The organism is Xanthobacter oligotrophicus, from assembly GCF_008364685.1.
Lineage (GTDB): Bacteria > Pseudomonadota > Alphaproteobacteria > Rhizobiales > Xanthobacteraceae > Xanthobacter > Xanthobacter oligotrophicus.
The window spans coordinates 222,001-278,832 of record NZ_VTTL01000006.1 but is presented as its reverse complement, the minus strand read 5'-3'; the positions used below and the strand labels follow the sequence as shown (position 1 = coordinate 278,832).

Annotated in this window: 53 protein-coding genes, 1 tRNA gene and 3 pseudogenes (1 of these 57 only partly in view); 42 read left to right on the top strand and 15 right to left on the bottom strand. The window is 65.0% G+C overall.

Features of this window, described 5'->3' with window-relative positions; translation table 11 throughout:
* Positions 1-28 precede the first annotated feature (28 nt).
* Entirely contained in the window at positions 29-1,171 is a 1,143-nt protein-coding gene (locus tag FZ033_RS12220; RefSeq protein WP_149576400.1) for an alkene reductase, read from the top strand.
* Between the two features lie 332 nt (positions 1,172-1,503).
* Here the strand turns inward: FZ033_RS12220 and FZ033_RS12215 are convergent, their stop codons facing one another.
* Positions 1,504-2,259 carry a FadR/GntR family transcriptional regulator gene (locus FZ033_RS12215; protein ID WP_149576399.1) on the bottom strand — a complete coding sequence of 252 codons (756 nt, stop codon included), beginning with the start codon at positions 2,257-2,259 and terminating at the stop codon, positions 1,504-1,506.
* A gap of 379 nt (positions 2,260-2,638) precedes the next feature.
* Here FZ033_RS12215 and FZ033_RS12210 point away from each other — a divergent pair, with 379 nt between their 5' ends.
* The 4 genes from FZ033_RS12210 to FZ033_RS12195 all read left to right on the top strand — a co-directional run bounded on the left by FZ033_RS12210 (position 2,639) and on the right by FZ033_RS12195 (position 7,514).
* Positions 2,639-4,003, top strand: coding sequence for an MFS transporter (locus FZ033_RS12210; protein WP_232847459.1), 1,365 nt, complete (start codon positions 2,639-2,641; stop codon positions 4,001-4,003).
* Positions 4,004-4,113: 110 nt separating this feature from the next.
* Positions 4,114-5,667: a galactarate dehydratase gene (gene garD / locus FZ033_RS12205; RefSeq protein ID WP_149576398.1), complete on the top strand. Its 1,554-nt coding sequence runs from the start codon at positions 4,114-4,116 to the stop codon at positions 5,665-5,667.
* A 40-nt stretch (positions 5,668-5,707) separates the two neighbouring features.
* Positions 5,708-6,487, top strand: a complete 780-nt coding sequence (garL, locus tag FZ033_RS12200; protein ID WP_149576397.1) for a 2-dehydro-3-deoxyglucarate aldolase — start codon at positions 5,708-5,710, stop codon at positions 6,485-6,487.
* A gap of 136 nt (positions 6,488-6,623) precedes the next feature.
* On the top strand, positions 6,624-7,514 hold the full coding sequence (locus FZ033_RS12195) for a 2-hydroxy-3-oxopropionate reductase (protein ID WP_149576396.1): 891 nt from the start codon (positions 6,624-6,626) through the stop codon (positions 7,512-7,514).
* Between the two features lie 116 nt (positions 7,515-7,630).
* On the opposite strand, the pseudogene FZ033_RS24320 reads toward FZ033_RS12195, so the two are convergent.
* From FZ033_RS24320 to FZ033_RS12180, 3 genes and pseudogenes are all read right to left on the bottom strand, one after another.
* Positions 7,631-7,738: pseudogene (locus FZ033_RS24320) on the bottom strand (oxidoreductase); the annotation flags it as partial.
* 170 nt (positions 7,739-7,908) lie between these two features.
* Positions 7,909-8,103 carry a hypothetical protein gene (locus FZ033_RS12185; protein WP_232847452.1) on the bottom strand — a complete coding sequence of 65 codons (195 nt, stop codon included), beginning with the start codon at positions 8,101-8,103 and terminating at the stop codon, positions 7,909-7,911.
* Positions 8,104-8,138: 35 nt separating this feature from the next.
* Positions 8,139-8,719: pseudogene (locus FZ033_RS12180) on the bottom strand (tyrosine-type recombinase/integrase); the annotation flags it as partial.
* Positions 8,720-9,092: 373 nt separating this feature from the next.
* Here FZ033_RS12180 and FZ033_RS12175 point away from each other — a divergent pair.
* A complete protein-coding gene (locus tag FZ033_RS12175) occupies positions 9,093-10,307 on the top strand; it encodes a tyrosine-type recombinase/integrase (RefSeq protein ID WP_149576395.1) in 1,215 nt (404 codons plus the stop codon).
* Between the two features lie 120 nt (positions 10,308-10,427).
* Positions 10,428-11,189, top strand: coding sequence for a hypothetical protein (locus FZ033_RS12170; RefSeq protein WP_149576394.1), 762 nt, complete (start codon positions 10,428-10,430; stop codon positions 11,187-11,189).
* Positions 11,190-11,423: 234 nt separating this feature from the next.
* On the opposite strand, the gene FZ033_RS12165 is transcribed toward FZ033_RS12170, so the two are convergent.
* From FZ033_RS12165 to FZ033_RS12155, 3 genes and pseudogenes are all read right to left on the bottom strand, one after another.
* The gene (locus FZ033_RS12165; protein WP_188079449.1) at positions 11,424-12,635 is read right to left on the bottom strand and encodes a S1 family peptidase; all 1,212 of its coding nucleotides are present in this window, start codon (positions 12,633-12,635) and stop codon (positions 11,424-11,426) included.
* Positions 12,636-12,832: 197 nt separating this feature from the next.
* The gene (locus FZ033_RS12160) at positions 12,833-13,039 is read right to left on the bottom strand and encodes a hypothetical protein (protein WP_149576392.1); all 207 of its coding nucleotides are present in this window, start codon (positions 13,037-13,039) and stop codon (positions 12,833-12,835) included.
* A gap of 2 nt (positions 13,040-13,041) precedes the next feature.
* Positions 13,042-13,272: pseudogene (locus FZ033_RS12155) on the bottom strand (helix-turn-helix domain-containing protein); the annotation flags it as partial.
* Between FZ033_RS12155 and FZ033_RS12150 the strand changes: the two are divergent.
* The 17 genes from FZ033_RS12150 to FZ033_RS12070 all read left to right on the top strand — a co-directional run bounded on the left by FZ033_RS12150 (position 13,271) and on the right by FZ033_RS12070 (position 28,331).
* On the top strand, positions 13,271-13,702 hold the full coding sequence (locus tag FZ033_RS12150) for a hypothetical protein (protein WP_149576390.1): 432 nt from the start codon (positions 13,271-13,273) through the stop codon (positions 13,700-13,702). The pseudogene FZ033_RS12155 and the gene FZ033_RS12150 overlap by 2 nt on opposite strands.
* Before the next feature lie 62 nt (positions 13,703-13,764).
* The gene (locus FZ033_RS12145; RefSeq protein ID WP_149576389.1) at positions 13,765-14,154 is read left to right on the top strand and encodes a hypothetical protein; all 390 of its coding nucleotides are present in this window, start codon (positions 13,765-13,767) and stop codon (positions 14,152-14,154) included.
* Positions 14,147-14,815 (top strand): hypothetical protein, encoded by a 669-nt coding sequence (locus FZ033_RS12140; protein WP_149576388.1) that lies wholly within the window; start codon positions 14,147-14,149, stop codon positions 14,813-14,815. Before FZ033_RS12145 ends, FZ033_RS12140 begins: the two co-directional genes overlap by 8 nt.
* Entirely contained in the window at positions 14,812-15,396 is a 585-nt protein-coding gene (locus FZ033_RS12135; protein ID WP_188079448.1) for a hypothetical protein, read from the top strand. The genes FZ033_RS12140 and FZ033_RS12135 overlap by 4 nt, the downstream gene beginning before the upstream one ends.
* Positions 15,397-15,507: 111 nt before the next feature.
* Positions 15,508-15,759, top strand: coding sequence for a helix-turn-helix domain-containing protein (locus FZ033_RS12130; RefSeq protein WP_232847451.1), 252 nt, complete (start codon positions 15,508-15,510; stop codon positions 15,757-15,759).
* A gap of 273 nt (positions 15,760-16,032) precedes the next feature.
* Positions 16,033-16,335: a hypothetical protein gene (locus FZ033_RS12125; protein WP_149576387.1), complete on the top strand. Its 303-nt coding sequence runs from the start codon at positions 16,033-16,035 to the stop codon at positions 16,333-16,335.
* A complete protein-coding gene (locus FZ033_RS12120; RefSeq protein ID WP_149576386.1) occupies positions 16,332-16,607 on the top strand; it encodes a hypothetical protein in 276 nt (91 codons plus the stop codon). The genes FZ033_RS12125 and FZ033_RS12120 overlap by 4 nt, the downstream gene beginning before the upstream one ends.
* Positions 16,608-16,609: 2 nt before the next feature.
* Positions 16,610-18,985: a DUF3987 domain-containing protein gene (locus tag FZ033_RS12115; RefSeq protein WP_149576385.1), complete on the top strand. Its 2,376-nt coding sequence runs from the start codon at positions 16,610-16,612 to the stop codon at positions 18,983-18,985.
* Positions 18,986-19,135: 150 nt separating this feature from the next.
* Entirely contained in the window at positions 19,136-19,489 is a 354-nt protein-coding gene (locus FZ033_RS12110; RefSeq protein ID WP_149576384.1) for a hypothetical protein, read from the top strand.
* Positions 19,489-19,779: a hypothetical protein gene (locus FZ033_RS24315; RefSeq protein ID WP_232847450.1), complete on the top strand. Its 291-nt coding sequence runs from the start codon at positions 19,489-19,491 to the stop codon at positions 19,777-19,779. Before FZ033_RS12110 ends, FZ033_RS24315 begins: the two co-directional genes overlap by 1 nt.
* Entirely contained in the window at positions 19,737-20,069 is a 333-nt protein-coding gene (locus FZ033_RS12100) for a winged helix-turn-helix domain-containing protein (protein WP_149576383.1), read from the top strand. The genes FZ033_RS24315 and FZ033_RS12100 overlap by 43 nt, the downstream gene beginning before the upstream one ends.
* Before the next feature lie 81 nt (positions 20,070-20,150).
* Entirely contained in the window at positions 20,151-20,600 is a 450-nt protein-coding gene (locus FZ033_RS12095; RefSeq protein WP_149576382.1) for a hypothetical protein, read from the top strand.
* 93 nt (positions 20,601-20,693) lie between these two features.
* Positions 20,694-20,885, top strand: coding sequence for a hypothetical protein (locus tag FZ033_RS12090; RefSeq protein WP_149576381.1), 192 nt, complete (start codon positions 20,694-20,696; stop codon positions 20,883-20,885).
* A gap of 3 nt (positions 20,886-20,888) precedes the next feature.
* On the top strand, positions 20,889-23,069 hold the full coding sequence (locus FZ033_RS12085) for a hypothetical protein (protein ID WP_149576380.1): 2,181 nt from the start codon (positions 20,889-20,891) through the stop codon (positions 23,067-23,069).
* An 8-nt stretch (positions 23,070-23,077) separates the two neighbouring features.
* Complete coding sequence (locus tag FZ033_RS12080; protein ID WP_149576379.1) at positions 23,078-26,308, top strand: hypothetical protein; 3,231 nt, start codon at positions 23,078-23,080, stop codon at positions 26,306-26,308.
* Between the two features lie 120 nt (positions 26,309-26,428).
* Positions 26,429-26,620: a terminase small subunit gene (locus FZ033_RS12075; protein ID WP_188079447.1), complete on the top strand. Its 192-nt coding sequence runs from the start codon at positions 26,429-26,431 to the stop codon at positions 26,618-26,620.
* 502 nt (positions 26,621-27,122) lie between these two features.
* Complete coding sequence (locus tag FZ033_RS12070) at positions 27,123-28,331, top strand: tyrosine-type recombinase/integrase (RefSeq protein ID WP_149576377.1); 1,209 nt, start codon at positions 27,123-27,125, stop codon at positions 28,329-28,331.
* A gap of 221 nt (positions 28,332-28,552) precedes the next feature.
* On the opposite strand, the gene FZ033_RS12065 is transcribed toward FZ033_RS12070, so the two are convergent.
* From FZ033_RS12065 to FZ033_RS24040, 4 genes are all read right to left on the bottom strand, one after another.
* Complete coding sequence (locus tag FZ033_RS12065) at positions 28,553-28,732, bottom strand: SANT/Myb-like DNA-binding domain-containing protein (RefSeq protein ID WP_149576376.1); 180 nt, start codon at positions 28,730-28,732, stop codon at positions 28,553-28,555.
* Positions 28,733-28,842: 110 nt separating this feature from the next.
* Positions 28,843-29,574 (bottom strand): hypothetical protein, encoded by a 732-nt coding sequence (locus FZ033_RS12060; protein WP_149576375.1) that lies wholly within the window; start codon positions 29,572-29,574, stop codon positions 28,843-28,845.
* Positions 29,575-29,636: 62 nt separating this feature from the next.
* The gene (locus FZ033_RS12055; RefSeq protein WP_188079446.1) at positions 29,637-32,696 is read right to left on the bottom strand and encodes an HsdM family class I SAM-dependent methyltransferase; all 3,060 of its coding nucleotides are present in this window, start codon (positions 32,694-32,696) and stop codon (positions 29,637-29,639) included.
* A complete protein-coding gene (locus FZ033_RS24040; protein WP_188079445.1) occupies positions 32,696-33,154 on the bottom strand; it encodes a hypothetical protein in 459 nt (152 codons plus the stop codon). Before FZ033_RS24040 ends, FZ033_RS12055 begins: the two co-directional genes overlap by 1 nt.
* A gap of 233 nt (positions 33,155-33,387) precedes the next feature.
* On the opposite strand from FZ033_RS24040, the gene FZ033_RS12050 reads away from it, so the two are divergent.
* From FZ033_RS12050 to FZ033_RS12025, 6 genes are all read left to right on the top strand, one after another.
* A complete protein-coding gene (locus tag FZ033_RS12050; RefSeq protein ID WP_149576373.1) occupies positions 33,388-33,999 on the top strand; it encodes a recombinase family protein in 612 nt (203 codons plus the stop codon).
* 166 nt (positions 34,000-34,165) lie between these two features.
* On the top strand, positions 34,166-34,390 hold the full coding sequence (locus tag FZ033_RS12045) for an SOS response-associated peptidase family protein (RefSeq protein WP_188079444.1): 225 nt from the start codon (positions 34,166-34,168) through the stop codon (positions 34,388-34,390).
* A 105-nt stretch (positions 34,391-34,495) separates the two neighbouring features.
* Positions 34,496-35,524, top strand: coding sequence for an SIR2 family protein (locus FZ033_RS12040; protein WP_149576372.1), 1,029 nt, complete (start codon positions 34,496-34,498; stop codon positions 35,522-35,524).
* 7 nt (positions 35,525-35,531) lie between these two features.
* The gene (locus FZ033_RS12035; protein WP_149576371.1) at positions 35,532-36,254 is read left to right on the top strand and encodes a hypothetical protein; all 723 of its coding nucleotides are present in this window, start codon (positions 35,532-35,534) and stop codon (positions 36,252-36,254) included.
* Positions 36,251-36,877, top strand: coding sequence for a hypothetical protein (locus FZ033_RS12030; RefSeq protein WP_149576370.1), 627 nt, complete (start codon positions 36,251-36,253; stop codon positions 36,875-36,877). The genes FZ033_RS12035 and FZ033_RS12030 overlap by 4 nt, the downstream gene beginning before the upstream one ends.
* Positions 36,874-39,300: an AAA family ATPase gene (locus tag FZ033_RS12025; protein WP_149576369.1), complete on the top strand. Its 2,427-nt coding sequence runs from the start codon at positions 36,874-36,876 to the stop codon at positions 39,298-39,300. The genes FZ033_RS12030 and FZ033_RS12025 overlap by 4 nt, the downstream gene beginning before the upstream one ends.
* A gap of 155 nt (positions 39,301-39,455) precedes the next feature.
* Here FZ033_RS12025 and FZ033_RS12020 read toward each other — a convergent pair whose 3' ends face one another.
* Complete coding sequence (locus FZ033_RS12020) at positions 39,456-39,749, bottom strand: addiction module antidote protein (protein WP_149576368.1); 294 nt, start codon at positions 39,747-39,749, stop codon at positions 39,456-39,458.
* 1 nt (position 39,750) lies between these two features.
* Positions 39,751-40,047, bottom strand: a complete 297-nt coding sequence (locus tag FZ033_RS12015) for a type II toxin-antitoxin system RelE/ParE family toxin (RefSeq protein WP_149576367.1) — start codon at positions 40,045-40,047, stop codon at positions 39,751-39,753.
* Positions 40,048-40,200: 153 nt separating this feature from the next.
* Here FZ033_RS12015 and FZ033_RS24035 point away from each other — a divergent pair, with 153 nt between their 5' ends.
* The 10 genes from FZ033_RS24035 to FZ033_RS11970 all read left to right on the top strand — a co-directional run bounded on the left by FZ033_RS24035 (position 40,201) and on the right by FZ033_RS11970 (position 52,732).
* Positions 40,201-40,410 (top strand): hypothetical protein, encoded by a 210-nt coding sequence (locus tag FZ033_RS24035; RefSeq protein ID WP_188079443.1) that lies wholly within the window; start codon positions 40,201-40,203, stop codon positions 40,408-40,410.
* On the top strand, positions 40,379-40,840 hold the full coding sequence (locus FZ033_RS12005; protein ID WP_149576365.1) for a hypothetical protein: 462 nt from the start codon (positions 40,379-40,381) through the stop codon (positions 40,838-40,840). Before FZ033_RS24035 ends, FZ033_RS12005 begins: the two co-directional genes overlap by 32 nt.
* Positions 40,841-40,872: 32 nt before the next feature.
* Positions 40,873-42,414: a hypothetical protein gene (locus FZ033_RS12000; protein WP_149576364.1), complete on the top strand. Its 1,542-nt coding sequence runs from the start codon at positions 40,873-40,875 to the stop codon at positions 42,412-42,414.
* A 2-nt stretch (positions 42,415-42,416) separates the two neighbouring features.
* Positions 42,417-46,406, top strand: a complete 3,990-nt coding sequence (locus tag FZ033_RS11995) for a hypothetical protein (RefSeq protein ID WP_149576363.1) — start codon at positions 42,417-42,419, stop codon at positions 46,404-46,406.
* A gap of 692 nt (positions 46,407-47,098) precedes the next feature.
* Positions 47,099-47,683 carry a hypothetical protein gene (locus tag FZ033_RS11990; RefSeq protein WP_149576362.1) on the top strand — a complete coding sequence of 195 codons (585 nt, stop codon included), beginning with the start codon at positions 47,099-47,101 and terminating at the stop codon, positions 47,681-47,683.
* 13 nt (positions 47,684-47,696) lie between these two features.
* Complete coding sequence (locus FZ033_RS11985; RefSeq protein ID WP_210247883.1) at positions 47,697-48,131, top strand: hypothetical protein; 435 nt, start codon at positions 47,697-47,699, stop codon at positions 48,129-48,131.
* Between the two features lie 11 nt (positions 48,132-48,142).
* Positions 48,143-48,343 (top strand): hypothetical protein, encoded by a 201-nt coding sequence (locus FZ033_RS11980; protein ID WP_149576361.1) that lies wholly within the window; start codon positions 48,143-48,145, stop codon positions 48,341-48,343.
* A 407-nt stretch (positions 48,344-48,750) separates the two neighbouring features.
* The gene (locus FZ033_RS24665) at positions 48,751-48,993 is read left to right on the top strand and encodes a helix-turn-helix domain-containing protein (protein ID WP_408068481.1); all 243 of its coding nucleotides are present in this window, start codon (positions 48,751-48,753) and stop codon (positions 48,991-48,993) included.
* Between the two features lie 465 nt (positions 48,994-49,458).
* On the top strand, positions 49,459-52,086 hold the full coding sequence (locus FZ033_RS11975; RefSeq protein WP_149576360.1) for a DUF3987 domain-containing protein: 2,628 nt from the start codon (positions 49,459-49,461) through the stop codon (positions 52,084-52,086).
* An 85-nt stretch (positions 52,087-52,171) separates the two neighbouring features.
* Positions 52,172-52,732, top strand: coding sequence for a terminase small subunit (locus tag FZ033_RS11970; protein WP_149576359.1), 561 nt, complete (start codon positions 52,172-52,174; stop codon positions 52,730-52,732).
* 199 nt (positions 52,733-52,931) lie between these two features.
* Here the strand turns inward: FZ033_RS11970 and FZ033_RS11965 are convergent.
* Positions 52,932-53,021, bottom strand: a tRNA-Ser gene (locus tag FZ033_RS11965).
* 322 nt (positions 53,022-53,343) lie between these two features.
* Positions 53,344-55,803 carry a transketolase gene (locus FZ033_RS11960; protein ID WP_232847449.1) on the bottom strand — a complete coding sequence of 820 codons (2,460 nt, stop codon included), beginning with the start codon at positions 55,801-55,803 and terminating at the stop codon, positions 53,344-53,346.
* Between the two features lie 175 nt (positions 55,804-55,978).
* On the opposite strand from FZ033_RS11960, the gene FZ033_RS11955 reads away from it, so the two are divergent.
* Positions 55,979-56,440 carry an Lrp/AsnC family transcriptional regulator gene (locus tag FZ033_RS11955; RefSeq protein WP_149576358.1) on the top strand — a complete coding sequence of 154 codons (462 nt, stop codon included), beginning with the start codon at positions 55,979-55,981 and terminating at the stop codon, positions 56,438-56,440.
* A gap of 52 nt (positions 56,441-56,492) precedes the next feature.
* Positions 56,493-56,832: the 5' portion of a DUF72 domain-containing protein gene (locus tag FZ033_RS11950; RefSeq protein WP_149576357.1), read on the top strand. Its footprint extends 458 nt past the window's final position; the window shows 340 of its 798 coding nt (coding positions 1-340); it begins with the start codon at positions 56,493-56,495; its stop codon lies beyond the right edge, outside the window.

The window sequence follows — 56,832 nt, the reverse complement described above, 5'->3', positions numbered from 1 at the left end:
CTCGCCCCGTTGTCCGGAGTTGCCCACCATGACCGCCACCCTGTTCCGGCCCCTGCGTGTGGGCGCCCTCGACCTTCAGCATCGCATCGTGATGGCGCCATTGACCCGCTCGCGGGCGACGCAGCCCGGCAACGTGCCGGGACCGCTCGCGGTCACCTACTATGCCCAGCGTGCGACACCCGGCGGGCTCATCATCGCGGAGGCATCGCCCATCTCTCCGTCCGGCCACGGCTTTCCCACCACGCCGGGAATCTACACGCCCGAGCAGATCGCCGGCTGGCGCGCCGTCGTCGACGCGGTGCATGGGAAGGGCGGCAAGATCGTGCTCCAGCTCTGGCACGTGGGCCGGGTTTCGCACAGCTCGCTTCAGCCGGAGGGCCGCCTACCCGTGGCACCGTCGGCCATCCGGATCGAGGGCCTCACCGCTTTCCGGAACGACTTCTCGACCGCCGACTACGAAACGCCGCACGCTCTCACGGAACAGGAAATCGAGGGGGTCATCGCCGATTATGCCCAGGCGACCCGCAACGCGCGGGCGGCGGGGTTCGACGGCGTGGAGATCCACGCCGCGAACGGCTACCTGCTGGAGCAGTTCCTGCAGAGCCGCACCAACCACCGCACCGACGCCTATGGCGGCTCGATCGAGAATCGCGCACGCCTGCTGCTGGCGGTGGCGCAAGCGGTGACGGGCGCGTGGAGCGCCGACCGCGTCGGCATCCGGCTCTCCCCGTTCGGCATCGCCAATGACAGCGGCGAGGCCGAGCCGCTCCCGCTCTATACCCATGTGGTGGAGCGGCTGGCGCGCGTGAACCTCGCCTATCTCCACCTCATCGAGCCCCGCGCTAGCGGGGCCGGCCGGGCCGACGTGGACCACAAGGATGTTCCGGCCGCGGCCGAGCTGTTCCGCCCGCTCTGGCCGGGAGTGCTGATCACCGCCGGCAATTTCCGACCGGACACCGCCGAGGCGTGCGTGGCCGCCGGCCATGCCGACGCCATCGCCTTCGGCCGCTTCTTCATCTCTAATCCCGACCTGGTGGAGCGTATCCGTCGCGGGGCGCCCCTCACCCCCTATGATCGCTCGACCTTCTACCGCGGCGGCGCCACAGGCTACACCGACTATCCGACACTCGCTCAGGCACCCCAGCGGGCCGGCGCGTTCTCTTTGCTTTAGTTCAGGGGCGATTCATCCGCTAGAGCAATTCCAGCAAAAGTGCGAAGCGGTTCTGCGTCCGGAATTGCGATGAAACAAAGCTTTAGAGCATGTTCGACGAACCGGTGTTTGTCGAACATGCTTTTGTCACTGACATCAAGGCAGGTGTTATGCCGCGACCTCGATGGCGGCGCACGACATATGGGGAAAGTCGCGGCAACAGTCGCACCTTTATCGCGCCTGGGTTGGGGGGCGGGAAGCCGGGATCGTGGAGAGGGTCGTGCGAAAGCGAAGCCGCATGGGCCGCGCCGCGCACCGTCTCCCGGCGTTCCTCGGGACATGCCGGACTCCGGTCATCCTCCGAGGAAAACCCGGTCTCTCGTATTGGTCAGGTGCGCGATCATGGCAGCGCGGGCGCCATCCTCGTCTGCGGCCTCGATCGCTTCCAGAATCAATCGATGCTCCACCTCGAGCCTCTGGCCGATCTTTTCATTCGGCTTGGTCGATAGCGCGCGGGCAAACTGGATGCATTGCACAAAATTGTCGCGCGCAGAGAGAAGCGGAGAAGATAGAAACTTATTATGCGCAGCATCCGCTATGGCGAAATGGAACGCTAAATCCTCCTCGATTCCAGGCTCATTCTGGGACAAGGCACGGGAAACAGCATCAAAAGCTGCACGAATGCGCACCAGTTCCTCATGCGTGCGGCGGGAGGCGGCAAGTGCCGCGACCTCACCTTCAATGAGCTGACGGAACTCGAAGAAGCGCTGCATGTCGGCGATGCTGCTGACAAAGGGAAAGGCGAAGACGCCTGCGTTGGGGCGCCTCAGGACAACGCTGCCCTGGCCCTGTCGCGAGGCAACGATGCCGTCGATCTTCAGCCGGGACAGAGCCTCACGCACGACGGTGCGAGAGACGGAGTAGAGCTTGCACAATTGGGCCTCGGTCGGCAGACGGCCGCCCTCAGGAATCTGCAAGTTGATGATGAGGTGAAGGATCTCATCATAGATCCGGTCCCCGAGCGTCAGCCGGACGGCCGTTCGCGCAGCGGGCGCCGTCTCCGCCATGACTGTTACCGTTTCATCGGATCGCTTGGTCTTCACCGCCATTCCGTCTCGCTTTGAACCGGCGCCGGGCTCCTTGGCCAGGCGGCGCGCACCGGCAATCTATACCAGCCCCGCCGATTTGTTGAGGTGGCTCCGCGCCCCTCCCGGCCGAAACGCCCTCTGCGACCCGACAAAAAAACTTGTCTGATTTGTATTTAAAATTCGTGGACACGTCCATAATTTGTCATTTATAGATACAAATATGGCCGATGGCTAAGAGGGGTCGCCTGAACGACCCCCGAGAAGGCCGATGCCTCCGTGAGAGGGCATGGCGACGTCGGTCCGGAGTGCGGCCCCACAGCCTGTTCTGCGGGCCGCCGCGCCCAAACTGTCAGCGGTCGCGTGGACTGCAAGCGGTCTCTTGGAAGGAAACGCCATGGATATGAAAGTACCCGCCGCGGCGCCGCCGCGGACGGAGACGCGCACGCGCGTCCGCTGGGGCATTCTCGCGATGCTCTTCGTCGTGACGACCATCAATTTCGCCGATCGCGCCACCATCTCCATCGCTGGACCGGACCTGCGCGCGGCGCTTGGCCTGTCCCCGGTGCAGATGGGCTACATCTTTTCCGCATTCGCGTGGTCGTATGTCCTTGCCCAGATTCCCGGCGGCTGGCTGCTCGATCGCTTCGGCTCGAAGACCACCTACTTCGTCAGCCTGACCCTGTGGTCGCTGCTGACCATGTTCCAGGGCGCAGTGGGCTTCCTCACCGGAGCCGCAGCAGTGGCTCTGCTGTTCGCCCTGCGCTTCCTTGTCGGCGCGGCGGAAGCGCCGTCCTTCCCCGGCAATGGACGCATCACCTCCGCCTGGTTCCCCACCAACGAGCGCGGCTTTGCTTCCGCCATCTTCAATTCCGCGCAGTATTTCGCCACCGCCTTCTTTGCGCCGATCATGGGCTGGATCGTCCACAGCTTCGGCTGGCAGGCGGTGTTCTACTTCATGGGCGGCCTCGGCCTGGTGTTGGCCTTGTTCTGGAACCGGGTGATCTACGGCCCCCTGGCGCATCCGGGCGTCAACGACGCCGAGCTCGAATACATCAAGGCCGGCGGCGGGCTCGTCGAGCTCGACAGCAAAGCTGCAACCGCCAAGCCGAAGGAGGTCGATACACTGAAGTGCATCGGGGAGCTTCTGCGCAACCGCATGCTGCTTGGCCTCTACATTTTCCAGTTCTGCATCAATGTGCTGACATACTTCTTCCTGACCTGGTTTCCGGTCTACCTCGTCACCGAGCGGCACATGACCATCCTGAAGGCAGGGTTCGTGGCCTCCCTGCCGGCCATCTGCGGCTTCCTCGGGGGCGTCCTCGGTGGCTGGATCTCGGACCGCCTGATCAAGGCCGGCTGGTCGCTGACCGCGGCACGCAAGACACCGATCGTACTGGGCATGCTCATGGCCATGTCGATGATCGCCTGCAACTACGTCGAATCGGACATGCTGGTCGTCTTCTTCATGTCGCTGGCTTTCTTCGGAAAGGGCATCGGCGCCCTCGGCTGGGCTGTGGTCTCGGATACCTCGCCCAGGCAGGCGGGTGGCTTGTCCGGCGGCCTGTTCAACACCTTCGGCAACACCGCCGGCATCGTGACACCCATCGTGATCGGCTACATCCTCCAGACAACGGGCTCGTTCGCCTCGGCGCTCACCTTCGTCGGCCTCAGCGCGGCCGTGGCTCTGCTTGCCATGCTGTTCATGGTCGGAACCATCCGGCGCGTGGAGCTGAAGGATTCGCTCCTTGCAACGCAGACACCCTGACTAGGCGCAGGCCCCTCGGAGCAGGACCGGGCATCGCCAATGCCCGGTCTTCCAACCCCAATCCCGACCGCGGCGCTCTCCGGTCGCCCTCTTTCAGGAAAAGCTGAGCCATGAATGCCCCCATCGCGACGACGGCCAAGCCGCTGTCCATCAAGCTCCATCCGCACGACAACGTCGCGATCGTGGTCAATTCCGGCGGCCTGCGGGCGGGCGCCCGCTTCGACGATGGCCTCGTGCTCGTCGATGCCGTGCCCCAGGGCCACAAGGTGGCGCTCGCCGATATCCCGCAGGGCGGCGCGGTGGTGCGCTATGGCGAGATCATCGGCTATGCGGTCAAGGCCCTCGGCAAGGGCGCCTGGGTCAATGAGTTCCTGGTCGAACTACCCGAGCCACCCGCTCTGGAAAGCCTGCCGCTGGCCGATAACGTGCCACCGATCCAGCCGCCGCTGGAGGGCTACACCTTCGAAGGCTACCGCAACCCGGACGGGTCTGTGGGCACGCGCAACATCCTCGGCATTTCAACCAGCGTTCATTGCGTTGCCGGCGTGGTCGACCATGTGGTCGGGCTGATCCGGCAGCGGCTCCTGCCGAACTACCCCAATGTGGACGACGTGGTCGGACTGAACCATCTGTACGGCTGCGGCGTCGCCATCAACGCTCCCGCCGCGGTGGTGCCGATCCGAACCGTGCAGAACCTGGCCCTCAACCCGAATTTCGGCGGCGAGATCCTGGTCATCGGCCTCGGCTGCGAGAAGCTTCAGCCCGAGCGGCTGATGCCGGACCTCGCGCCGGAGGCGGCGCGGGCCAACATCCTGAGCCTGCAGGATGAACGCTTCACCGGCTTTCAGGCCATGGTGGACGGCATACTGGACATGGCGCAGGCACGGCTGGAGGTGCTGAACCGGCGCCGACGCGAGACTTGCCCGGCGTCGGATCTGGTGGTCGGCGTGCAGTGCGGCGGATCGGATGCGTTCTCCGGCGTCACGGCCAATCCGGCGGTCGGCTTTGCAGCCGATCTCATCGTGCGCGCCGGCGGCACGGTGATGTTCTCCGAAGTCACGGAGGTGCGCGACGCGGTGCATCTGCTCACCCCCCGCGTGGTCGACGCGACCGTCGGCAAGGCTTTGATCCGCGAAATGGCGTGGTACGACGCCTACCTCGCCGCCGGCGCCACTGATCGCAGCGCGAACCCCTCGCCCGGCAACAAGAAGGGCGGCCTGTCCAACGTGGTGGAGAAGGCGCTCGGCTCGATCGTGAAGTCCGGCACGAGCCCGATCACGGCGGTGCTGGCTCCGGGCGAGCGGGCGACCACCAAGGGCCTGATCTTCGCCGCCACCCCGGCGTCGGACTTCATCTGCGGCACGCAGCAGCTCGCTTCGGGCATGACGCTGCAGGTATTCACCACCGGCCGCGGCACGCCCTATGGCCTGGCAGCGGCCCCCGTGATCAAGGTCGCGACGCGAAGCGACCTCGCGGCCCGCTGGCACGACCTCATGGACCTCGACGCCGGTCGCATCGCCACTGGCGAAGCCTCAGTGGAAGAGATCGGCTGGGAGTTGTTCCGCCTCATCCTCGATGTGGCGAGCGGCCACAAGCGGCCCTGGTCCGACGTCTGGGGCCTGCACAATGCCCTCGCCGTCTTCAATCCGGCACCGGTCACCTGACCGGGCCCAATCCCAACAAAAACCGGAGGAGACGATCGCCATGTCCGAAGGACTCGCCTACACCCCCTTTCCCAACACGCTTCGGCGCGACGTGTTGGCGCGCAAGCGCCTGATCGGCTGCTGGTCGGCGCTCGGGTCTCACATCACCACCGAAGTCCTGGGCCTCGCCGGTTTCGACTGGCTTCTGCTGGATTCCGAGCACGCCCCCAACGACGTGCTCTCGCTGATCCCGCAATTGATGGCGCTGAAGGACAGCCGCTCCGCGCCGGTGGTACGGGTCGCCTGGAACGACCCGGTGCTGCTGAAGCGGCTGCTCGACGCCGGCTTCTACAACTTCCTCATCCCCTTCGTGCAGTCTGCCGAGGAGGCGCGGGCTGCGGTCGCCGCCACGCGCTATCCGCCGGCCGGCGTGCGCGGCATTTCGGTGGCGCAGCGCTCCAACCGCTATGGCACCGTCAAGGACTACCTGGCCAAGATCAACGAGAACATCACGGTTGTTGCCCAGATCGAGAACGCGGCCGGTGTGGCGGCGGCGGCCGAGATCGCCGCAGTGGACGGCGTGGACTGCCTGTTCGTCGGCCCATCCGATCTTGCCGCCGCGCTCGGCCATCTCGGCGATCCCGGCCATCCCGACGTGCAGGCGGCCATAGCGGCGGTGTTCGCGGTCGCCGGGACGGCCGGCAAGGCCTCGGGCATCCTAGCTCCTGTCGAGGCGGACGCGCGGCGCTATCTGGAACTGGGCGCCACCTTCGTGGCCGTGGGTTCCGACCTCGGCGTCTTCCGCGCCGCCACCCAGAAGCTGCGCGATACGTATCTGTGACCCTGGCGCATTTTCAGGCGAAGTGAAAGCGCTCAGCCTGACGAAACGGCGCCAACACGATAATGTTGAGCAAGTTCCGTGAGCCAATCCGAACGGAATTCGCTTTGGTAGTCCTGCGATCATCGAGGATACATCTATGAGCACTCTGGGTTTCGTCGGTCTCGGAATCATGGGTACGCCCATGGCGGGCCATCTTTTGGCGGCCGGCCACACCGTCTATGCCTATGCCCGCAAGCCGCTTCCGGCCGAACTCGCCGCCAAGGGGCTGGTGGCTTGCGAGAACAGCAAGGCGGTGGCGGAAAAGGCGGACATCTTCTTCATCATGGTGCCGGACACGCCCCATGTCGGGGACGTGCTGTTCGGCGCGAACGGCGCTGCCGAGGGCCTGCGGCCTGGTTCCGTCGTCGTCGACATGTCGTCGATCTCGCCCATCGAGACCAAGGACTATGCCAGGAAGATCGAGGCGCTGGGCAGCGACTATCTCGACGCGCCCGTGTCGGGCGGCGAGGTCGGCGCCAAGGCGGGAACCTTGTCGATCATGGTCGGCGGCAAGGACGAGATCTTTGCCAGAGTGAAGCCGTTGTTCGAGCTGATGGGCAAGAACATCAACCTCGTCGGGAGCGTCGGGGCAGGCCAGACGGCGAAGGTGGCCAACCAGATGATCGTTGCCATGACCATCCAGGCCGTCGGCGAGGCGCTGCTGTTCGCCGCCAAGGCTGGCGCCGATCCGGCGCGGGTCCGCCAGGCGCTGATGGGCGGTTTCGCCTCCTCCAAGATCCTCGAGGTACACGGCGAGCGGATGGTGAAGCGCACCTTCGACCCGGGCTTCCGGATCGCGCTGCACCAGAAGGACCTGAACCTCGCCCTGACCGCCGCCCGCCAGATGGGCATCTCGCTGCCGAATACCGCGACGGCCCAGGAGATGTTCAATGCCTGCGCGGCCCATGGCGGCGCGGGCTGGGATCACTCGGCGCTGGTGCGCGCGCTGGAGTTCCTGGCCAACTTCGAGATTGGCCAGGAGGTCTGATCCGCTCGCTCCGGGCCAGGATCTGACCCATGGACCGGCGAAGCGCCGGATGTCGGCGGGGACAGGACGAGGATGCGGCGGCAGACGGCGCCCTGCGCCGTCCTTTCCTGCCCCCGTCAAACGGGAAGACCGCTCTGCTTCCTCAGGCTCTTGTCGAATGCTGATTCAGGTACAAAACGGCACAGGAAGCTGACCTGCCGCGCCATCTTCCCGGCCGGGTAGCGCAAGACACTTCTGACCCTGAGCTGAAGTCAGACGGTCCGCTTTCCGGCGAGCTGGTTGCCGTGTTTGTTCGTCCTTGCTCGGCCGAGTGCCTTACAGCCCCGCTCGACTCCACTGGAGCCGCCCCCAAGCGGGGCGCGCTATGGGTTACGCGCCCCATTCCCGCTGTTGTTTAGTAGACCTTGGAGATATCCGTCCCCCTGGTCTCCCTGGCGAACAAGAGGCTGAGCACGAAGCAGGCCGCGGAGATCGCAACCGGGTAATAGAGGCCGGAGTAAATATTGCCGGTCGCAGCCACGATGGCGAAGGCGGTGGCGGCCAGGAAGCCGCCAAACCAGGCGGCGCTGAGGTGGTAGGGGAACGACATTGCCGTGTAGCGGATACGCGAGGCGCGACGCTCGGGAGCGCGTCCGAGCGCCGGTAAGCCGCCTCGGTGGCATCGCCCACGGCATGGGCAAGCGCGGCCTCGGCGACTTCGCGGGGGAAGGCGGTGGCGTCGCCCGCCCAATCACGGAAGGAACTACGGAATCTGTGAACGGTCACCGGCACCTCAAGGCGCCGCAGCAAAGCTGTTAGGCTCATATCGCTCAAGGGCGAACCCCGACGCTGGCCGGGAAAGACAATGTCCGCCGGCCCGCGATCGAGCTGCGCCAGCGTCTCCAGAATCTCCACCGCGCGAGCGCAGAGCGGCACGCGGTGTTCACGGCGGGCTTTCATGCGGGCCGCCGGCACGGTCCACACCTTGGGCCCCAGGTCCATCTCACCCCACGCGCGCCCCTCACTTCGCCGGACCGGGCCGCCGTCAGGATAGCGAACTCCAGCGCAAAAGCTGACATGCCCCGGACGAACCGCAGGCGCTTCACGAAGGCCGGCATCTCCGAATAGGGCATCGCCTCATGGTGGCCGCGCTGGAGTTTCTGGCGCTTCGGCAGCGTGAGGGCGAGGTGGCCTTTCCAGCGGGCCGGGTTCTCGCCGGTGCGCAGATGCTGGCGACCGTGCGCGCGATCAGGCGATTGAGTGGCATCTGTTAGGGCCTAGCGGGCAAGTCAGGATCGACCCTAACGCTTACCCTAGCAGATGTGCGTTATTCGGGGAAACGAGCGGCAATGCCCAGGTCAGCCGAACGGTAAAAACACCTGCTATTACAATGTTTTACAAACGATCAGAAACAGGGTGCTACATAGGAATGGCGGAGAGGGGGTCCGCAATACCTTGTGGTCTGGATGGGTCAGGGCATAGCACCGACCCATTGTAGACAAAGCATTCCTAGAGGTGATCGAGCCTTGACCGCTCTCTGAATGCCTGTGAATGTCAGTCGTGCGCTGGGGCAGATGCTAGGGCAGTGCTGGGGCAGGTATGGGACGCGAGACGAAGAGGCTGACCGCTCGGACGGTCGCGACGCTCACGAAGCCGGGCCGGCACGCCGACGGCGGCAACCTCTATCTGTCCATCTCGGCGAACGGCGGCCGGCGGTGGATCTTTCTCTACCGGTGGGACGGCAAGCAGCTCGAGATGGGACTGGGCTCGGCCCGCGACGTGCCGCTTGCCCGAGCGCGCGAGCTGGCGGATGCAGCCCGCGCCCAGCTCGCCGAGGGCATCAGCCCGCTTTCCATTCGGCGGAATGAGCAGGTCATTCCCACCTTCGGGGAAGCCGCTGACGCGCTGGTGGATGACATTGCCTCCGGCTTTCGGAATGAAAAGCATATCGAGCAATGGCGCATGACGCTGAAGGAGTATGCGGCACCGCTCCGGGACAAGTCCGTTGCCGACATTACCACCGAGGACGTGCTCGCGGTGCTGAAGCCCCTATGGCAGGCGAAGCAGGAGACGGCTTCCCGGCTTCGTGGTCGCATCGAACGGGTGCTGGATGCCGCGAAGGCGAAGGGCAATCGCTCCGGCGAAAACCCGGCCCGCTGGCGCGGCCATCTCGACGCCCTTCTGCCCAAGCGCCAGAAGCTCCAGCGCGGCCACCACGCCGCCATGCCCTATTCGGACGTGCCGGCATTCGTGAAGCGCCTGCGTTCCCTCTCCGGCTCCACGTCGCTCGCCCTTGAATTCCTGATCCTGGCGGCCGCACGCACCGGCGAGGTCCGTGGCGCGACGTGGGCGGAAATCGACCTCGATGCGAAGGTGTGGACCGTGCCGGCGGCGCGCATGAAGGCCGGGAAGGTCCACCGCGTGCCCCTCACCGTCGCGGCGCTGGATGTCCTCACCCGGGCGATGGATCTCCAGCCGAAGCCGGAAGGCGCGGCGTTCCTCTTCCCCGGAGGGAAGCCCGGCAAGCCTCTGTCCGTGATGGCGCTCGACATGCAGATGCGCCGACTCAAATCAGAGGTGACGGTTCATGGCTTCCGTTCTTCCTTCCGGGATTGGGCCGGGGAGGAGACGAGCTTTCCTCGCGAGGTTGCCGAAGCTGCCCTGGCCCATACTGTGGGCGATGCCACCGAGCGCGCCTATCGCCGGGCCGATGCCCTTGAGAAGCGCCGGAAGCTGATGGAGGCTTGGGCGTCGTTCGTAGGCGGTGGTGATGGCGCCAAGGTGGTGCCGCTCCGCCCCCAGGCGCAGGGATAGGAATTACCCCGCTCAATCTGGACGGGGCTTCGTGAAGCGTGGGGCTAGGCCGGCCAACCGAAAGCCGAGAGCGCACCCTCGGTGCCCCACGCGCCATCTGGTGCGGAGGCGGTGCGCGCTGTGGACAATCGAGAGCACGGAACAGATCAGCAGGCGGATGCCGACAATCCGCAGGGCGGGGAATGGCTGTCGATTCCCGAGGCCATTGGCTGGATCCTTTTCCATGACCTGGAAGAGGCACGCAAATGCTCGGGCAAGTCGTCTAGTTGGATGTCGTTGACCTATGCTTTGGCGAAGACAGGCGTTGATGGACCTGCCCCGGTCATGTCCCTGAAGGATGCTGAAGCAGAGCTTTTGGCCGCCCTAAAGCAGGACCGGGTCAAGGCCGAGGCTGAGCAAAATGGCGGCGGGCGGTCGATGATCCCGCCTCGGGTATGGGCGCTGGTGGTCAAATTCGCCGAAACCCCCGACCCATGGTGCGCGAGAAGTCAGGACGGGAAGACGCTGCTGCGCCAGATCCTCGTGAGCGCCGACATGCTGGTGAAGGCCTTCGCCAAGGGGGCCGAGCCATCTGGCGACGGGCGAGGGGCCGGGGCACCCCCGAGTGAAGCACCGACCACAGGCGATGATGAGGTGGGGGCCGAAGGCCAGAGCGCGCTCGCCCTGAGGCCGGGCAAGCGGGGCAGGCCAGTCGTCCACGACTGGCCGCCCTTCTATGCCGAGGTGAGGCGGTTTTCCGCGGAAGGGGGCGGGCAACTCATCCAGGCCGATGTTGAAAAGCACATGGGCGAATGGTGCGACGAGAAAATCTCAGGAAGCGCGATCCGGGAGCACGTCAAATTAGCCCTCGCCGGCAACAAGCCTCCCGTCTCTGGAAAGTGACGCGTGGCGGCCGGCGGACGAGGCCAGACCTCAGGATTACGAGCGCCCGCCACGCCATATCCGGGCGACCTGGAGATAGCTCCTCGAAAATCGTGTTTCGCGGGTACCCCCTGCTACACTTGCTACGTTTGCTACGGTTTGAGGTATTTGGATATTGGGCAGAGCTGGGAGTGGGCGTCACGGTCGCTCAACCCCTCTTTTTACCGAGGCCCACGCCCAGTCAGAGTTCCACAATTATTCTGTTGTGCATTTCACCTGAAAGGTAAAGCCGCGACCATCGGTTGCCACAGCGGTGGCCTCGATGGGCGGTGAACTGTCAACTTCAACCAAGCTGCTTCCATTTGCTTGGATAAAATTGACTAAAAGTCCCACCTTTACCCCGAAATTTATGTTCTGGGGCAATGAACCGCTTTCCTTCAGGGCGGCAACTTCATCCAATTTTGATTGGATCACTCCAACGACCAAGCCTGCGTTATCGACAACGGGACCACCTGAGTTACCCGGCTGGATCGGAGCCGTGAATTGAAGCAGGCGGCTGTCATTTCCCATCCCCGCCAGTGAACTCACTAGGCCACTGGTGAAGTTGAGCCCGTTGTCTAAATGCCCAGCGAGCGGGAAGCCCATGACATAAACCGTTTCGCCCAGTTGCAATGACTTTCGCCGAAGCCGAGCGAATGGTGTCTTTGACTCCCCCGCGATTTGCAAAAGCGCCAAATCATTCGTGGTGTCTCGTGCAATTATCTTCGCTGGCCCGAACCCAGAAATTACAGCGCTTCTGCAGCCATCCACGACATGGGCATTGGTTATCCCTTCCCCGCGACTGCTGATGAAGAAGCCGCTTCCAGTCTGGACCCCACCACGCGGTGCAGGGTTTGATCCTGACGACGCAGCGGGCCTAGCTGCGCTGGGCGGCGCCTGCGTTGAGGTAGGCGGAATTTGATCAACCCGGCCTTTATTCTTTACGCACTCAACCAGCGATCCGAGCATTCTTGCACTGCCATCTAGGCGAAATTGGACAAACTCGTTGCCAGCTTTCGTGTATAATACCCGCCCTCGCCTCATCTCGTTGAATAAATCTACGCTATCAGCCAATTTTACTGCCATAAAATTATTGCCAACACCAATAGACCTATAGTTATATACTCTTCCATCATCTATCTTGAATATGAAATCGTAATTAACACCTTCTGTTGCTCGAATACTTCCGCCAATTAGGCCTATAAGCCAACCAAAATTGCTGTCCAACATAAAAATAAGGCCTACCCCACTCCTATAAGTTGCGAGTGCGGAGCAATTCTCAAATGCTTTCGTCTTATCATTGAAAGACGCCCATACATCCCACCCTGCGACACTCGGGAGGCTAAGCGTGCGAGCCACTACGGTCTTGGGCGCTGCACAAGCAAAAAAACAAGCTACCAGCAACCACGACCACACCTTCATCATCATCGCCCCCCCTGCCCCCCGTCCAAGCAACCACAACCTACCACGCCCGCATTGCACCTTGAAAGCGCAACGCAACATCCGGCAAGATGGCTGCTCGCCCCCCCCCTCCTCCGGTCCTCATTTTCGATCCCTCAGCCGCACATCCAGTCCCTCGCCGTTCTCCGCAACGAAGATGACCCCGGCGGCGGCGATGACGTGCATCACGACCGTCGCGTCGCCCGAACCAGGGCGGCAATCGAGAGCAGCACGGCCGAAGCGGCAATCCCCGCGGTCACGACGCCGGCTGGCGTCCAGCGGGCGCTTCCATGAAGCGTGATGCTCTTGCCGACCTTCATGTCCCACGTCGCCCTCATTTCCTCGGGGTGATAGGGCGTGGCCGGCGTCTGGCCGTCTGGCTCATCCGTCATTTCCGATCCTTCAGGCGCACGCCCGGACCATTACCATTTTGCTCGATGAAGAGCACGCCCGCGGCTTCGAGGGCGGCGCGAAGGTCGGCGAGGGTCCTGTCGTACGGCGTTCGCTTACCAAGCTCGAAATTGGCGATGGTCGCCTTCGCCACCTTGGACGCCTCGGCAAGTTGGTCCTGCGACCAGGCGAGGAGCGCTCTGCCGGCCCGACACTGCGCCGCGGAAATGGACATGCCTCAACCTTACACTTTTGATGTTGACTACATCTTTCATCTAGCATTATATCAAAAATGTAAACAGGACATCAACGAGGAACCCGCCATGCTCGCCAAGAACCCGGCGCCACCCGCCCGCCCCAAGATGGAAATGACTATCCCGCGCGAGCACCGTGTGGTTTTCCCGGTCAATAATTCCGGCCACGACAATATCGTCACCGCCCTCGCACTGGTGAAGACCGTCCGCGTCGTCCTCCACAACGACAACCACATCTCGGCACAGGAGATGGTCGACTGCTTGCAGGACGTGATTGACCTCGCAGAGCGCTTCCTCGAAGCGGGCGCGGCATGGGCGCGTGATGCCGACAAGGCCATGACGGATGCCGACTACGCGGCGCCGGAAGAGTTCGCCGCCGCGTCCCCGCTGAAAGACCACACCGGCCAGTAGCCGGCGCGCTGGGGCGCGAAGCCCTCCCGCCCACCAACCTTTCACATCGCCGGAGAACACCAATGCCGAAGCCCACCGCGGCGGCAAACGCCACCCCTATGCCTACCCCCAAAGTCCCGCACTACGCCGACGCCCTTTCGTTCATGGCGCTGCGCAAGCCGCGAGGCAGTGGGATCGACCATTGGGCGGTGAGCCCGACCGGCCACTACAGCGCCGACTACGAGACCGGTGAGCGCCTTGCCGGCGAATTCCTCACATTTATCGGTACCTATCCTACCGTGTGCCATTCGACGCTGCTGGCCTGCGTGCTGAAGGACATGATCGACCATGCCGTAGTCGGACAGGGATGGAGTGGTGTGCACGCCGGATTCGCCCGTGGCGTGACCCAATATGCCATGGCGGCGGCCCGCATCGTCGTCTCTCAGACGGATGGGGAGGCGACCCATGCGTGAGCGCACCACCACCCGCCGCGCCCTTCTCAAGGCCACCGGCGCCCTCGGCAGCATCGCCGCCCTTGCGGTTCCCGTCGTTGTCCTGCCGAAGGCGGAAGCGGCAGTGGCGGATACCAGCCCCGTCGCTGCGCTCTGGCCCGAGCGACTGCGGCTCAAGGCCGAGGCGGAACGCCTGGAACGCGCCTATGAAGCCGCACACAATGCCTATTGCGATCAGCGGCCGGAACGGCCGAAAGAGGCGCTCGCGCCCAGCGCCTTCCTGCTGTTCCCCGCGTCTTGGGAAACGCACTCCCTTCCGAACGGGCGCATCCGCCTCTCGGGCGACAGCCGATGCTGGAAGGATGTGGCCGAGCACCACATGGGCAGGCTACGGGAGGAAGCCCTTCGGCGCGCCTCGGTCATGGAGGCCCACGAGCGGGAATGCGCGGCTCTGAAGCAGGCGTGCGGTATGGATGCCGCATGGGAACAGTACGACGTTCAGGCTCTTCGTCTCGCGGATCACGAGGACCGCATTCTAGCCCTGCCCGTCACGAGCCTCGGGGATGCAGGCATGCAAGCGCGCATCCTCCGGGATCAGCTCTGTATCGAAAGTGACGACGTGGTCATGCACGCCTTCTTCGACCGGATCGAAGCGGCGGCCACGGAAGGAGCCGCAGCATGACCCGCCGCACCTCTGCCGGCCGGCCTGCCCCGAAAGCCCGCGCCATCCAGTTCGAGCACCAACCCGAGCTGCGCGCCCTGATGATGTTCCCGACGCTGCCGGCCGGGCATATGACGTTTCCCGTCCCGGACGACGCCTTCTATCCGCACCTGCGGCGCGGCGAATTCGCGGTGGTGGACCTGGCCGACCATCAACCGGCCGAGGGCGAGCTGTTCCTGATGTCCTACACGTCTCCGAACACGGAATGCGGCTTCGTCTATCGCATCTGCCAGATGCGCGGCCGGAGAGAATTCCAGCGCCCGGACGGGTGCATGGTGCTCCGGCCGGAAGAGGGCGCGGTGCCGGTCGTGTGCTGGACCGCCTGCCACTGGATCCCGCCGGGCACGCGGGAGGGGTACGCCGCCGCGCTGCGCACGGGCTGTGTCGGCACCAGTGAAGGCCCCTTCACCACCGAGCACGCCGCCGAGAAACTGGTGGGGCGCGTCGTGGGCGTGTGGGTGCCGGGGGCGGAACAGCGCGGCAAACCCAGTGAAATCAACGGCTCTGCGACGGTTTCTAAAAGGCCGGCAAAAGGCTTCTAATTCCGCTCTCGAATTGCAGACCAATTGCAATCCTTTTGCCGGCCGACAGGGCAGAAAAACTCAGACATCCTCACGACAGGTCAGATCAACCAACGTTGAAATCTGACGGTCATGAGCGAGGATCAAATGCACAACGTCGCCCATACCGATGGAGAGCGCGGGAAGGCTTCCGCGGCAGAGGTCAATACCAAGGAATATGACGCGCTCGGCCCGAAGAGCGTCGCGAAGCGGGTGGGCGTCAGCCTCAGCACTGTGAATCGGGCCATCCGCGACGGCAAGCTGAAGGCGAAGAAGTACGGCCGGCGCACCCTCGTCCTGCGCACCGACCTCGATGCCTGGCTGCACAGCCTGCCTGCCGCCTGAAACGACAACACCCGACGCTTGCTGAAGGCGCCGGGTGCGGATTGTCGCGTCGAAACCACCCCTTCCGAGAGCGATTTCCATGACCAAATCCATACCTCAGGCCCGCCGTGCGGGCAAGCGTCCGCCGCCCACCAGCAGCGCGAAGCCCGCGTCTTCGATCCTCCCGAACACCCTTCACCTCGCGGCCCATCGGCTTGCGTCCGCCCTCGGCGTTCCCTTCAGCGTCACCCTTGTCCACGCCGAGGCCGCAGGCCTTGGGAAGGAGGTGCAGTGATGGCAGCTCGCATCTCCAATCCCGGTCGCGTTCGCCGCGTTGTCACCCCCCATCCGGGTGGGTGGATCCAGATCAAGGAAGAGCGCCAGCACCGCTACCGCATCTATGTGATCCCCGACAGCCTCACGCATTTCCAGTGCCTTGTGGTGGACCACGAGCGAGATAGCGGCGGCTGGTTGGAAGATGAGCACGCGAGCTTCGGCGGGGCGTTGACGACGGCGCTGCGGATCAATCGCGATCCCCAGCACCAGGCCTTCGGCGCTCCGATCATCACCGAGATGGGCGACGGGGGTGTCTCGTGAGCCGCATCGCCTTCCTTCCGGTTCGCGCAATCCGCTCCGCTCGCCGCGCTTTCATCGGCGCGTCGGTCACGGTGGTGATGGAGGAGGACGGTTGGTCCGTCCTCCAGCGCCGCGGCACCTACGTGGTCAGCCGCACCTACTTCCCGACGAAGGATGAGGCCGTTGCCCTCGCGGGCCGCCTCTATTCCGCCGAATACCCACCGCCCGCCGAAATCCTGGATGTCCAGGTGGCGGACGAACCCCAGAACCACGACGAAATCGATTGGGGGTGAGCATGACGCCGCTGGATCATGCCCTCGACTACGCCGGGCGCGGGTGGAAGGTGTTCCCCTGCAACCCCTCGCCCGAGCGCGGCGTTTCCAAGCGCCCCCTCATCGATCACGGCTTCAAGGCCGCGAGCCGGGACGAAGCCCAGATCCGGGCTTGGTGGACGCAATGGCCGGATGCCCTGATCGGCGTGCCCATGGGCCGCGAGAATGGTGTTTGGGCCATCGACCCCGACGTGGCGAAGGAGCCGGGCGACGCGGACGGCCTCAAGGCATGGGAGAACATCGCGCGCCAGCATCCGCCGATCCGCACCCATGCCCACCTCACGCCCAGCGGCGGCAAGCACCTGCTGTTCCGCTGGCGCGAAGACCGGCCGGTGACGAACACGGAACGCGGCCTGCGGGCACGCGGCATCCGCGGCATCAACGTGCGCGGCGAAGGCGGCTATGTCATCGCCGCCGGCTCCCAGCTGACGGACGGCCGCAGCTACGAAATCGAAGATCCCACGGACTTCTTCCATTTCGCCGAGGCCGAGGGTTGGCTTTACGAACTGCTTGAGGAGCCCGCTCCCGAGGCCCGGCAGAGCCCGAAAATCGTGGACCTTGCCAGCCGCCAGGTACCGCAAAGCCGCTATGTCCAGTCGGCGATTGCCGGCGAATGCTGGGCTCTGGCGCAGAGCGGCCGCGGCGAGCGCAACAACCAGCTCAATACAGCCGCCTTCAGCCTCGGCCAGCTGGTGGGCGCCGGGCTGGTGGATGAGGACACCGTGCGCGGCGAGCTTATCAGCGCCGCCACATCCTGCGGCCTCATCGCCGACGATGGGGAGCGCCCGGTGCGCGCCACCATCGAGAGCGGGTTGGCCGCCGGGCGGCAGAAGCCGCGGGACATTTCGAACAGACAAGGGAGCAGCATGCACGCCGCCAGCGCGCCGAATGATGATGCGTCAGCAGCCGGCGACAGCCCGCTTCCCCTCTTTCCGCCGCTCGCGGCACCCGAGCCCTATCCCATGGACGCCCTCGGGCCGCTGGCGGAGGCGGCCCGCGCCATCGCCCGCAAGGTGCAAGTGCCCGACGCCATCGCCGCGCAATCAGTTCTCGCCGCCGCCAGCCTCGCCGCGCAGGCGCATTGCGATGTTCGCTTGCCCTTCGGCCAGGTGCGCCCGCTCTCCTGCGATTTCGTCACGGTGGCGGCCTCCGGCGACCGGAAAACCTCCGCGGACAATGAGGCCCTGTGGCCGGTCTACCGGCACGAAAGCAACCTGCGCGAAACGCACATCGCGGCGATGGAGCAATACCGGATCGACCACACAGCATGGAGCGCCGAGAAGCGGCATATAGAGACCAACAAGAAGCTGGCCCATGCGGACCGCAAGCATGCGCTTTCCATGCTCGGCGCGGAGCCGGAGCGCCCTCTTGCCCCCTTCATCGTCACCGGGGACCTGACGCCGGACGGGCTGACGAAGAACTGGCCGTGGGCGCATGCGGCGCTCGGGGTGTTCACGGCGGAGGGCGGGGTGTTCACCGGGTCGCACGGCATGTCGGAAGACAACCGGCTGCGCACGGCCGCTATGCTGTCCGAGCTATGGGACGGCAAGCCGGTGAAGCGCATCCGGGCCGGCGACGGCGTTTCCATCCTGCCCGGCCGGCGGCTGGCGCTCCACGTCATGGTGCAGCCCCATGCCGCCGCAACTTTCCTTGCCGATCCGGTGCTGCGCGATCAGGGGCTCTTGTCGCGGGTGCTGGTGGCGGCTCCGGCCAGTATCGCCGGCACCCGCTTCTACCGCGAGACGGCCCCCGAGGATGACGCGGCGATCCGCAGCTATGGTGCCCGCATCCTCACCATTCTGGAGAAGCGCCCTCCGCTCGCCGACGGCACGCGCAACGAACTGACGCCGGCCACGCTGGAGATATCGGCCGAGGCCGGCGCCCGGTGGCGCCAGTTCTTCAACCATGTCGAACAGGCGCTGCGGGGTGATGACGAATTCCGCGGGATCCAGGACTTCGCCGCGAAGGCGGCGGAGCACGCGGCCAGGATTGCCGGGGTGCTCACGGCCTATGCGAACCTCGATGCCGAGGAAATCGGTCCGGAGGCAATGGATTGCGCCATTGGCCTGATGGACTTCTATGTCGGGGAAGCGCTGAGGCTTCACGCGGCGGGGCGCACGAACCCCGACCTGCTGATGGCGCAGCGCCTGCTGGACTGGATGCGGGCGGAGGGCGCGGAGCGGGAACCGATGGCGTTTCGGTACATCCTGCAACATGGCCCCGGCCCGATCCGGACCAAGGAAACTTTGGAGCGCATTGTCTCCATTCTGATGAAGCACGGATGGGTGCGGGAGACATCCAGCCGGCCCCGCATGCTCATCGCAGTGGGGGAGGCGTAAGCCATGGGATGGGCTCCATTCAAATGCGCGAAAACGCAGGTGCCCCCTGCTACAGTTGCTACAGTTGCTACACTCAATACTGAAATACCTCAAACCGTAGCAAACGTAGCAAGTGTAGCAGGGGGTAGGTGCGAAAACATAAAATTCCCGATGCCTCTCGATGAGGTTGCCGCCCTGCATGCGCGGACGGTCGCGCGCCTGATGAACGCGGCGGGACTGGCCCACGCGGAAGCCGAGCGTCGTGCCGTGGCGATGGTCGCGGCCGCGCTCAGGAACGACCCCCGGCTGGTGCCGCACCAGAACGACCCGCTGAAATGCTTCGTGTGCGGCGGGCCGGGTCGCGAGGGTTCCCCCCTTCTTCCCATCCTCACCCCAAAACAATGGGTCAACCTGTGGCTTTGCCGTAGCGCGTGTCACGCGACCTTCCGGCAGCAGCAGGCAGCACGTGTCGCGGAGCTGATGCGCTCGGCGCTTCCCGCCGCCGCCACCATTGCGAGGCCCTGATGGCGACGTTCGATATCGAGAAGCTGCGGAAGGTGCGCGGCCTGATGACCGGCGGCGCGACCGAGGGCGAACGGGCTGCTGCCCGCTCCCGCGCCGAGGCCATCGCCAAGGCCGCCGGCCTGACGCTCGCCGAAGCCATGTCCAAGTTGGACACCGCGCCGCCGCCACCGACCGCCCGCAGCATCTTCGACGGCTTCGACGATTGGATGGAGGCGAAGGAGCCAGGGTGGCGGGCCGAGCAAGCTGCATGGCGATCCACCGCGACCTTGCTGAAGAGGCCGCGACGCTGACGGCACTCCGTCTCGATTTCGAGATGATGCTGATGGAACCCGCCGGGGCGGAAAACAGCACCACCAACGGTTCGGACCCTGTTTCAGTGCCCCAGCCCGCACCCCGCCGCACCAACTCGGACAAGCGCGCCGACGTGCTCGCCATCCTCGCAGCGCATCCCGAACTTTCCGACCGGGAGATTGCCCGGCGGGCCGGGGTGTCGCCGCAGACGGTGAACACCCATCGGCGGCAGGCTTCTGCGGCGGCTTCCAAGGTCAACAAATGTGAACATTCGGGATCGGTCGGATGAGAACAAATGAGAACATCCCGCCGTCAGCCCATGATGACAGCAAATGACAGGTTCGCGGCCTGTATTTCGCGAGCTGCGACCATGACAAATGATGACATCTGCCACCTTGGAGAATCCACGATGCAGGGCACCCGCATTTCACTTTTCGCCACGCTCCTGCGCACCGTCGCGGACTGGGCCAGCATCCGCCATGGGACGCCGAAGCCTTCAGCCCGCGCCGAGCGCCGGCGCCATGCCCGGCAACGGCTGAAGAACCGCGCGGCGCTGGCGGACCTGTATCAGGCCGCCGCCCTGGACCTCGGCGCGCAGGTGGAGGGACTGCGCTTGATGGTGGACGGTCTCAACACCGAGCGGCAGGGCATGCTGCGTCGGGTGGATAGCCTCGAATGGGCGGTCAACGACCTGCTGCAGCGAAACGTCGACCTGATGGGGCTGTGCGCGACGCATCAGCATCAGGCCGAGCACTGGCGCCGGATGGTGGAGGCTGAAGATGGTCTGACTAAAAACAAACCGGAAATAATTCTGCAATGAACCGTCTGGACGCGTCCTGACATATATTTGGAAAGTATCCATCCATTTCAGATTTCGCGCCTCCGTAGTACAGTAATTCTTCTGGAGGCGAATATGGCGACACGAAACACTGAGGTTTTCAATTTCCGTTGTTCGGGCGAGTTCATGGCAGCCATCGCCGAGGCGGCCGCTCGCAAGAACCTGACGCAAAGCGAGTTCGGCCGCCGCGCCATCGCCCAGCACATTGAGCGTACCGGCGTGAAGCCGCCGCAGGCTCCGCAATCCCGAAAGAGCCGGAAGGACTGATCTATGACCACCTCTCAGGCTCCCGAAACGTTCGTATGGGGACAGGGCGGTGCCCAGCTCACACCCGAGGAAATCGCCAGGCGCCGGGAGATTGCCGACGCGTTGATCAAGCAGGGCAGCGATTATTCCCCGGTCCAGCATTGGGCGCAGGGCTTGGCTCGCGTAGCGAACAGCGTTGTGGGTGGGTTGCAGGCTCGCGACGCCGATGAGGCGGAGCGCGCGGCCCGCGCCTCGGCTCAGGAGAAATGGCAGCCCATCGTGGATGCGATGATCGGCGCGCCGGCCGCTGCTTCTCCTCCGTCCACCAGCGCGGCTCCCGTGGCGCCTGCTGTTCCCGCAGCAGCCGCGCCGGCTTCGGCGCCCCCGGCGCAGGCCGCCCCCACCACTCCGGCCGGCCCGTCTCCGGGCGTGCGCAGGGTGGCCGATGCCATGACGCAGGTGGCATCCCTCGATCCGAACGCCGGAGCGCCGGTCCCGGCAGCACAATCACCAACCCAGCCCGCAGCTGGTACCGTTCCGGGCCTTGCAGAGGCGCGCACCCGCTACGCTCCAGAGTTGCAGGATCCCGTCGTAGCGGCCCGCCTCGCGGCGTTCACGCATGCCGAGGTGGGCAGCCAGGGGCCGCAGGCGCAGCAGGCTTTCATGGAAAGCATGTTGAACCGCGCCGCCGCGCGCAACCAGACCCTCGCCGAGACCATGTCCGGGAGCTATTTCCCAGCCATCACGCATCAGCGCGTAGCGCAGTTCTCGGCGGATCCCCAGATCACCGGCCGCTATGGCGACGTGGTGAAGGCCGTGCTTGGCGGATCGAACGTCGGGCAATACGCCACGGGAAACGCCTCCGGCTCGGTGGGCTTCAACTCCGGGCCGCAGGTGGCGGCCTTCGGCGGGGAGCGATTCGGCATCGAGGGGCCTGATCAGGCGTGGGTGCGCCGTCTTCAGGGTGGCGCCCAGCCGGCGGCCGCTCCGGTGCAGGTGGCGAGTGCAGACCCCACCTTCATGCCGCCCTCTGGTGCGCCCATCGTGCCCGTGCCCGGAGCCGATCCGATCCCGGCGCGCCCGACACCCGGCATGCAGCAGGTCGCTCAGGCCATGGCTGCACAGCCGGCGCCGCAACCCTCTCCCGGTGCGGCGAACCTCATGCGCAGCGTGCCTCTTCCGGTCCTCATGGAGGCGGTGGGCAACCCGTGGCTCCCCCCAGGCCAGCGCGCGGTGGCGCAGGCGCTTCTTCAGCAGCAGTTCGCGGCGCAGAAGCAGGCGCAAGAGCCTTTCACGCTGTCGCCAGGCGCGGTGCGATACGATTCCAATGGACGGGTTATCGCTTCGGCTCCGGCGCGAGGTGCAGGCGAAGGCCCGCGCCGCAGCTTGACCCCGCAATTCGGGGTGGATGCACAGGGCAACACCGTGATGCTGCAGCTTGGCGACGACGGCACGGTTGTGCAGCCACCGTTGCCGGCCGGTGTCACCTTGTCCAGCAAGCCCATTGTGAGCGATGCCGGCACGCACTTTGTCCTGACGGACCAGATCACCCACCAACCCATTGGCATCATCCCGAAGAACGTGGCCGGCAAGGCGGCAGCCGGAGAAGTCGGGAAGGCGGCCGGCCAGGCGCAGGCCCAGTTGCCCGGCGCCGAGGGCATGGCGAAGCAGATCGGCGACCATATCGACGCGCTGGCGAACGACCCCAAGTTGCCGGAGATGCTAGGGCCCTTGGCGTCCCGCATGCCGAACCTCACCGCCGACGCGGCCCGCGTGCAGGCCCGCATGGACCAGCTCCGCGGCGGGGTGTTCCTCCAGGGTTATGGGATGCTCAAGGGCGGCGGCGCCATCACGGAAGTGGAAGGGCTGAAGGCCGAACAGGCCATGGCCCGTCTCAGCGCCGCGCAGAGCGTCGACGACTACAAGGCGGCACTCGGCGAGTTCAAGGATGCGCTCACCACCGGCCTCGCCAAGCTTCGGGCTCAGGGGGCAATGGTGCCGGGTGCGGGCCAGAACTTCGGGGCTCCAGGTGGCTCTCAGGCCCCCGGCGGTGGCCCGAGCAATCCCTCGATGGGGGCGCCTCAAGGGGCGAGCGGGGTCGGCGATCCACTCGCGCAAGCAAGAGACGCCATCTCGCGTGGCGCGCCGCGTGATGCGGTGATCCAGCGTCTTCGGCAAAACGGCATCGATCCGGCGGGGCTTTGACCATGGGCATGTTCGACGATCTGATTCCCGCGCAGCCACAGCAGGCCGGCGCTGGCCTGTTCGATGACCTGATCCCGAGCCGGCCGCAGCAGCCGGCCCAGCCCTCCCCCGGCGGCCTCTGGAACAACGCCACGGCCGGCGTCAACGACATGATCTATTCGACGCTGGGCGCGCCGGTGGATGCCGCGACTTGGGTGACGAACAAGGCGGTGCAGGGCGTCAACGCCGTAACGGGCGCCGAGCTGCCGCAGGCGCGCACCAACCTTCCCGGCTCCAGCCGGTGGCTGGCGGGTGCCGGCGAGGCGGTGGGCGTAAACGACCCCGCCAAGGTGCAGGCCACGAGCACCGAGGAGAAGCTGGCCCGCGCGGCCGGCGCTGGCGTCGGCGGCATGATCGCCCCCGAAGCGGCCCTGGGCACGCTCAATCGGGCCGGCGCCGTCGGCGAAGGCGCCATGAACATGCTGGGCTCCATCTTCGGCCGTTCTGCCTCCGTGGGCGATGTCGCCACCAATGCCGCGGTGGGCGCTGCGGCCGGTGTTGGCGGCCAGATGGCCGGCCAGGTGGTGCCCGAGCCTTGGAAGCCCCTCGCCGAGACGGCCGGCAACCTCGTGGGCGGTGCGGCTGGTGCCGGCGCCATCGCGGCGGGCCGGGGCGCTGCCCAGATCACTCAGGCGTGGCGCGATTTCCGCCTGTCCGACCCGGCGGCGCAGGAGGCAGCGGCGGGCCGGCGGCTGTGGGACGCGGCGAGCGATCCCTATGCCGCGCGGGACGCCATCGATGCGGCCAATGCCTCGAAGACGGTGGGCCTGCCCGCCGAGCCGGGCGCTATGCCCCGCAATCTGGTGGCTGGTTCGGAGCCGACCACCTTCCAGTTGACCGGTGACATGGGCCTGGGCGTGCTGGAGCGGGCGAGCGACAGCCGCTTCCCGGCCGCCTTCCTCGAACGCCAGGCGGACCAGAATGCGGCCCGTGTCGGTACTCTTCGGGGGATTCAACCACAGGGCGCCCCCGAACAGGTGGTGCAGTCCCTGCGCCATAACCTCGCCGCTCTGGACGAAGCCACGGGGCAGGCCGTCACCGGCGCCACGAACGCGGCGCGTGAGGCAGCGGGCCGGCTCGGCGGCGAGGGCACACCCGAGGGCTACGGCACCGGCATCCGGCAGAACATCATGGATGCCCGCGGCGTCGCCAAGGAGCGCGAGCGCGCCCTGTGGCAGGCCGTGGACCCGAACGGCGACTTGAACCTGCATGGCACCGGAACCCGCGAGGCGGCCCGGTCCATCGTGAAGGGATTGGAGAAGTCGGCGGCGCCGCTGGCTGGCGAGGAAGCCGCTACCATCGCCACGGCCCTGCAGTATCCCGACGTGGTGCCATTCCGCGAGATGACGGCGCTGCGCAGCCGGGTGTCCGAGGCGCTGCGTCAGGAGCTTTCCACGAACGGCCAGACCCGCGTATATTCCCGCCTGTCGCAGCTGCGCGGCGCCATCGAACGCGATATCGAGAACGCGGTGGCGTCCAAGGCTGCAATGGAACAGCAGGCGGTGCAGGCCGGCGCGATGTCCGAAGAGGACACCATGGCGGCGATGTTCGCCGCTATGAGGCAGAAGACCCAGGCTTGGTATGAGCAGCGAGCGCAAGCCGTACCAATGGGGGACAGCCTTGCAGAAGGCGGTGGAGGAAATGCCGCCAGCGGAGCGGGCCGAGTTTCTCCAGTGGCTGGAACGCGACCTCAAGGCCTCGGCAGACCTCAAGGGCCTGCGGGAGCTGAAGGCGTACAAAGCCCTGGCCTCTTCGACAACCTCATTCCCAACTTCGACGAAGGAGCCGCCGGCCGACTGAAGGCCGCATCCGAGGCGACAAAGCAGCGGGCGCAGACCTTCGACGCTGGGCGAGTGGGTGCGGTCACCAAGCGCTCGGGCGCCTCCGGGCCGTTCCAAACCGAAGCCTCGGTGGTCCCCGGCCGCTTCTTCCTGCCCGGCCCGCGCGGCTATGAGGCCATGCAGGCGCTGCGCAATGCCGCGCCTGAGGCCCTGCCGCAGATCCGCGACTATGCCATCAGCACCCTGCGCAAGGCGGCGGAAAGCCCACTTGACGGCACCCTGGACCCGGCCAAGGTGCAGGCGTGGCGGCAGAAGCACGCCGATGCACTCCGGGCTGTGCCCGAGGTGGACCGCATGCTGGCCGACCCGGTGGCGGCGTCCGAGACCATGGCCCGCCTCGCAGCCGAGCGGAAAGCCCAGCTTGACGCCTTCGAGCAAGGCGCCGTGGCTCGCCTGCTCAATCTGGACGACCCGGCGGACGTGACGCGGACCATCGGGGGTATCTTCTCCCGGCAGGATGCCGTGCAGCAGATGAGCCGCCTCGCCCGCGAGACCGCCGGCAGCGAGGAAGCGCGGCAGGGCCTGCGCAAGGCCGTGGCCGACTACATCAACCTGCGGTTCATCGGGAACACGGAAGCCGCCACCAGCCAGGAGAAGCTGATCCGCTCGGACCGGTTTCAGGAGTTCGTCAAGCTCTCCGCCTCGGCGCTTCGGCAGGTGTTCAGCGATGATGAAGTCAGGACGCTCGCCGCCATCGCCGAGGACCTGAGCCGGTCGAACCGAACCGCGAAGCTTCCCGGCCGGTCGAACACCGTTCAGGACCTTCTCGCAGTGGGACAGGCCGGCGGGGCGCAATCCTGGCTCTCACGGCTGCTGTCTCCCGGCGCGCTGGCCAGCGCTGGCGCTGCGGCCGGCAGCATGGCCAGTGGTGGCCTTGGGGCCGCAGTAGGCGCCGGTGGCGGGGCTCACCTCGGGCGCATCATCGAGGCCATGCGACAGGCCGGGCTCGCGAGCGTGGACGACATCGTGAAGGACGCAATGTTGAACCCGGACCGGGCGCGGGCGCTGCTGGCGAAGGTCTCGGACACCCCGACGCCACAGGAAGCCCTCTCCCTCGCCCAAGCCTACATCCGGGCGTCGCTGCTGCCTGGCTCGGATGCCCCGACGCCGCAGGGCCGCGGCAAGATGGGTGACATATTCGGGGTGGACCGGCCGGCCCGCCCCATTCTCGCGCCTCCTGCGCCAGAGCGCCGGAGCAGCCTGGATGGCGCTCCTCCTTCCCATCGGGCCGTCGCCGAGGCCCTGCTGAGCCGGGGCATCCCGGTCCACACCTATTCGCCGGGTGTGGAGAAGGTCGCGCGGGAGATGGCCCGCCGCCGCCCCGTGGGGATTACCAGCGGCGTGATGGGAATGGCATGAAGGCCCGTGCCTGAGGGGTGGTGACCTGACGGTGGAATCACCCCTCATGAGGCTTTGTACCCCAAGGCTTTCGGGGTGGTGCTCAGGGCCAATTCCCGCCAGTGGATTCAGAGGGTGAAGATGGCTCCGCTTCACAACGGCCGCCACGAGCGCTTCGCGCAGGAGCTTGCCAAGGGCAAGAGCGCGGATGAGGCTTATGTCGAGGCGGGGTATTCCGGCAGCAGCAAGAGCATGCAGGAAGCGGCCTCAAGGTTGTCAAGAAATGTCAAGGTTCAGGCCCGCGTTGCGGAAATCCAGCAGCGCGGCGCTTGAAGCTCGATGAAGCGGTGAAGAAGCGGGTTGAAGCAATCCTGAGCGAGCGCAGCCGGGTCCACGAAAAGGGCCTTGAACGTGCGATTGAGAGGAAATGAGCGGATTGTGAGCCGGGTGGCCGAAGGCCGGGCGGCGGCGGCCTATTGCCAATCTGGCTATCGCGCGATGGAGCCGGCATGCGGATCGTGAGGTGTCACAGCATATCAGGGCAATCCAGCGAATGCGCTGGGGCAGATGCTGGGGCACAGATTTTCGACAGGCGAAAATCATGTCTGATATCAAGTGCTTATTGAAATGAACTGGCGGAGAGGGGGTCCGACGAACTGCTGTCCGGAGGCACTCCGACGCATTCACTGAATATCAGTTTTATCAATCATATATGCCATCACCTGTCCGCCGCCGTTCCAAAGCGTCCGGCCAAAGCCAGCTCACTTGGTGGGGTTGAAAGTGGGGTTGGAGTATTTAGGATCCCGGTGGGGCTGGCTTCCCATCGGAGGGGTATGTGGCACGCGCAACGAACCGTCTCACCGCACGGACAGTCGCGAACCTGAAGGAACCGGGCCGCTATGCGGACGGTGGTGGGCTCTACCTCCAAGTCGGCCCCACCGGCACCAAGGCCTGGCTCTTCATGTTCCGCCGCGATGGGAAGCGCCGGGAGATGGGGCTGGGCTCGGCGAGGGACGTGGGGCTCGCTGAAGCGCGCCAGAAGGCCGAGGACGCCCGTCGCCTCACTGCGGAGCGGCAGGACCCACTGGAAAGCCGGAAAGCCGCTACGGCGCGCCAGAAGGAGGCTGAGGAGGCACCTTCCTTCGGCGCATTCGCGGATGCCATGGCCGAGAAGCTGACGCCCGGCTTCAGGAATGAGAAGCACGCGGCACAATGGAAAATGACACTCGGCCCCGCCTACTGCGCGAAGATCCGCGAGAGGAAGCTGGCGGACATCAACACCGATGATGTGCTCGCGGTCCTGCAACCGGTGTGGATGGAGAAGAACGAGACGGCCTCTCGCCTCCGGGGGCGCATCGAGAAGGTGCTGGATGCCGCCAAGGCCAAGGGACTGCGCACGGGAGAGAACCCTGCCCGCTGGCGCGGCCACCTCGACACTCTGCTGCCGAAGCGCCAGAAGCTCCAGCGCGGCCATCACCCCGCCATGCCCTATGCCGAGGTGCCAGCCTTCCTCACCGAACTGCGGACACGGGAGGCTATGGCAGCGCGAGCGCTGGAGTTCGCCATCCTGACGGCCGCCCGGTCGGGTGAGGTGCTGGGGGCGATGTGGGGCGAGGTCGACCTGAAGGCCGAGGTGTGGACGGTGCCGGCCAATCGCATGAAGGCCGGGCGAGAACATCGCGTACCCCTCACGGCGCCCGCCATTGCGCTCCTAGGGGCGCTGGAAGCCCTGCGCCCAGAGGATGACGACAAGGGTGCGTACATCTTCCCTGGGCAGCGGAAGGGCCGCCCCTTGAGCGGCATGGCCATGGAGATGCTGCTGCGCCGCCAGAAGCTGGAGATCACCGTCCACGGCTTCCGCTCGTCTTTCCGGGACTGGGCAGCCGAGGAGACGGGCTTCCCACGGGAGATAGCCGAGGCCGCCCTGGCCCATGTCGTGGGGGATGCCACCGAGCGTGCCTATCGCCGGGGTGATGCCTTGGAGAAGCGCCGGGAGCTGATGACGGCCTGGGCGGCCCATTGCCAGCCAAAGGCTGTGGAATGATGGATGGAGATATAAGGGTATTATAATACTACTACTTATAGAAAAGGGTGTCTTATGTGCCAAAATGCCGAAATCGCCAAAATAGAAATATAACCTGTTTTCAATGACTTGACCGCATATTTTTGACACACCGATTGTGCCGAAATTGCCAAAATGCCAATTTGGCATTCTGTGAGAGCCAAGCATGGGGCGCGCATTCGGGGCTGTACCGTGAGTAGAGCCTACCTGAGCTTGGCGATCCCGATGCCATCGATTTTGGCGCGGTCTTTGATGGATTCCTCGCTGCGCGTCATGGCTTTCGAAATGGCTTTGAGTGGCATGCCCTTCTTGGCGAGCACTTTGAGCTTTTCGAGTTCCTCATGGGTCCAAGGCTGGCGGTGGCGTTCAAATCGCTCGGCCATGATCTACTCCGACTCTGCCCGGACGCATCCGGCATTCGCACTATCTATGTCAGCGATGGCGCTAAGCGGCGGGACGTGTAGAGGTGGTACCGGTGCCATTAGCAGAGCCCCTAATACTGGCCTGCCTCGCCGTCGCTAGCGTCTGGTTCCGGTGAGAACTGCATCTCCAAGTGCACGATGGTGATCGGCGTGGTCGAGAGCGCCGGTCGAGCGTGCCGGCTACAGAGCAGGATCTGGCCACTTCCCCTTGACTGGATGTCGTCGAGGTTGAGGGCGGGCGCCGAACCTGACCCGAGCGCCGCGCGTAAGGCCGCGGCGTGCGACAGGCCTTCGGGACCAATCGAATAGGCCAACATGCCCGCGAGAGAGTGGCCGGTGTAGGGGGAGTCCTCGGTCAGGAAGCAGCCCAGGCCTTCGGCGGCGAGATATCGGCTGCCGATGTCACTTGCGGTGCGTAGAGGTTTCGCCTCGATCGCCAACTCTGGACCGCCCTCGCCAGTTTGAGCGTAGATGAAAAAGTCGACCTTGCGCGAGTAACGCCCGGTTCGGGTCCGGCTTTCGACCAAATGCTCCGTGGCGAACGCAACCTCGTGCAGTCGCAGGAAATGCCCCTGAGCCAGGCTCGCGCGCAGGCGGCGAGCGATATGGCCCAATTCTGCGGTCAGGGCGTCCTCAAGCGGCGGACGGACCGCGCCCGCTTTGGCGCTACGCTTGCCGACGCCCAGTGCGCCTCTCTTTGACGTGAACGCTGCCCATGTCGCTGGCACCTTCAGTTCGCGCTCCGCCTGACCCAGCACCGCAGCGACTTCGTCGACGAAACGCGCCCACAGCTCGGCCCCCACCGGCGAGAATCCGTGCCGGAGGAGGACGGCAGCAAGGTCTGGGACTGCGGACGGTGCCGGGGTCACACCCTGCCCTTTGAGAAGGCGGACATGATCCGCTGGCCATCGGAGAAGGCGCTGTCGACAGTCCAGCGGAAATATTCCAACGGCTTGACGACGGTGACGCTGACCGGGTTAACCAAGTACGCCATGGCTAGACTGTCGGTGAAACTGTTAGCCGAGGACCTTGCATAGGCAGCAAGGGCGTTGAGGCAGAGGCCCTGCGGCGTTGGCGTGGTATAGTCCTTCACGAAGTGCGCTCCGACCGCCCCGACTCCGAGACCGACATCGGTCATCATCTCCAGCCGGAACGCGTTTTTGCGTCCCATCAAGCCATCCAGTGTATGCTGCAGGACATCGCGATAACGGTCCATTTCTAGAGCTTCTGGCACCTGCAGCGCCTTAAGCGGCACCTCGCCATCCTGGAACCCGATCCGGAATGCTACGAACTCCCGGACCGCCCGTTGGAGGTCGCCGTTGAGGCCGAGGCATTGCAGGATATAGGAGTCCAACTCTGCTCCGCTTCGAGCTAGGATTCCATCGATCCGCGCGTCGTCTAGATCGATGATCGGCACGTAAAGGGCTTTAAGATCTTCGGGCTCGATGTTCCGCCGATCCATCAGCCACCGCCGGCCAATCGTGGCAACCAAGTAGAGCGCCACGTTTGAACGCAGAAACCTGCCAATCGCTGCCAACAGGCACTTCTCGCGGGCAGTGACGGTGTCGGCCGGCTTGTCGAAGAAAAGCGCCATGGTGCTAGACGTGTAGCCGGTCGGGGACGCGACAACTCGGATGCTTTTTAGGTTTCTAGGGATCAGCAGGACGTTGCCGCCAAACCGATTGCGATACGGCGCTCTGACCTTTGCCCACTGCTCAGCCGGCAGAGTGTCGGCTGCGGATTTACCCTCGCCGTCCAGCCCCGCGAGTAGCCCGTGCGCGTCGGCGTCCTCTGGGAGGTCTTCGTTGGGCGCGTCGATAAGATGGGCTCGGTCCACGCCGGTTTCGGTCGAATTGCCCCCGCGACTGATTCTGGCGTTCAGGGCTTCGCCCAGGCTCTGCAGGGTGGCTACACGATTTAGGAGGACACCGTCCTCCAGCAATTGGTGTACCTGCCGGTCGATCGGGCGCAGCATGAACGCCTCGAACCAACCTCTGGGATTGCGAGCCAAGCCATCGTGCCGAACCGTCTGCACGTCAGCCCGGTCCAGCACCACGGTCCAGGGCCATTCCTTACGAGCCATCGGCTGGCCGACAGACAGCGGAGAGTAAATCCACGCCGCGTCGCGGCTTCGCGGCGGCCGCGCCTGAACGACGACGGCCACGACGGCTTGGCGAGCGCTGGAGAAAAGGCGGTAGCGCAGATGCGCGAAATTGGCGGCCCCTAGCACGGTGTGGCGCCGCGCCAGCTCGCGCCGGAACGGCCAGGAGGAGGGATTGGTGAAGCTCTTAGCTGGCAGCAGGAAGGCCAGGAACCCTTCAGGCTTCAGATGCTCGGCGAGCGCCTTCCAAACGAAAAGCTCGGCCGCCTGCTCCTTACCGATCGGTGCGTCGTCGGTGTGTCCCTGCTGCCAAGCGCGCGCCGCCGGCGACTCCAGCTTTGCCAGGGTCTGCCAAGGCGGGTTGCCGACGATGCAGTCTGCACGCCTGAGCACTTTTCGCGCGGCTGTATCGTCGAAGAAATCGGAGGGAAACAGGTTGTTGTCGATCAGCGCCGGGAAGAGCTTTTCAGAATCCTCGCCTGCCGCCACGCGGGTGAGATCGCGGGGGTCGACATAGTCCAACATCGTCAGATAAAGGCTGAACGCGGCAACGTGGCAGGCGTCGCGGTTGCGCTCTACGCCATAGATGTTACGCACGAGCAGACCGCGTAGGTCAGTCAGGCTCAATCTCGCGTCCGTACGGGTCGAGCGCGAACGCTCGATGATCCGCCGGTAGGCGCCGACCAGAAAGACGCCCGAGCCGGCTGCCGGGTCGAGCACAGAAACCCCATCGGTCAGCGGTTGATGCTCCTCAAGGCGATCGAGCATGAAGTCGACCAAGAACGGCGGTGTGTAGAATGCGCCCGAGCGGCGACGCTCGCCGGCTCTTAGATTCTCCAGGAACTGCTCATAGACTGCCGACAGGGTCTCGGTCCGCAAGGCCCCAAGATAGAAGTCGAGAAAGCTGAGCTGGACAGCGCCCGAGCGCAGTGGCTCAGCGTCGTGCTTCATCACCAAGCGTACGAGGTTGATGTGGCTGGCATTAATCTCAGCCCTCTCCTCGGCCGCCAGCGGGAAGATGCTGCCGTTGAAGATCGAATCGAGGTCGTCGAACATCGCCCAGGTCGCCGGGCACGGCCATTCGCGGTGCTGTTCAGCTAGGGTGATCTCGCTGTGCCCACGTCCATCCAACCACGCTTGGCTGATGATCCCCCGGTCGGCTAGGAAGTAGATGTAGAGAAATCGCCCGATCAAACCGTTGGCGGCCGCCGCCGACAGCGGGGAGCACAGGTTCCGCCCCCGGATGAGGATGTCACTCAGGGCCTCGAGACTGTCGATCAGCCTTTGATCGACGCGGCCGGCCACGTCGATGGAATGATCGCGCCAGAACAGCGAGGTTCTCAGACGCGGGGCGCGCAAGTCCCAGAGCGCGCCGCTGGGCGCCACGAAAGCCACTAGGCCATACGGCGAGGGTGGCAGCGCCGCAATGGCGTCGGCCCCGAACCAGTCGACCGAGTTCGGCCAGTCACGGTGGGTGAAGGAAAACCCTGAGCAAACGGCTGCCTTGCCAGGACAGGCGATGAGCAGGAACGGAGTTAGGCCTTGGCTCCACACCCGCCGGTGGATTTCTTGGGCAGCCGTCTCGTCGTCGGCGACGGCGACGAAGACCAGTGGCGTAATGATAGTTCGGGTTTCCTGGCCCTGTCGGGTCAGGCAGAAGGCGCCTATCACGCCCATTTCCTCGCGGGCCTGTTGCAGAGCGAAGCGATGGACGTTTAGCGCATCGAAGCGGTCAGCCGGAACCCAGCCAGCGCTCTCGTCATAGCCTAGCTTCCTGAGCAGGATCAGTGCCAGGTTGAGCCTGGAATCACGCGCCGATACCATCAACGCACCGCTACAGTAGGGAATAGCGGCAACTGCGTCATCGGTTCGATCAGGTGAAGAGCCGAGGAGATGGCGTCTAGATGCGGCTGCAGGGCGACCACGAAGCTCGGCTCGCCCAGGTCCACGCGCACGTCGGCAGGGCGCCGCAGTACCGGCGCGGCGGCCGCGCCGATCACCAGGACCATTCCACTCAGGGCGTGGAATGGCTGGCCTACGAGATGCTGCTGCAAAGTCGCCAAGGCAGTTTTGTACGCTTCCAGCTCCACGTGAAGGCAGTCGCGCAAGGTCGCTGCAATTCGCAGCACCAACAACGTTCGCCATGAGAACCGGGCTTGGGTGCCCTTACCTCGCGCGGCCACGTCCGGGGCGATCAGACCACGCCGCCCCGTCCATTCCCGCAGCCTGTCCGCCGTCAGGTTCGTGACGATCAGCGCTTCCTTGGAACCGACGAGTCGCACATTAAGCCCCGCTGAGAACGAGCGTTGTCTTGTTGCCCCACCAATTGGGTATCATGCCCATTTGGCGGGGTAAAGTTCGAGGCCTGCGTCACGGCCGGCCGCCCAATCCGCAGGTGCATTTTGGGTATACCCAAAGTGAACCGCCCTTTGAGCGGTTCACTAAATGCCAATTGACCATTCAAAATGAACCAGATAGATATGAACCATCCAAAGTGAACTGTCCGGGGGCATCCATGCTCGTTCGCCTGTATCTGAGAGCGTCCACCGATGAGCAGGATGCGTCCCGTGCTCGGGCCGATCTTGAGGCCTTCGCCAACGACAAGGGCCTGCGGATCGCGGCGACCTACGTCGAGAACGAGAGCGGCGCGAAACTGGCGCGGCCGGAGCTGTTCCGACTGCTGGCCGATAGCCGTCCCGGCGATGTGCTGCTGATCGAACAAGTGGATCGCCTGTCCCGACTCACGTCCGCCGACTGGCAACGCCTCCGCTCCGAGCTGGACGCCCGGCAGGTGCGCGTCGTGGCGCTCGACCTGCCCACCTCGTGGATACTCGCGACACCTGCCGACGAATTCACTTCGCGCATGTTCGCGGCCGTGAATGCCATGATGCTGGACGTGCTCGCTGCGGTCGCCAGGAAGGACTACGAGGATCGGCGGCGGCGTCAGGCGCAGGGGCAGGCCAGGGCGAAGGCCGAGGGCCGCTATACCGGGCGCCCCGAGGACGTGGGACGCAATGCCGGCATCACCGCGATGCTGGAGAAGGGAGTGTCGTGGTCGCAGATCCAGGCCGCGACGGGGTGTAGCCGCGCGACTATTGCCAAGGTCGCGAAGAGGCGGGCGGCTTGATGCCGCCTACTCCCGCTGATGGGACGCCTCATTCCGCCGGCACTCGCCTGAAGCATAGCTCACACGTTGTCGTCGATGGTGACGCCGTCGATCACCGAGGAGCGGCCGGCCCTCGGCACGGCAGCGAGCGGAGACCAGATGGCGAGAGGACCGCGCCCACTCCGAGGTGACGGCCGACCTCTACGGCTTCCTCACTTGCGAACCATCAGAGCCAGTCGTTGCAATCCATCCGAAGGCCATGTCGGTGGTGCTCACGAAGCCTGACGAGTTCGAGGCTTGGATGTCGGCGCCGTGGGACAAGGCGAAGGCGCTCCAGAGGCCCTTGCCGAACGGCGCGCTGAACATTGTTGTGCGCGGCGAGAGGAAGGACCAGCCGTTGGCCCAGCCGTAGCCATCAGCCGGGCAATCGGCGTGGACAGTCGCTCGACAGACGATATGGTGTAGCTTAAAAGGGGGAGCGGTCCTAGGCCGCGAGCGTCGACGGGATGATGCGAACATGACCGGTGGCGCGGCCGTCACCATGAGCATGCTCGAGGTGCTCAAGAAGCTCGATGTGGACTTCGCTGACGTCGCCAAGGCGGTTGAGAATGGCGAGTTCGCCCTTTGGGTTGGCTCGGGCATTTCGCGAAACGCGCCCAGTCTCGGCGGCCTCATCGAACGAGCGATGGAATTTCTGCGCCAAGGCGCGGCTGATCCTGCCACTACTGCCGATTTCACGCCAGCCTTCGACGAAGCCTTGCGGATCGCCGAGGCCGCCACCACCGACGTCGCGCCGCATCGGGGCACGGCCTTCGCCACCTGGCCCCCTGAGCTGCGCAAGGCGATCGTCAACCGGCTGTGGGACAAGTATTCCGAACTCCTCGACGTCCGTGTAGCCCATAAGCTGGATGACTATCTCCTGTGGGACGGCGTCAATGTCCGCGCCGCCTTCGCCAACCCGCCGCCACCCGCGGCCGAGCATCTGGCGATCGCCATCCTGATTCTGGAGGGCGTGGTCCAAGAGATCGCCTCGGCCAACTGGGACGGGTTTATCGAGGCTGCCGTCGAACGGCTTGGTACCGGATGCGCGGGCAATCTGCAGGTCGTCGTTGATCCTGATCACCTGCGCGACGGCGCGGCAAAGGCGCGGCTGCTGAAGTTCCACGGCTGCATCGTCCATGCGACCCAGGACCCTGATCGGTATCGCAAGTTCCTGACCGGGAGCGCCACCCAGATCAACGAATGGGCCAACAACCGGCTTTTCGCGCCAATGGTCGGCCGCGTCACCGCAATCGCCACAGACAGAAAGGCAATGATGGTCGGCCTTTCGCTCCAGGACGTCAATTTGCAACAGTTGTTCGCGGCCGCGCGCAAGGATCACCCTTGGCCTTGGCCGGGCCGCGCCCGCCGCCCAAGGCCATGTCTTCTGCAACGCGAAGGATCTCGGCGACAAGCATGTGGCCATGCTGAAGATCGTCTATGGCGCCAGCTACAATCCCAACATGGTCGCCATCAAGGCCGGCGCCCTGCTGAAGGCCTAGCCTGAACAGGTGTTGCCCGCCCTGGCCCTGCGGGTGGTGACCGACAAGCTGAGCCTGCTGCTGGCCCAGCGCTTGGCGACCGGCGCGCCGGCTGGCCTCGCCGCCGACCTGGGCAAGGCCCTCAGTCGGCTTTGCGACACGATCGCCGCTCAGGCGACGGGCGATCAGACGGATTTCGTGAACCTGGCGATCGCCTCTTGGTCGCGCTTGGTTTCGCTCTTTCGCGACGGACAGTTGGCGGCAAATCCTGGGCGATACGAGGCCATCAACCACTCTACGGTGCAGCACGTGGCGAGCGACGCTAACGCCGTGGCCGCCGGCTTCGGAGACCTGGCCTTGGTTCTGAGCTTGCTTGAGCATGGGCTGGGTGTGATCTGGTCGCTGATGCCGCCGGCTGCCGTGGATATCTCCGCGGGCGCTTTGGTCGCCAAAGGGGTGTATCCTGGTGCGCAGGAACGTCCGGTATTCGTGGTTCAGAGCGCCAGACAGGCGCTGCTCCTGAAGAAGAGTGGCGCGTTGAACGATAATAGCATTGTGATCCATGGCGATGAGATGTGGCGGCTGCTGAGCGCTGGGGCGACGGGCGGGGGTCTTTCCAGCCCGCGGGGGCCTCGCCGGCCGCCCGGTCGTTCCAATCGCCAACAGACGATCCACGTCTGCATGAAGCCTATCGTCGAGGGCGCGGCAGATCTCGACGATCTGCGTCGGCGGTTCATTTCGGAGGTGACGCTATGAGCTTGTCGCCGCTGGTTCAGACGCTGGTCGAACGGCTAGAAGCAGCCGGTTATGTGCGCCTGTCGACACCGTTCCGGGTGGCATCGGTCGAGTTTCAGTTCACCGCGGCGCTTCGCGGGGTGGGCGCGCGCGCTCTGGACCTAGTGATCGTTGTTGACGCAGTCACCGGAGAGCATGGCGACACCAATGGTCTTGCCGTGCGCAATCGTATCGAAACCCTCAGTCGCGCACTCGACGTTACCCAGTCGCGCTATACGCTGAGCGCGGTGCTGGTCGGCGCCGTGCTCACCGACGACGTCAAGGCCCTGGCAGAGACCTGCCGGGTGCTGCAGGTGCCGGCCCTGGCGCTCGATGCGGACGGCGCGCTCGAGCATAAGGATGCGGAGATCCTCGAAGACCAGATCCGCCTGCTGCTGCCGCTTCGCCTGCCGGAGGTCGCCGAGGATTCCGAGATCATCAAAACCGGCGCACTCGACCTCCTGTTGACGCGCCTGCCCGCAGACGTCGATGCAGCCTTGCTTCGGGAGATCATCACCGACTCGACGCGGGGGGAGTCGGGTGTAAAGGCCGCCCTTGGTCGCCGCATCGACGATGTGTTGGGGCCATTGGAGGCCGAACAATGACGCAGGTGCTGGTAGACCGGCTGGAAATCAGCAACTTTCGCAGCATCCGCGGGACGCTTACCGCGCCGCTGAATGCCAACACAGTATTGATCCACGGCGAGAACGGGGCCGGCAAGACCAGCTTGCTGTCAGCTATCGAACTGGCGCTGAGGGGCGGCGTCGAGTTTCTCGACCTCGCCGACAAGGATTACCGGCGCCAGCTCCTGCACCGCGGAGCCTTGTCGGGGAAGGTTGTGTTGGAGACCCTCGGCCTGAAGCAGCGCAACCGCTTCGAAACAAATATCACCCCGGAGGGGGCGACCACCGTCACCAAGCTCGACGACGGGTTGAGTCACTTCTTCAAGGAACGCTGCTATCTTCCGCAATCGCTGCTGAACCAGCTGCTGAAGATGTACCAGGAGGCCAGGGCCGATGCGGAGTCGCCCTTGGCCGCCTTCGTCTCCGAGCTGTTGGGCCTCAAGCGGCTCGATGCGATTGAGCTGGGCCTTTCGCCGGCAGACGACATCCGCAATCTGCGCAAGGCCGCTGGTCGGCTCTCTCAATTCGAGGCCGAGAAGATGCGCCTGGACCGCGATATCGCCAGCAACCGCAAGATTCTGGACGCCATGTCCCAGACGATCTCCGCGGCCGTGACGCAGCTAAATCTGCTGCTCTCGCCGATCGGCATCAAGATCGAAGAGCCAATCGACGAGATCGGCCGTTACCGACCCCTTATCATCGATCCGGCCGACAGCCGGGCCTCTGCCGCCGCGCGTGACCATCAAGCGCAACTGCAGTCCACCTTGCGGCATCTGCAGCATGAAAAAGACGCCGCCCCGCCCGACGAAGCAGAATTTGCGCAGGCGCACGAGGTGACCGCCGCGGCTCTGGCCGCCTGGGAAGCGGCAAATAAGCAGCCTGCCGATCAGCTCTTCGATCGGGTCTCCAAGGTTCTGTCGCGCTCGTCACTGCCGCGCTCCTATGGCGAGTTCGTCGAGCCGGCCGTGCTGCAGTTGGCCGCGCTGGAGAAGATTGCCTTGCAGCGCCTTGATCAGTCGACCACCGACGTCGCACGAGCGGGGAAGATCGTCGAGGAGCGCGAAGTCGCGAGCCGCAACCTGGAGACCATCGAACAGGAGTTCTCCAAGCTAGCGGCCAATTCGGCCAGTCTGAGCGCGGCACTGGCCGAGATCGCCGCGTTCATCGTTAACGACGTCTGTCCGGTCTGCGATCGGAACTTCTCGGAAACGAAACAGGGCACCTTGGCCGCGCACGTTAACGAGCACGTGCGCCGGTTGTCGGCTTCGGCCCAGCGGCTTCTGGATCTCAGCGGCAATAGGAGTTCTCAGCAGGCGCTGCTGACGCGACTAGAACAGGAAGCCGCCGAGATCCAGTCGCGAACCCCGCCTGACGTCGACCTCGCCAACCTCACCCGCGAAGCCAGCGCCCTGTCGCGCTTGATCGGGGACTTGAGAGGGCTCGAGCCGATCCTGAGGGAGGGCGGGCGCCTGGGCCAACTGGAGACCGCTGCACGCCGTCGGCTGGCTGAGCTGCAGTCGCTTAGCTTGGCACGGAACGTCGCGCTGAGCACGCTGTCGGAACTGGCGCTCGCCATCGGCGAGCCTGCCGCGTCCGAGACCGAGACCGTCGACGCCATGGCCGCCCGCCTCGGCAAGGTTCTGAGCAACATGATAGAGACCTTCAGCGGACGGGAAGCCGCCAGACGCCGGGCGCTCGAGAGCATCGACAGCCTGGAGCGCGAGGTCGCCGCGCGCCGCGAGGTCGTGTCATTGCTGGAGAGGCTCGGAGGCGATCTGGCCCGCATCGAGGAGGCTCTGGAGCGGGGCGCGGCGAGCCGGAAGTCGGCTCAGGCCATCAAGGCCGCGGTCAAGGATGTACGCTCCGAGATCGTGCGGCATGAATTCAACGACCGGCTCAACAAGCTTTGGCGCGACCTCTTCGTCCGCTTGGCGCCCAGCGAACCGTTCGTGCCGGCCTTCAAGATCCCCGAAACTGCCGGCCAGCAGTTGCAGCCCACGCTGATCACCCAGCACCGGCTCGGTGGGGATGGCGGGACCCCTGGGGCCATGCTGAGCGCCGGAAATCTCAACACCGCGGCCCTGACCCTGTTCATCGCCCTGCACATGACGATGAAGCCGCAACTCCCCTGGCTGATCCTCGATGATCCGGTACAGTCGATGGACGACATCCATATCGCCCATTTCGCCGCGCTGCTGCGGACGCTGTCGAAGGAGCATGGACGGCAGGTGATCATTGCCGTCCATGACCGGCAGCTTTTCGAGTATCTGCGTCTGGAACTCAGCCCGGCGTTCCAGGCGGACACGCTGCAGACCCTAGAGTTGGTTCGCAGTTCAAACCAAGACACGCTCTGCCTCCCGCACCGCTACGACTTCAAGGAAGAGACCGCGCTGCAGGCTGCGTGAGGCTTCCAATTGGATGATGAAGTCGCCGACGGCCTAGCGGTCCCCTTGGGTGGCTGCGGGCTGGCCGATCGTCCGCGGAACCGCCTCCCCCAGGTTGATAGGAGCGCCCCGCATGATGGCCGCAGCATCTACGGCCTCCTCGGCGGCGAGCTTGGTCATGCTGCACGACCCCGAACCACGGTGAGATGCAGGCCAAGCGCCTTCATCACCCCCAGCAGTGTGGACAGCTTCGGATCGCCATCTGCGCTCAGAGCCTTGTAGAGCGCTTCGCGGGTCACGCCAGCATCCTTCGCGACCGCCGTCATGCCCTTGGAGCGAGCGATGTCGCCGAGCGTCATGGTGATGACCGTAGGGTCGCCATCCTCGAAGGCGGCTTCGATGTTGGCGATGACATCCTCGGCGGTGTCGATGTAGTCCGCCGCGTCGAATTTGGTGGTCTTGGTTGCCATGTCAGTCCTCCAGATCCTCGGCGAGCGCCTTTGCCTTGGCGATGTCCTTTTCCTGCGTGCGCTTGTCTCCGCCGCACAGCAGGATCACCAGCACATCGCCGCGTTGCACGAAATAGACCCGGTAGCCGGGACCGTAGTCGATCCGCATTTCACTGACGCCCGAGCCCACCGGCTTCACATCGCCGGGATTTCCGGCAGCGAGGCGGCGCATACGGTTGACGATCCGCGCTCGGGCATTGGCATCGCGAAGCGCTTTGATCCAGGCGATGAATTCGTCAGTCTGGCGCACCTCGATCATGTGTCAACTATAGTTCACAAAGGATCAGCATGTCAACGTCCGAGGACGTTCACAGCCGTCCGCCAGCGTCCGCGATATTCCTATTAACTATTTGATATTGCAGTATATTATGAGCCGCGCTATCGTTGGCGCATGAAGCTCATTTCCCTCCACATGGGCGAAGTTCTGCGCATCGGCGACGCGGTGGTCATGCTTGCCGAGCGCCGGAATTCGCGGAGCGGACACCATGCGCACCTCGCGGTTGAGGCGCCCCGCGAGGTGAAAGTCGTGCTGAGCAAGCGCGACGGCTTCACCATTGGCCTCGCCCCCACACCCGATCAGGAGGATGCGCATGATGCGCGCCCCGTCTTCACCCGGCGCTGAGCCGGTTCCCGCCTTCATCCTGCGGTACTTCATCGGGTTGGAGCCTCTGGTCCTCAACCCGTTTGCTATGGCCGGCCGTCTTGCCGCGCTGGAAGCTGCTGCTGCTGAAGGCGGTGCTGACATCTTCATCCTTCGCGCGCCATCTCTCGCAACCGACGCTGAAGCGTCCCATGGCGACGTGGAGCGGATCGCCTCGCTGCATCATGTGCCTGCCGTCGCGCTGATGGCCATCGCTGACTTGGAGAGTGACCGGCGCCGATCCCAGGTCGAGGCCAATGCCGCCCGCCTGCGCAGGGCACTGGATCGCGGCGACACGGTGGAGACCGCGCTGCATCCCGATGTCCTGGCGCGCATGGCGGAAATCAAAACTGCTTTGGATGGGGCTACGGCCAGCGTCGCCCTCACCACGAACACTGAGGGGGACGCGTGATGGTCAGCGGCGGATTGGGGATTAGCTCGTTCATGACCGGCTTCACCACCATGGACAGGATGGTGTCGGACAAGGAAGACCGTGAGCGCAGGCGGCGGCTCGAGGACGAGGACCGGACCATTGCGGCAGAGGATCGGGCGCGGCGTCGCGCGGCGGAAGACGAGAATATCGGCTTCCAGCGTGAACAGCGGGATCAGCAGCGAAAGGCATGGCAGGACGAGGCAAGCGTCAGGGGCGCCTACAATCAGGCGGCCACCGACGCCACCGCGAAGCGCAATGCCGACATCGGCAAATCGATCCTGCCTGTCGAGGCGCAGGGTCCGACCCTGGATGGAAAGGGCCTCCCAGCGTGGCAGGTGGGCGACAAGACCTTCACCGATCAGGCGCAGGCCAAGGCGGCAGCTCAGGACGGCGTGAAGCCCTTCCTCGACTATTACGTGAAGGAGGGTACCCCCAAGGTGACCGAGGCCTATATCCGCGCCGGACAGCCGGAGAAGGCCAAGGCCTACCAGGAGTGGGTCAAGAACGAACAGGTTCAGAAGGGCATGCAGAGCTGGGTTCGCGGCATGCAGGCGGCCCAGATGGGTGATGCCGATGGGTTCGCGAAGCACATCTCCGACGCCTACAACGCGCCCGGCTACTTCGACGATGGCGTGACGGCCAAGGCCACCATCCGCAAGGATGACCGGGGCAATGCCATCGGTGCTGATATCGAGTTCACCACCCCGGACGGCAAGGTCACGAAGCAGTCATTCGACGGCATGGAAAGCCTGTATCGCTATGGCATGATGGTGATGTCGCCGGAACAGGTCTTCAAGTTCGGCATGAACCAGCTTGAAGCAACGGACAAGGCCCGGTCTGACCTTGCGAAGGAACAGCGCGGGCTTCAGAACGACCTCACCAAGGAAAAATTCAAGTCCGACCTGAAGCGGCAGGAAGAGGGTGCGGGCGTGAACCCCTATGCCTCCGGAAAGTTCAACGAGGGTCAGGGCAAGGCCGCCGCTTTCTCAGACCGCATGGCTGAGGCCGAAGCGGTCATCAGCGCGAACGAGGGGATCAACTCGGGCATCACGGGCGGCATTGGCGGCGCCATATCGAGCACTTTGCCAGCTGGTGCCGGCAACATCGTTGCCAGCACAGATCGGCAGAAAGTCGACCAGGCGCAGCGCAATTTCATAAACTCGGTGCTTCGGAAAGAGAGCGGCGCGGTCATCACCGAAAGCGAGTTTGCGAATGCCCGGCGCCAGTATTTCCCCCAGCCGGGCGACAGTGCCGAGGTGATTTCGCAGAAACGGCAGAACCGCCATACCGCCATCGGCGGCATGATGCGTGAGGCCGGCCCTTCATACCGTCCACCGCAAGGTTGGAGCGGGCAGCGAATTGCGCCGGCGTCTGGTGGTGACGGGATCTGGAAGCAGCCGGCTCCGCAACAGGGCGCTCCCACGAAACAGACGGGGCAGCAGCAGGGGGCAGATGTGCTCTCCCAGGCTCGCGCCGCCATCGCGCGAGGCGCCAACCGCGATGCGGTGATGCAGCGGCTTCGAGACAACAACATCGATCCGGCGGGGCTTTGATCATGGGCATGTTCGACGATCTCATCCCGTCCGGCGCGGATGCTCAGCCCTCCACGCAAGCTCCGGCTGGCGGCGGGCTGTTCGATGACTTGATCCCTGTCGCTGGGAAGGCGTCGTCCAGCGCAGGTTCGCCTCCCATCTGGATGCCGGGACAAGGGGGCGAGGCCCAGACCGCTGCGCCTGAAGAGAAGAAGTCGGGCGCCTTCAACAACCTGACCGCCGGCCTCAACGAGGGCATCTATTCTACCGTCGGCGCGCCGATGGACGGCGCCACTTGGGTGACGAACAAGGCGGTGCAGGGCATCAACGCCGTGACCGGTGCCAATCTGCCGGAGGCTCGCAATGATCTTCCCGGTTCGAGCCGGTGGCTTGCGGGTGCCGGCGAGGCGGTGGGCGTGAACGATCCCGCGAAGGTCGAGCCGCGCGGCCCCATGGAACGCATCCTTCGCAAGGCAGGTGAAGGTGCTGCCCTTATGGTCGCACCGCAGGCGGTGGCCGGCGTTGTGGCGAGGGCCGTGCCGGCGACCGAGGCGGCGGTGAACGCGGCGGCACCCTTCATCGGCCGAGCGGCTTCCCCCGGTGCGTTGGCGGCGGATGCTGCGATGGGAGCCGCTGGCGGCGCAGGTGGTGAGGTGGCTGGCACGGTGGCGGATGAGATGGGCGGCGAACGGTGGCGGCGCCTCGCCGAGATGGCGGGCGGGATCGCTGGTGGTGTCGGCGCTGCTGGCGTGATGGCGGTCCCCGGCGCGGTGGCCGGTGGCGTCCGCCGGGCTGCCGATTACCTTGTCCCCACGGAGGCGGCGCAGGAACGGGCGGCCGGCCGGCGCATCGCCGATGCTGCGACTGATCCCGTCGCCGTCCGCGAAGCGCTGGACGCTCCGGCAGAAGAGCTTATCCCCGGATCCCGGCCTACGACCTTCCAGCAGATCGGCGACATGGGCCTCGGTGGCTTGGAGCGCGCGGTGGCGACCAAGAACCCCGAGGTGTTCCAACAGCGCCGCGCCGATCAGAACGCCGCGCGTCTCGACGCCCTTGGCAAGGTGCAGCCGGATGGTGCGCCCGAAGCTGTTTCCAATGCCCTGCGTTCGCAGCTCGACGCCATCGACAAGGAGACCGCGCGGGCTATTGAAGAGGCGACGGCGGGCGCTGCCGAGCGCGTCCGAGGCATGGGCGGCGATCTTCCTCCCGAGGCCTACGGTGCTGCGCTTCGAGACCTTGAACGCCCGGTGGTTGAGCGCGCACAGCAACGTGCTCGCAGCGCCATGGATGATCTGGGCGGCACCGGTACGCCGGAGGGCTACGGCTCCGACCTTCGCTCGCGCGTGCGGGACGCGGAGCGTGCTGCGAGGGACCATGAGCGCGACCTGTGGCGGGCCGTCGATCCGGACGGTGCCTTGTCCCTGCCTTCCGCCAGCACCACGCGAGCGGCGCGAGACGTGATCGACCGGATGCCGGCATCGGCAAGGCCCATGGAAGGCGAGGAGCGCGCAATCTTTGACGTGGCGCGCGGCTATGAAGGCGACACGGTCCTCTTCAACGAGCTGACCGCGCTCCGCAGCCGCATCTCGACCGCCATGCGGGAGGAGCTTTCCAGCCCCGGCAAGGGACAGACCCCCACCTATGCCCGCCTGTCACAGCTTCGTGGCGCTGTGGAGCGTGACATTGATGGTGCAGTGGCGACGCGGGCGGCGGACGATGCCCGCGCGGTGGCCTCCGGACGAATGGATGCGGAAGACAGCCTTGCGGCGACCTTACAGAGGCAGGCCGACGCGTGGCGTGCCAGGCGCGATGGCGTGGCCGAAACGCCAGCATCGCAGCCGTTCGATGCCGCCGCCGTGGGGCGCTTGAAAGAAGCCAGCGCCGCCACACGCGACCGAGCACAGACCTTCGGCGCCTCTCCCGTGCGCGAGGTGACGCGGCGGTCCGGCCAGGATGGCCCGTACCACATGGCGGATGCTGCGGTGCCCGCCAAGGTCTTCCAACCGGGGCCGAAGGGCTTCGAGGCCGTGGGCGCGTACCGGAAGGCGGTGGGCGACGAAGCTGCCATGCAGGTGCTTTCGGACTATGCCATCTCGGATCTGCGCCGCGTCGCGACGCGGAAGGACGGCACGCTCGATCCCGATGCCTTCCAGCGGTGGCGGACGAAGTACCGAGACGCCCTCCGCGCCATGCCCGGCCTCGGTCGGAATATGGGCACGGCGGAGAAGGCGTCGCGCGCGCTCGATCAGGCTCGGTTCTTCCCTGAAGGCCTTCCGGATCATGCCGTGGCGTCTCGCGTGTTTCGGCAGGGCGAAGGTGGGTTCGAGGCGGTGGACAGTTTCCGTCGCGCGGTGGGCGATCAGCGGGCCAACGCGGTCATCGCCGACTATGCGGTGGCGGACCTGCGTCACATGGCAGAGCGTCCGGACGGGACGCTGAGCCCGGCGAAGGTGAACTCTTGGCGCGCCAAGTACCGCGAGGCACTGCGAGCCCTTCCCGAACTCGACGCGAAGCTGGCCGACGCCACCACGGCATCGGAGGCAATCGAAGGGCTTGCGGCTGCACGGCGCAAGGCGCTGGATGATTTCCAGCAGGGCACCATCTCCCGCCTCATGAGCGTGGACGATCCGGCGGATGTGAAGCGCATCATCGGCGGCATCTTCGAGAAACAGGATGCTGCTGCCCAGATGCGGCGCCTGGCGCGTGAGACCGGCGGCAATCCCGAGGCGCGCCAGGGGCTGCGCAAGGCGGTGGCGGACCACATCACGGAACGGTTCTTGTCGAACACCGAGGCCGGCACCAGCGGGCGCGACACGATCAAGTCCGATGCGCTCCAGGGGTTCCTGAAGTCGAATGGCGCCGCCCTGCGGCAGGTCCTTTCCGAACAGGAAATCAACCTTTTGGGCCGCGTCGCTGCCGACCTGAAGCGTTCGAACCGCTCGATTTCGTCCGTGCGACTGCCGGGCGGCAGTAACACCGCGCAGGACCTCGCCGCGACCCAGAGGGGAGCGCGCTCTCTTCTCGCACACCTCCTTACGCCTCAGGCGCTCGGCGGCGCCGGCACGGTCGGTGCCGTGAGCGGCTTCACCACCGGCGGGTTTGCAGCGCTCGGCACGGCGGCGGCGCTGGCCATCCGGAATGCCGGCATGAAGCGGGTGGACGAGTTGGTTCGCGATGCGATGCTCGATCCGGAGTTGGCGAAGCTCCTATTGACGAAGGTGCCGGCGGCTCAGGTGAAGGCGCGGGGGCGAGATCTGGCGGCCCATCTCGGCCGGCTGTCGGTGCTGCCCATGCTGGGGGGCGGTCGCGAGGCAGCGCCGTCACGGGAGAAACTGCCCGAGGCGGATGAACCGGGGGCGGCGGGCAAGGCCCGCGACCTCGCTCTGCTTGGGTCCGCAGGCGTCTATGGCGCTCTTGGCGATACTGCTCACGGTGCTGGTGTCGCATCTAGGATTATCGCACGCAATACCAGTGCGCCGCTGGTCGAGGCAGCGACGGGCACGGAGTATCGTCCGGCCAACCTCATGGAGGGTGTTGCCAGCGCGCTTCACGGGATGGGTGAACGGACGCGTGGTGGTGTCTCCGAATACACCAAACGCGCCATAGCGAACTCGACGCCGGAGGGTGATCTTCTGAAGCCATCGACGTGGACACTCGGCAAAAACCCGAGCTTCTACGGCTACGTCGCATTGGCCGCAGATGCCCTCGGCAGCATGCTGCCTACCGTCGTCGCTTCGGTCGCGACGGGTGGCAGCGCAACTGCCGGCGCTGTTGTGGGTGGCCTGCAGGGCGGTGGCGGGGCCGCACGTGAAGCGGTCCGGGTGATCGATGAGATGGCGAACACGCCGGCAAGTGGCGCTTCAAGTGCCTCGAAGCTTGCGGATGAGAGCGCATATTACCGCCAACTGCGCGATGCCGGGTATGGCCACATTCAAGCGGTCCGGCTGACGAAGGCTGCGGCTCGAAAGGTCATGGACGCCATTGAGGAGATGCCGGTCGAGCCTGAGGAGTGAGCTGGCTGGTCACTGCAGGATTGCCGGCAACGGCGACGGCGCCTTACAGTGTTTCGCCGCCGTCGCTTCGGGCGTTGGAGATCAGGGTGCGAGTGATCGTGCCATCATTTCTCGCGGCGGCACCTTGATCACCTCATCGGTTAGAAGGCGCCGCTCGATCCCCACATGCGAAGGGGAGAAACCGCTCTGGGAAAGGGCGCAGTCCAATCAACCCGTTTCCAGGTCCCCTAGCGCAGTCTCGGGCCAAAGCGGCAACTCCAAGCCACCATCAATACCGCTGCCATATCCGATCTTGAGGGACCGGCTGACCAGACACGGGGCGACCCGGAGCCATCTGAAAGGTAGTCTCTGATGTCTTCGCGGACAACCTCTCCACGCGCATCATTCTGCATCAGCGCGCCGGCCTCTATGTCCATATTCTTCTGGAGCGGCTCCGGGGGCGCTTCCAAGACCGCAGCCAGTGCCAGCGTCGATGCGCAGGTTGAGCTAACGCGGGACGACCTCGGAGCCATCCGAAGCATGGCGCCCACAGCGCTTGTGGTCAATCCGAGTTCAGCCCAACGATTCATCCCTCTGATGGATGCCGCTGGATCGATTCAAATGTTTCATTGGACGGTCGGCAAAGCTGCCACGTAGTTTCTTGGCGTTGCACAACGTCGCACTCGATAAGCAATCTAGTAATGGAGAATTATGTGGCCACAATCCTGAATAAATCCGCCTCAATCGCTGAAATGGTCGATGAGTTCGCTGCCAGAATAGCGGAAATTGAGAAAATTGACGCGGAGGGGTATCGGCTGGAGGCGGTTTCGCTTGCCAACGTGCCGGTGCCGGACGATGAATTGCTCGAAGCGAAGGTCTTCGGCCGCTCCCTCTTCGATCAGGCTCGCGATGGGCGGCGCATTTCGAGATGCGAGGCGAAGCGCGATCTGAGGGTGACGGGTGAAGTTGAACTGCTCGCCCGCCTGGAGGCATGGGACGCTCAACGTGAAGAGGCCTTCATTGCCTCGGGACTGCGGGCGCTGGAGGTCTGCATCGCCGAACTCCAGAGCGAGGCCGACGCATTGGCAGCGCGGATCGCGAAGACGCCTGCCACCACCGTCGCCGATATTGCCCTGAAGGTTCGGGCGCTTCGGATTGCGCAGGGTGACGATGTGCTGCCGCCTCGCTTCGCTGCAATCCTCGCTGACGATGAGCGCCGTTCAGAGGATCGCATGGGTGCCGGCATCGTTCGGGATATGCTGGCGCTGGTAGCGGCGTCCACGCCCGCTCAGGCTTGATGGGGGGCATCACATGCGCACCATCATCGCATCCATCGTCCTGCTGCTGTCTGCCAGCGCTGCCGGGGCCGTCTGTCCCTTCGATCCGAATTGCCTCAACAATCCCTATGGCGCAGGCAGTCCCTACAAGCCCGATGGGCTCATGAACCCATATTCCGACCGAGGGAGCCCCTACAGCAACAATTCGTGGACCAATCCGTACGCGACCAATGCGCCGAAGCTCTATGACGAGCGGGGCAATTATCGGGGCGGCTCAGCACCAATCCTTTCGATCCGGACAGTACGAGCAACCCGTTCGGACGCTACGGGAGCCCATCTTCTCCCGACAGCATCAACAATCCTTTTGGCGCAGGCAGCCCATTTGGGGGAAACATCTACGTCCGACCCTGATATTTTCCGACGAAGCCCCGCGCCTCGCTCGCAGGGCTTGATCCGCAATCCCAAATAAAGGAAGTCAAAATGAACGTCTCAAGCAATGACATGATTTATCTCAGGGTATTTAGCCTAATTCGCCCCGTTCCAGCCGACGCAACTGTTGAAGAAATTGAATTACATATGGATAGAATCAATCCTTATATAGCCCGGCCATCCGATGAGCGTTTCGCCAATGTACTGCGTACTTCACTCGCTGACTGCGAAAAACGCCTGATTGAGGCTTGAGTCGAACTGGTTCTGTCCGCCCTCGCCACCTCCATGGCGGGGGCATTTTTCATGGGCGAAGCGACTTCATAGTGTGGAGGACTAGCTGCGTCGAGAGACTGTCACCTGAACAGTACGGAGACCAAAGCTATAATTATTTTCCTTTTGTTTTTCGGTATTTGTCTTGCCGTAAGAGGGTAATTTTTGATTTTTCGCCAAAAAAGTACCCGATACCCCCCACATCCAAGCGTAATTATGGAAAATTCGTCACGCGTCGCGTTTTTCGCGACTAACGGGACGCTTTCAAACGGCTCCGAATCCTGTTACGTGCAGAATCACCGGCGCAGTAGGTGCCGCTTACCCTTTGCCAGATTTGGCGCACAATGGGGTTGGCGGCTTGATGCTCCAGCTCCAAGATACTGGAGTTGATGATGTCAGCCGCCTCCCGCCCCTTCGCAATACGTCCAAACGATTTTCCAGCTCTCTACGGTATTAGTCGTACACGCGCCTTTGGGTTGATCGCTTCCGGTGCCCTTCCAGCTCGGAAGGTGGGGCGCACAACTCTCGTCCTCTCCGAGGACGTTGAAAAGTTCCTCCGATCCCGCCCCATCGGCCTCGATCCGGCGCCCGATGCGGCCATCGCCGCGCGCAAGGCAAAGAGGGGAGCCTGAGATGCAAAGCAGCTTTCGCTCGCGAAACGTGAACCTCTCGCCGGCAGGAGAGAGCTGCGGGACCTGCCGGCACTTCCGCCCGCACAATCCCGGCAGAGCCTACGAGGGCGAATGCCGCGCCGCCCGTCCAGGGCGAGGCTGGCCCCGCTGGCCTCAAGTCGATTCTCGTGGAGACTGGTGTGCAGAGTGGCGGCGAGACCCCACTGCCGGCGACGATTTTAACAGGCAGACGCGCGGAGAGTTCGAGGACGAACAGCGTCGATTTCGCAAGAGGTGAGCACTAAATTTCGCGCCGTCTGTCGAGATAGTTCGATGCGTAAAAAATAAGAAGGGCCGACCTTGTGGAGAGGTCAGCCTCTTCAAAAGCAAAGGTTTTGCAACCATGGGCAATATATCTAGTCTACCTCTCGCAGGCAAAGCAAAATTCTTGAAAAGCGCAATAGATCAGTTCGTGGAGCGCTCGTAATGCCCGTCGCGCTTGATCCTCCGTTCGATCCAAGCACCATCCAGACGAACGCGAAGCTTGCTTCCGCGTTGGCGCCTTCGCTCGCGATCTTCCCCTGCGGCGAGGCGAAGACGCCGGTCTATGGCGTGCCATGGAAGTCGGCGCGTCCGGGCCAGATCGACCGCGTGCAGCGGTGGTGGGCCGATCATCCAGATGCCATGCCCGGCATCCACCTCGGTGCGGTTGAGCTTATCGTGATCGATGCCGATGGTGCGGAGGGTATCGCCTCGTTCGAGCGGCTGGCGGAACCCCAGGGTGGTGTGCCCGAATGTATTATGGTCGATACCCCGAGTGGCGGCCGGCATTACTATTTCCGCCAACGGGCCGGGGAGGCGCTGGGGAACGGTCGCGGCTCACTGCCGCCTAAGCCAGAGTGCAATATCGACGTGCGCGGAGCTGGCGGATACACAATTGCTCCAGACGCAACGCGCGAGGACGGGGTGTACCTCTACCCCGATGGTGATCCGCTCGACATCCTGCAGGCACCAGAGCTTCCGGCGTGGCTGCACGACATACTAAGCAGTAAGGAGGCTGGCAAAGCAGAGGAAATCGCCCCGGAACCCTTGCAGCCACAGGCTTTAGGGGCGGCGGTCCCGCCCAAGGAAATCAGTCACCAGACCGGTCGCGCGCTCGACATGCAGCACCCACGGCTGCGCGCCTGGGTGGAGAAGGCTTTCGACGACGAAATCCAGGCGCTGGCGCAGTGCGGGCGCGGCGGCCGCAACAACCAGCTCAACACCTCGGCGTTCGCGATCTTTCAGCTCGTCGCGGCTGGATGGGTGGCCGAAGACACGGCACACGCAGCCCTGGTGCAGGCGGCAGAGGCGTGCGGGCTTGTGAAGGATGACGGGCGCCGGGCGGTGCTCAAGACCATCTCCTCGGCCCGGCGCGGTGGGATGGCCCAGCCCCGCGAGGTGCCAGAGGAGTTCATTCGCGACGAAGAGATCGCCGCGTCCGCCGTCGCGCTGAACCGCGATCTGGCTGTCTCGGCAGATGGCACGCTGCACGATGCCGCCACGGGCGAGGTGATCGATCGGGAAGCGGTTGGCAGCACTTGGGTGCTCCCGGATCTTTCCATGCTTCGCGAAGGCCGCCGTGCGCCTCCCACGTTCGATGTGACATGGCTCGGGCCTCATCTCGCGCGGTGGGCGGAGGCCCAGGCCCGCGCAGCGTGCGCTCCAATTGATTACGTCGCCGTCTCTATGATTGCCCTGGTGGGCGGCCTCCTCGGCAACCGCCGTCGCCCCATCGCGGGCACTGGGTGGGAGGAGCCACCCACCTTGTTCGCGGCCCTCGTGGGCCAACCTAGTTCGGGAAAAAGCCCGGCATCGTCAGCGGTCATGAGCCTCGTAAACAAGGAAGAGGCGGACCTCGACGCCGACTACCGCCAGCGCCTGTTCGAGTACGAAGCTGAGAAGCTGGCGGCCGACGCGATCATGGCGGCGCACAAAACTGCAGCACGCGAGGCAATGCGTGCTGATCCGGCACTCGCAGCCGCAATTCCCGTCAAGCTGCCAGAGGGTTTCCGCGAGCCGACGAAGCCCCGCTTGAAGCGGATCGTTGTCCGCGACAGCACGACCGAGCGTCTCGCCACCCTTTCGGCAGAGAACCCCGCAGGCCTCATCCTTCACCGAGACGAACTCGCGGGCCTGCTGGCCAGCTTCGGCAGATACAGCGGCGGAGGCGGCAGCGATCGCCAATTTTTCCTCGAATGCTATGGTGGTCGTGCGTTCACGGTGGATCGCGTGAAGAGCGACGATCCCATTCGCGTTCCAAACTTGTCGATTGGCATCATCGGGGCGCTTCAGCCAGACAAAGCCGCCGAGCTGCTGAAGGGCGCGGACGATGGCTTCGTCTCACGGTTCCTTTGGTCTTGGCCTGATCCTGTCCCCGGTTTCCGGATTGCGCGAGAAGCTCTCGACCGAAGCCCAGCTGAGCGCGTGGTGAGCCGCATTTGCCGGCTGCACATGAACTCAAACCCGGTACCCCTGCCTGATAGCCCGATCTTGCTGAAACTGGAAGAGCGCGCCCTCGCAGAGCTGGAGCGGTTCGCGCTGGACATGAAGGCGCGCGAAGCGGGAGCTTCACCGCTCATGAAGTCGGCGCTTGGCAAAGCGCGTGGGCACGCTCTGCGGCTGTCCGCCATCCTCACCATCCTGTGGTGGAGCGCCGATCCGCGAGCGTCCTTCGAGGAGCCCGCAGACATCGGCGAGGCTGCCGTCGCAACGGCATGCGAGATGATGACCGATTATTTTCTCCCCATGGCCGAACGCGTGTTCGGCGACGCCTCAATCCCGGTGGCAGAAACCAATGCTGCGACCCTTGCCCGCCACATCCAGGCGAAGAGGCTGCCGGCTTTCAATGCTCGCGAATTGCGACGGACGGTCGGCGGCGGGCTCCGGACGGCTGAGGCGATGGATGCGGCGTGCGCCGAACTTGTCGAGGCTGGGCTCGTCAGGCCGGTCGTGGACCCCAAGGCAGGGCGCGGGCGGAAATGCAGGGGGTTCGAGGTAAACCCAGCAATGTTCGGCGGTGACGTTAATTCGGCACGGCCGTTCAATTCCGGCACTGGCGCGAAATCGAAATAGTTTTCGCAACAGCTTGAAATGAAAAGATAAATTTATTTCGTCGATTTCGGCATTTTGGCGCAAAGAAAGAGAAGGATAGTGTGAAATGACACCGAAACAGCGCGTGTTCGTTCGCGAGTACCTCATCGACCTGAATGGCACGCAGGCTGCGATCCGGGCAGGGTATAGCCCTCGAACGGCAGTGAAGATTGGGAGTGAAAACCTCCTGAAACCAGACATCGCACGTGAAATTCAGCGTGCCATGGACGAACGGTCCGCTCGGACGGGGGTGACGGCTGAACGCGTCCTGCAAGAGCTGGCGCGCATCGCCTTCCTCGACATCCGCAAGGCGTTCAATCCGGACGGCTCGATGAAGCCGCTCGATCAGCTCGACGACGAGACTGCCGCAGCGATTGCCGGCCTGGAGGTTTACGAGGAACTCGATCCTGACGGCGTGGTCGTTGTCGGTCGCGTCAAGAAGCTGAAGCTGTCCGACAAGATTGGCGCTCTTCAGCTCCTCGCCCGTCACCTGGGCCTGCTCAACGACAAGCTCACCCTCAAGGGCGATGCGGAAAACCCGCTGACGCTGCTCGTGAAAGCAGTACAGGGCACTTCGATCAAGCCGGTTCAGACCAGCGCGATCGCTCCAGCCCTATCGACGCACTGAGAGCAGCAACCGAAGAGGTCTGGCTGGTCGAGGGGGGCTGCCCACCGGGGCGGCCCCCTTGGCATTCTAGGGGGCTACAGTCCCGCAGCGTCCGGTTCGATCCCGGTGAAGCCAGTGTCGTGCGGTGGGGTTGGCGGTGGGGTCGAGATGAAACGAACGCTAAAAACGCGTTATATTTCAATTACTTATGTCTATAAACTGGCGGAGAGGGGGGGATTCGAACCCCCGATACGGTCGCCCGTATGCCGCATTTCGAGTGCGGTGCATTCGACCACTCTGCCACCTCTCCGCGAGGGCACGGCGCGCCGGGGCGCCGAGCATGTGGTTCTGCGCTTCTAGCGGACCCGAAGCGCCACGACAAGCCGTCCGATGACATGGCAGGCCATGTCCCCACAAGCCCGCCGACGGCACTTCGGCGATCTGCCACCGCCAAACCCACCGGCGCAGGGTGGGGCGCTGGCAGGCGGCGCGCGGGCGGTGCTGCATCCATCGCTGGGTGATACCCATGGCCCGCGGGATCGACTCATGGGCCAAAGGTCAAGCCCGGGCGGCGCCTGGGTGCTCTGCCGGAAGAATTCCGGCGTAAAGGTATATGAGCCGTTCCTCGTATCCTACACCGCCTTGAGGTGCCGCAGCGGCCGGCCGGGGGAGATGGCCTGGGCGGCGGCGACGATGGCGGCGGTGTCGAGGCCGTAGTGGGCGTAGAGGTCGGACAATGTCCCGGTCTGGCCGAAATGCTCCACGCCCAGCGCCCGCAAGCGATGGCCCGCCACCGCGCCCAGCCAGCCCAGCGTCGCCGGATGGCCGTCGATGACGCTGACGATGCCGCAATGGCGGGGCAGCGGCTCCAGCAGGCGCTCCACGTGGCTGGTGGCGCCGGCAAAGCCGCGCTCGCGGGCGCGGGCAGCCGCGGTCCAGCCGGCGTTGAGCCGGTCGGCGGAGGTGACGGCGAGCAGGCCCACGTCGCGCCGGTCCTCGGCGATGAGGGCCACCGCCGCGATGGCCTCGGGGGTCACGGCGCCCTGCACCGCCACCACCACTTCGCAATTGGGGCCGGGCTCGCGCAGCCAGTAGGCGCCGTCCACGATGCCGCGCTTCTGCGCCGCGCTCAGCACCCGCTTCGGCTGCTCCAGCGGGCGGGTGGAGAGGCGGAAATAGACCGAGCCGCCGGTCTCGTCGCGCAGCCAGTTGCGCTCGTCGCCGACCCCCTCGCCGTCGCGCTGCACATAGTCGAAGGCAAATTCCATCAGCACCGCCAGCTCGTCCACGAAGGCCGGCTCGAAGGCGGCGAGGCCGTCCTGCGCCATGCCGATGAGCGGGGTGGAGATGGACTGGTGCGCCCCGCCCTCGGGGGCCAAAGTGATGCCGGAGGGCGTCGCCACCAGGATGAAGCGGGCGTCCTGGTAGCAGGCATAGTTCAGCGCATCGAGGCCGCGGCAGATGAAGGGGTCATACAGCGTGCCCACCGGCACGAGGCGCGCGCCGAACAGGGAATGGGAGAGGCCGAAGGCGGACAGCGTCAGGAACAGGTTCATCTCGGCGATGCCCAGTTCCAGGTGCTGGCCTTTGGGCGAGAATTCCCAGGCGAAGGTGGAGGGGATACGCTCGCGCTTGAACACGTCCGCCAGCGCCGCGTGGGCGAACAGGCCGCGCCGGTTCACCCATGGCCCCAGATTGGTGGAGACGGTCACGTCCGGCGAGGTGGTGACGATGCGATCGGAAAGCGCACTCTCGCCCTTGGCCAGATCCTGGAGGATGAGGCCGAAGCCGGCCTGGGTGGAGATCACCGGATTGGGCGGCGGCGCCAGCGGCGGGACAGCGAGGGCAGGGTCGGTGAAGCGGCGCGGGCCGCCCTGCGCGAACGGCACGCGGGCGAGGAAGGCGGCAAGCTCGGAAGCCGGGCGGTTCAAGCCCTCGAAGGGCTCCCATTCGCGGCCCTCGCCCACCCCCATGGCGGCGCGCAGGGCCTCCATCTGGGCCGGGGTCATGAGGCCGGCGTGGTTGTCCTTGTGGCCGGCCAGCGGCAGGCCGAAGCCCTTCACCGTGTAGCACAGGAAGGCCACCGGCCGGTCGTGGTCGATGGCGTCGAAGGCGGCGATGAGGGCGGCGATGTCGTGGCCGCCCAGATTGGTCATGAGGGCGGACAGCTCGGCATCCGAGCGCCGCGCGATGAGGGCGGACACCTCGCCCTGGTCGCCGAGGTCGTCCATCAGCCGCTTGCGCCAGGCCGCCCCGCCCTGGAAGGTGAGCGCGGAATATTCGGCATTGGGGCAGGTGTCGATCCAGCTCTTCAGGGCGGCGCCGCCCGGCTCGGCGAAGGCGGCCTGCTGCAGGGTGCCGTATTTGAGCACGACCACCTGCCAGCCCATGGCTTCGAAGATGCCGGTGAAGCGCTCGTAGAGGCCCTCGCGCACCACGCCGTCGAGGCTCTGGCGGTTGTAGTCGATGATCCACCAGGTGTTGCGCACCTCGTGCTTCCAGCCCTCCAGCAGGGCCTCGAAGACGTTGCCCTCGTCCAGCTCCGCATCGCCGACGAGGGCGATCATCCGCCCCTTGGGCCGGTCGCCGGCGAGGCCGTGGGCGTGGACGTAATCCTGCGCGAGGCTGGCGAACAGGGTCTGCGCCACGCCGAGGCCCACGGAGCCGGTGGAGAAATCCACGTCGTCCGCGTCCTTGGTGCGGGAGGGGTAGGATTGGGCGCCCTTGAAGCCGCGGAAGTTTTCCAGCCGCTCGCGGGTCTGGCGGCCGAACAGATATTGGATGGCGTGGAAGATGGGGCTGGCGTGGGGCTTCACCGCCACCCGGTCCTCAGGCCGCAGCACGTGGAAATAGAGCGCGCTCATGATGGCGGCCAGCGAAGCGGAGGAGGCCTGATGGCCGCCCACCTTCAGCCCGTCCGTGCTCGGGCGAAGATGGTTGGCGTTGTGGATCATCCAGCTCGCCAGCCACAGCACCTTGCGCTCCAGCTCGGCGAGGATGGCAAGGTCCGCCGCGCTCGGCGGCGCGGGGCGCGGGCACAGGGGGGCGGAGAGGACAGCAGGGGAAGTCGGGTGAGAGGTGTGGCGGTCCATAGAGCGTTCCTCGGGGGCGTTCCTCGACGGGCGCGCTTCAAGCCCGGCTTTTGGGCCGGCGCGCCGCTGACGCACAGTCTAGCGCGACTGGCCCGGCAGGTTCGGTCAAATCCACCTTAACAAGCGACCGCACGCAGCATAATCTGCCAATTTATATCACTTCTGGAGCGAAAACGTGCGCCTCGATGCCATAGACCGGAAGATCCTCGCCGCCCTTCAGCGCGACGGGCGCATGAGCATCGCCGATCTCGCGGACGAAGTGGGCCTCTCCCCCTCGCCATGTCTGCGGCGCGTGCGGGCGCTGGAGGAGGACGGGCTCATCTCGCGCTATGTGGCGGTGCTGGACCAGCGCAAGGCCGGGCTGCCGGTGAGTGTCTTCGTCTCCATCAAGCTGGAGCGGCAGAAGGAGGAGGCGCTGGATGCCTTCTCCGCCGCCATCCGCACCTGGCCGGAGGTGCTGGAATGCTATCTCATGACCGGCCAGCGGGATTACCTTTTACGGGTGGTGGCGGCGGACCTCGATGCCTATGAGAGGTTCCTGAAGCAGAAGTTGACCCGGCTGGAGGGCATCGCCTCCATCGAAAGCTCGTTTTCGCTGGAGCAGGTGAAGTATTCCCATGTCCTGCCCCTGCCCTGAGGGCGCGCGGACGGCGGCGACAAGGTCGGCAACACGGCAAGGAGGAAGCCCCATGAGCGTGCGCGTCGGCATCGGCGGATGGACGTTCGAGCCCTGGCGGGGCGTGTTCTACCCCGAAGGCCTGGTCCAGAAGAAGGAGCTGCCCTTCGCGGCCGAGCGCCTGAAGACCATCGAGATCAACGGCACCTTCTATCGCACGCCCTCGGCCAAATCCTGCGCCGACTGGGCGGGGCAGGTGCCGGACGGCTTCGTCTTCGCCCTCAAGGCGATACGCTACGTCACCCATCGGCGGGTGCTGGCGGAGGCGCAGGAGAGCGTCGGCAAGTTCATCGCCAGTGGCATTGTCGAGATGGGCGACCGGCTCGGCCCCATCAACTGGCAGTTCGCGGCCA

Coding starts and splice junctions, on each gene's coding strand:
- FZ033_RS12220 (WP_149576400.1), top strand. CDS start 29: ATGACCGCCACCCTGTTCCGGCCCCTGCGTGTGGGCGCCCTCGACCTT.
- FZ033_RS12215 (WP_149576399.1), bottom strand. CDS start 2,259: ATGGCGGTGAAGACCAAGCGATCCGATGAAACGGTAACAGTCATGGCG.
- FZ033_RS12210 (WP_232847459.1), top strand. CDS start 2,639: ATGAAAGTACCCGCCGCGGCGCCGCCGCGGACGGAGACGCGCACGCGC.
- garD (WP_149576398.1), top strand. CDS start 4,114: ATGAATGCCCCCATCGCGACGACGGCCAAGCCGCTGTCCATCAAGCTC.
- garL (WP_149576397.1), top strand. CDS start 5,708: ATGTCCGAAGGACTCGCCTACACCCCCTTTCCCAACACGCTTCGGCGC.
- FZ033_RS12195 (WP_149576396.1), top strand. CDS start 6,624: ATGAGCACTCTGGGTTTCGTCGGTCTCGGAATCATGGGTACGCCCATG.
- FZ033_RS12185 (WP_232847452.1), bottom strand. CDS start 8,103: ATGTCGTTCCCCTACCACCTCAGCGCCGCCTGGTTTGGCGGCTTCCTG.
- FZ033_RS12175 (WP_149576395.1), top strand. CDS start 9,093: ATGGGACGCGAGACGAAGAGGCTGACCGCTCGGACGGTCGCGACGCTC.
- FZ033_RS12165 (WP_188079449.1), bottom strand. CDS start 12,635: ATGATGATGAAGGTGTGGTCGTGGTTGCTGGTAGCTTGTTTTTTTGCT.
- FZ033_RS12160 (WP_149576392.1), bottom strand. CDS start 13,039: ATGACGGATGAGCCAGACGGCCAGACGCCGGCCACGCCCTATCACCCC.
- FZ033_RS12150 (WP_149576390.1), top strand. CDS start 13,271: ATGCCTCAACCTTACACTTTTGATGTTGACTACATCTTTCATCTAGCA.
- FZ033_RS12145 (WP_149576389.1), top strand. CDS start 13,765: ATGCCGAAGCCCACCGCGGCGGCAAACGCCACCCCTATGCCTACCCCC.
- FZ033_RS12140 (WP_149576388.1), top strand. CDS start 14,147: ATGCGTGAGCGCACCACCACCCGCCGCGCCCTTCTCAAGGCCACCGGC.
- FZ033_RS12135 (WP_188079448.1), top strand. CDS start 14,812: ATGACCCGCCGCACCTCTGCCGGCCGGCCTGCCCCGAAAGCCCGCGCC.
- FZ033_RS12130 (WP_232847451.1), top strand. CDS start 15,508: ATGAGCGAGGATCAAATGCACAACGTCGCCCATACCGATGGAGAGCGC.
- FZ033_RS12125 (WP_149576387.1), top strand. CDS start 16,033: ATGGCAGCTCGCATCTCCAATCCCGGTCGCGTTCGCCGCGTTGTCACC.
- FZ033_RS12115 (WP_149576385.1), top strand. CDS start 16,610: ATGACGCCGCTGGATCATGCCCTCGACTACGCCGGGCGCGGGTGGAAG.
- FZ033_RS12110 (WP_149576384.1), top strand. CDS start 19,136: ATGCCTCTCGATGAGGTTGCCGCCCTGCATGCGCGGACGGTCGCGCGC.
- FZ033_RS24315 (WP_232847450.1), top strand. CDS start 19,489: ATGGCGACGTTCGATATCGAGAAGCTGCGGAAGGTGCGCGGCCTGATG.
- FZ033_RS12100 (WP_149576383.1), top strand. CDS start 19,737: ATGGCGATCCACCGCGACCTTGCTGAAGAGGCCGCGACGCTGACGGCA.
- FZ033_RS12095 (WP_149576382.1), top strand. CDS start 20,151: ATGACAAATGATGACATCTGCCACCTTGGAGAATCCACGATGCAGGGC.
- FZ033_RS12090 (WP_149576381.1), top strand. CDS start 20,694: ATGGCGACACGAAACACTGAGGTTTTCAATTTCCGTTGTTCGGGCGAG.
- FZ033_RS12085 (WP_149576380.1), top strand. CDS start 20,889: ATGACCACCTCTCAGGCTCCCGAAACGTTCGTATGGGGACAGGGCGGT.
- FZ033_RS12080 (WP_149576379.1), top strand. CDS start 23,078: ATGTTCGACGATCTGATTCCCGCGCAGCCACAGCAGGCCGGCGCTGGC.
- FZ033_RS12075 (WP_188079447.1), top strand. CDS start 26,429: ATGGCTCCGCTTCACAACGGCCGCCACGAGCGCTTCGCGCAGGAGCTT.
- FZ033_RS12065 (WP_149576376.1), bottom strand. CDS start 28,732: ATGGCCGAGCGATTTGAACGCCACCGCCAGCCTTGGACCCATGAGGAA.
- FZ033_RS12055 (WP_188079446.1), bottom strand. CDS start 32,696: ATGGTATCGGCGCGTGATTCCAGGCTCAACCTGGCACTGATCCTGCTC.
- FZ033_RS12050 (WP_149576373.1), top strand. CDS start 33,388: ATGCTCGTTCGCCTGTATCTGAGAGCGTCCACCGATGAGCAGGATGCG.
- FZ033_RS12040 (WP_149576372.1), top strand. CDS start 34,496: ATGACCGGTGGCGCGGCCGTCACCATGAGCATGCTCGAGGTGCTCAAG.
- FZ033_RS12030 (WP_149576370.1), top strand. CDS start 36,251: ATGAGCTTGTCGCCGCTGGTTCAGACGCTGGTCGAACGGCTAGAAGCA.
- FZ033_RS12025 (WP_149576369.1), top strand. CDS start 36,874: ATGACGCAGGTGCTGGTAGACCGGCTGGAAATCAGCAACTTTCGCAGC.
- FZ033_RS12020 (WP_149576368.1), bottom strand. CDS start 39,749: ATGGCAACCAAGACCACCAAATTCGACGCGGCGGACTACATCGACACC.
- FZ033_RS12015 (WP_149576367.1), bottom strand. CDS start 40,047: ATGATCGAGGTGCGCCAGACTGACGAATTCATCGCCTGGATCAAAGCG.
- FZ033_RS24035 (WP_188079443.1), top strand. CDS start 40,201: ATGGGCGAAGTTCTGCGCATCGGCGACGCGGTGGTCATGCTTGCCGAG.
- FZ033_RS12005 (WP_149576365.1), top strand. CDS start 40,379: ATGATGCGCGCCCCGTCTTCACCCGGCGCTGAGCCGGTTCCCGCCTTC.
- FZ033_RS12000 (WP_149576364.1), top strand. CDS start 40,873: ATGACCGGCTTCACCACCATGGACAGGATGGTGTCGGACAAGGAAGAC.
- FZ033_RS11995 (WP_149576363.1), top strand. CDS start 42,417: ATGGGCATGTTCGACGATCTCATCCCGTCCGGCGCGGATGCTCAGCCC.
- FZ033_RS11985 (WP_210247883.1), top strand. CDS start 47,697: ATGCGCACCATCATCGCATCCATCGTCCTGCTGCTGTCTGCCAGCGCT.
- FZ033_RS11980 (WP_149576361.1), top strand. CDS start 48,143: ATGAACGTCTCAAGCAATGACATGATTTATCTCAGGGTATTTAGCCTA.
- FZ033_RS24665 (WP_408068481.1), top strand. CDS start 48,751: ATGATGTCAGCCGCCTCCCGCCCCTTCGCAATACGTCCAAACGATTTT.
- FZ033_RS11975 (WP_149576360.1), top strand. CDS start 49,459: ATGCCCGTCGCGCTTGATCCTCCGTTCGATCCAAGCACCATCCAGACG.
- FZ033_RS11970 (WP_149576359.1), top strand. CDS start 52,172: ATGACACCGAAACAGCGCGTGTTCGTTCGCGAGTACCTCATCGACCTG.
- FZ033_RS11960 (WP_232847449.1), bottom strand. CDS start 55,803: ATGGACCGCCACACCTCTCACCCGACTTCCCCTGCTGTCCTCTCCGCC.